General features: G+C 56.9%; 62 protein-coding genes and 3 tRNA genes (2 of these 65 only partly in view). 25 read left to right on the plus strand and 40 right to left on the minus strand.

What is annotated here, in order from left to right:
* Both DW133_RS02625 and DW133_RS02630 read left to right on the plus strand, forming a co-directional pair.
* On the plus strand, nucleotides 1-1428 hold the 3' portion of the coding sequence (locus DW133_RS02625) for a flavocytochrome c (RefSeq protein WP_118274970.1). It extends 90 nt beyond the left edge of the window; 1428 of the gene's 1518 nt are visible here — the last part of the coding sequence; its start codon lies beyond the left edge, outside the window; it ends in the stop codon at nucleotides 1426-1428.
* A 131-nt stretch (nucleotides 1429-1559) separates the two neighbouring features.
* Nucleotides 1560-1904 carry a cytochrome c3 family protein gene (locus tag DW133_RS02630; RefSeq protein WP_118274972.1) on the plus strand — a complete coding sequence of 115 codons (345 nt, stop codon included), beginning with the start codon at nucleotides 1560-1562 and terminating at the stop codon, nucleotides 1902-1904.
* A gap of 36 nt (nucleotides 1905-1940) precedes the next feature.
* Here DW133_RS02630 and hisI read toward each other — a convergent pair whose 3' ends face one another.
* The 15 genes from hisI to DW133_RS02705 all read right to left on the minus strand — a co-directional run bounded on the left by hisI (nucleotide 1941) and on the right by DW133_RS02705 (nucleotide 15900).
* Nucleotides 1941-2333: a phosphoribosyl-AMP cyclohydrolase gene (gene hisI, locus DW133_RS02635; RefSeq protein ID WP_118274974.1), complete on the minus strand. Its 393-nt coding sequence runs from the start codon at nucleotides 2331-2333 to the stop codon at nucleotides 1941-1943.
* Entirely contained in the window at nucleotides 2330-3100 is a 771-nt protein-coding gene (gene hisF, locus DW133_RS02640) for an imidazole glycerol phosphate synthase subunit HisF (RefSeq protein ID WP_118274975.1), read from the minus strand. Before hisF ends, hisI begins: the two co-directional genes overlap by 4 nt.
* Before the next feature lie 25 nt (nucleotides 3101-3125).
* Nucleotides 3126-3863, minus strand: coding sequence for a 1-(5-phosphoribosyl)-5-[(5-phosphoribosylamino)methylideneamino]imidazole-4-carboxamide isomerase (hisA, locus tag DW133_RS02645; protein ID WP_118274977.1), 738 nt, complete (start codon nucleotides 3861-3863; stop codon nucleotides 3126-3128).
* Between the two features lie 84 nt (nucleotides 3864-3947).
* Nucleotides 3948-4583, minus strand: coding sequence for an imidazole glycerol phosphate synthase subunit HisH (gene hisH, locus DW133_RS02650; RefSeq protein ID WP_118274979.1), 636 nt, complete (start codon nucleotides 4581-4583; stop codon nucleotides 3948-3950).
* Entirely contained in the window at nucleotides 4580-5167 is a 588-nt protein-coding gene (gene hisB / locus DW133_RS02655) for an imidazoleglycerol-phosphate dehydratase HisB (RefSeq protein WP_118274981.1), read from the minus strand. Before hisB ends, hisH begins: the two co-directional genes overlap by 4 nt.
* An 81-nt stretch (nucleotides 5168-5248) precedes the next feature.
* A complete protein-coding gene (hisD, locus tag DW133_RS02660) occupies nucleotides 5249-6553 on the minus strand; it encodes a histidinol dehydrogenase (RefSeq protein ID WP_118274983.1) in 1305 nt (434 codons plus the stop codon).
* 27 nt (nucleotides 6554-6580) lie between these two features.
* A complete protein-coding gene (gene hisG / locus DW133_RS02665) occupies nucleotides 6581-7234 on the minus strand; it encodes an ATP phosphoribosyltransferase (protein ID WP_118274984.1) in 654 nt (217 codons plus the stop codon).
* A gap of 36 nt (nucleotides 7235-7270) precedes the next feature.
* Entirely contained in the window at nucleotides 7271-8524 is a 1254-nt protein-coding gene (gene murA, locus DW133_RS02670) for a UDP-N-acetylglucosamine 1-carboxyvinyltransferase (protein WP_118275197.1), read from the minus strand.
* A gap of 203 nt (nucleotides 8525-8727) precedes the next feature.
* Nucleotides 8728-9552 (minus strand): bifunctional hydroxymethylpyrimidine kinase/phosphomethylpyrimidine kinase, encoded by an 825-nt coding sequence (gene thiD, locus DW133_RS02675; protein ID WP_118274986.1) that lies wholly within the window; start codon nucleotides 9550-9552, stop codon nucleotides 8728-8730.
* A complete protein-coding gene (locus DW133_RS02680; RefSeq protein ID WP_118274988.1) occupies nucleotides 9522-10808 on the minus strand; it encodes a 3-deoxy-D-manno-octulosonic acid transferase in 1287 nt (428 codons plus the stop codon). Before DW133_RS02680 ends, thiD begins: the two co-directional genes overlap by 31 nt.
* 24 nt (nucleotides 10809-10832) lie before the next feature.
* On the minus strand, nucleotides 10833-11810 hold the full coding sequence (gene waaC, locus DW133_RS02685) for a lipopolysaccharide heptosyltransferase I (protein ID WP_118274990.1): 978 nt from the start codon (nucleotides 11808-11810) through the stop codon (nucleotides 10833-10835).
* Between the two features lie 75 nt (nucleotides 11811-11885).
* Nucleotides 11886-13289, minus strand: a complete 1404-nt coding sequence (locus DW133_RS02690) for a glucose-6-phosphate isomerase (RefSeq protein WP_118274992.1) — start codon at nucleotides 13287-13289, stop codon at nucleotides 11886-11888.
* A 226-nt stretch (nucleotides 13290-13515) separates the two neighbouring features.
* Entirely contained in the window at nucleotides 13516-14610 is a 1095-nt protein-coding gene (locus DW133_RS02695; RefSeq protein ID WP_118274994.1) for a pyridoxal-phosphate dependent enzyme, read from the minus strand.
* Between the two features lie 31 nt (nucleotides 14611-14641).
* Nucleotides 14642-15334, minus strand: coding sequence for a transcriptional regulator (locus tag DW133_RS02700; protein ID WP_118274996.1), 693 nt, complete (start codon nucleotides 15332-15334; stop codon nucleotides 14642-14644).
* A 134-nt stretch (nucleotides 15335-15468) separates the two neighbouring features.
* Nucleotides 15469-15900, minus strand: a complete 432-nt coding sequence (locus DW133_RS02705) for a hypothetical protein (protein WP_147408844.1) — start codon at nucleotides 15898-15900, stop codon at nucleotides 15469-15471.
* A 307-nt stretch (nucleotides 15901-16207) separates the two neighbouring features.
* On the opposite strand from DW133_RS02705, the gene DW133_RS02715 reads away from it, so the two are divergent.
* From DW133_RS02715 to gmhB, 16 genes are all read left to right on the plus strand, one after another.
* The gene (locus DW133_RS02715) at nucleotides 16208-17392 is read left to right on the plus strand and encodes a beta-ketoacyl synthase N-terminal-like domain-containing protein (protein WP_118275002.1); all 1185 of its coding nucleotides are present in this window, start codon (nucleotides 16208-16210) and stop codon (nucleotides 17390-17392) included.
* Nucleotides 17389-17856: a hypothetical protein gene (locus DW133_RS02720; RefSeq protein ID WP_118275004.1), complete on the plus strand. Its 468-nt coding sequence runs from the start codon at nucleotides 17389-17391 to the stop codon at nucleotides 17854-17856. Before DW133_RS02715 ends, DW133_RS02720 begins: the two co-directional genes overlap by 4 nt.
* Before the next feature lie 2 nt (nucleotides 17857-17858).
* A complete protein-coding gene (fabG, locus tag DW133_RS02725; protein WP_118275006.1) occupies nucleotides 17859-18596 on the plus strand; it encodes a 3-oxoacyl-ACP reductase FabG in 738 nt (245 codons plus the stop codon).
* Entirely contained in the window at nucleotides 18593-19834 is a 1242-nt protein-coding gene (locus DW133_RS02730) for a beta-ketoacyl-ACP synthase (RefSeq protein WP_118275008.1), read from the plus strand. Before fabG ends, DW133_RS02730 begins: the two co-directional genes overlap by 4 nt.
* A 4-nt stretch (nucleotides 19835-19838) precedes the next feature.
* A complete protein-coding gene (locus DW133_RS02735; RefSeq protein WP_118275010.1) occupies nucleotides 19839-20918 on the plus strand; it encodes a methyltransferase in 1080 nt (359 codons plus the stop codon).
* Nucleotides 20915-21637, plus strand: a complete 723-nt coding sequence (locus DW133_RS02740; RefSeq protein WP_118275011.1) for a beta-ketoacyl synthase chain length factor — start codon at nucleotides 20915-20917, stop codon at nucleotides 21635-21637. Before DW133_RS02735 ends, DW133_RS02740 begins: the two co-directional genes overlap by 4 nt.
* Before the next feature lie 185 nt (nucleotides 21638-21822).
* A complete protein-coding gene (locus tag DW133_RS02745; RefSeq protein WP_147408845.1) occupies nucleotides 21823-22410 on the plus strand; it encodes a 1-acyl-sn-glycerol-3-phosphate acyltransferase in 588 nt (195 codons plus the stop codon).
* Between the two features lie 21 nt (nucleotides 22411-22431).
* Entirely contained in the window at nucleotides 22432-22704 is a 273-nt protein-coding gene (locus DW133_RS02750; RefSeq protein WP_118275015.1) for a phosphopantetheine-binding protein, read from the plus strand.
* 27 nt (nucleotides 22705-22731) lie between these two features.
* Nucleotides 22732-22980, plus strand: a complete 249-nt coding sequence (locus tag DW133_RS02755; protein WP_118275199.1) for an acyl carrier protein — start codon at nucleotides 22732-22734, stop codon at nucleotides 22978-22980.
* 84 nt (nucleotides 22981-23064) lie between these two features.
* Complete coding sequence (locus DW133_RS02760; protein ID WP_118275017.1) at nucleotides 23065-23619, plus strand: hypothetical protein; 555 nt, start codon at nucleotides 23065-23067, stop codon at nucleotides 23617-23619.
* Complete coding sequence (locus DW133_RS02765; RefSeq protein WP_158571097.1) at nucleotides 23616-25349, plus strand: AMP-binding protein; 1734 nt, start codon at nucleotides 23616-23618, stop codon at nucleotides 25347-25349. Before DW133_RS02760 ends, DW133_RS02765 begins: the two co-directional genes overlap by 4 nt.
* Nucleotides 25346-26077, plus strand: coding sequence for a glycosyltransferase family 2 protein (locus tag DW133_RS02770; protein WP_118275021.1), 732 nt, complete (start codon nucleotides 25346-25348; stop codon nucleotides 26075-26077). Before DW133_RS02765 ends, DW133_RS02770 begins: the two co-directional genes overlap by 4 nt.
* A 2-nt stretch (nucleotides 26078-26079) precedes the next feature.
* Entirely contained in the window at nucleotides 26080-27102 is a 1023-nt protein-coding gene (locus tag DW133_RS02775; protein ID WP_118275023.1) for an acyltransferase, read from the plus strand.
* A 121-nt stretch (nucleotides 27103-27223) separates the two neighbouring features.
* Nucleotides 27224-28156, plus strand: a complete 933-nt coding sequence (rfaE1, locus tag DW133_RS02780) for a D-glycero-beta-D-manno-heptose-7-phosphate kinase (protein ID WP_118275025.1) — start codon at nucleotides 27224-27226, stop codon at nucleotides 28154-28156.
* A complete protein-coding gene (rfaD, locus tag DW133_RS02785) occupies nucleotides 28156-29151 on the plus strand; it encodes an ADP-glyceromanno-heptose 6-epimerase (protein ID WP_118275027.1) in 996 nt (331 codons plus the stop codon). The genes rfaE1 and rfaD overlap by 1 nt, the downstream gene beginning before the upstream one ends.
* A gap of 2 nt (nucleotides 29152-29153) precedes the next feature.
* Complete coding sequence (gene gmhB, locus DW133_RS02790; RefSeq protein ID WP_118275029.1) at nucleotides 29154-29702, plus strand: D-glycero-beta-D-manno-heptose 1,7-bisphosphate 7-phosphatase; 549 nt, start codon at nucleotides 29154-29156, stop codon at nucleotides 29700-29702.
* Between the two features lie 82 nt (nucleotides 29703-29784).
* Here the strand turns inward: gmhB and DW133_RS02795 are convergent, their stop codons facing one another.
* The 6 genes from DW133_RS02795 to recA all read right to left on the minus strand — a co-directional run bounded on the left by DW133_RS02795 (nucleotide 29785) and on the right by recA (nucleotide 35973).
* Nucleotides 29785-30525 (minus strand): YjbE family putative metal transport protein, encoded by a 741-nt coding sequence (locus DW133_RS02795; RefSeq protein WP_369907913.1) that lies wholly within the window; start codon nucleotides 30523-30525, stop codon nucleotides 29785-29787.
* A 147-nt stretch (nucleotides 30526-30672) separates the two neighbouring features.
* A complete protein-coding gene (gene sucD, locus DW133_RS02800) occupies nucleotides 30673-31551 on the minus strand; it encodes a succinate--CoA ligase subunit alpha (RefSeq protein ID WP_118275033.1) in 879 nt (292 codons plus the stop codon).
* Nucleotides 31548-32720: an ADP-forming succinate--CoA ligase subunit beta gene (sucC, locus tag DW133_RS02805; protein WP_118275035.1), complete on the minus strand. Its 1173-nt coding sequence runs from the start codon at nucleotides 32718-32720 to the stop codon at nucleotides 31548-31550. Before sucC ends, sucD begins: the two co-directional genes overlap by 4 nt.
* Nucleotides 32721-32808: 88 nt before the next feature.
* Complete coding sequence (locus DW133_RS02810; protein WP_118275037.1) at nucleotides 32809-34152, minus strand: sodium-dependent transporter; 1344 nt, start codon at nucleotides 34150-34152, stop codon at nucleotides 32809-32811.
* A gap of 123 nt (nucleotides 34153-34275) precedes the next feature.
* Nucleotides 34276-34779: a recombination regulator RecX gene (gene recX / locus DW133_RS02815; RefSeq protein WP_118275039.1), complete on the minus strand. Its 504-nt coding sequence runs from the start codon at nucleotides 34777-34779 to the stop codon at nucleotides 34276-34278.
* A gap of 9 nt (nucleotides 34780-34788) precedes the next feature.
* Nucleotides 34789-35973: a recombinase RecA gene (gene recA / locus DW133_RS02820; RefSeq protein ID WP_118275041.1), complete on the minus strand. Its 1185-nt coding sequence runs from the start codon at nucleotides 35971-35973 to the stop codon at nucleotides 34789-34791.
* Nucleotides 35974-36394: 421 nt separating this feature from the next.
* Between recA and DW133_RS02825 the strand changes: the two genes are divergently transcribed.
* The 4 genes from DW133_RS02825 to DW133_RS02840 all read left to right on the plus strand — a co-directional run bounded on the left by DW133_RS02825 (nucleotide 36395) and on the right by DW133_RS02840 (nucleotide 39540).
* A tRNA-Lys gene (locus DW133_RS02825) sits at nucleotides 36395-36470 on the plus strand.
* A 16-nt stretch (nucleotides 36471-36486) separates the two neighbouring features.
* A tRNA-Lys gene (locus tag DW133_RS02830) sits at nucleotides 36487-36562 on the plus strand.
* Nucleotides 36563-36803: 241 nt separating this feature from the next.
* A complete protein-coding gene (locus DW133_RS02835; protein ID WP_147408847.1) occupies nucleotides 36804-37286 on the plus strand; it encodes a hypothetical protein in 483 nt (160 codons plus the stop codon).
* Between the two features lie 7 nt (nucleotides 37287-37293).
* Nucleotides 37294-39540 (plus strand): MMPL family transporter, encoded by a 2247-nt coding sequence (locus DW133_RS02840; RefSeq protein WP_118275045.1) that lies wholly within the window; start codon nucleotides 37294-37296, stop codon nucleotides 39538-39540.
* Nucleotides 39541-39626: 86 nt separating this feature from the next.
* Here the strand turns inward: DW133_RS02840 and tatC are convergent, their stop codons facing one another.
* The 15 genes from tatC to ruvX form a co-directional block, all read right to left on the minus strand.
* Complete coding sequence (gene tatC / locus DW133_RS02845; RefSeq protein ID WP_118275047.1) at nucleotides 39627-40424, minus strand: twin-arginine translocase subunit TatC; 798 nt, start codon at nucleotides 40422-40424, stop codon at nucleotides 39627-39629.
* A 16-nt stretch (nucleotides 40425-40440) separates the two neighbouring features.
* A complete protein-coding gene (tatB, locus tag DW133_RS02850) occupies nucleotides 40441-41106 on the minus strand; it encodes a Sec-independent protein translocase protein TatB (RefSeq protein WP_118275049.1) in 666 nt (221 codons plus the stop codon).
* A gap of 149 nt (nucleotides 41107-41255) precedes the next feature.
* The gene (gene tatA, locus DW133_RS02855) at nucleotides 41256-41495 is read right to left on the minus strand and encodes a Sec-independent protein translocase subunit TatA (protein WP_118275051.1); all 240 of its coding nucleotides are present in this window, start codon (nucleotides 41493-41495) and stop codon (nucleotides 41256-41258) included.
* 65 nt (nucleotides 41496-41560) lie between these two features.
* Nucleotides 41561-41890: a histidine triad nucleotide-binding protein gene (locus DW133_RS02860; protein ID WP_118275053.1), complete on the minus strand. Its 330-nt coding sequence runs from the start codon at nucleotides 41888-41890 to the stop codon at nucleotides 41561-41563.
* 11 nt (nucleotides 41891-41901) lie between these two features.
* The gene (locus DW133_RS02865; protein WP_118275055.1) at nucleotides 41902-42273 is read right to left on the minus strand and encodes a phosphoribosyl-ATP diphosphatase; all 372 of its coding nucleotides are present in this window, start codon (nucleotides 42271-42273) and stop codon (nucleotides 41902-41904) included.
* Between the two features lie 130 nt (nucleotides 42274-42403).
* Nucleotides 42404-42480 (minus strand) — tRNA-Met (locus DW133_RS02870).
* A gap of 69 nt (nucleotides 42481-42549) precedes the next feature.
* On the minus strand, nucleotides 42550-42816 hold the full coding sequence (locus tag DW133_RS02875) for a lipid asymmetry maintenance protein MlaB (RefSeq protein WP_118275057.1): 267 nt from the start codon (nucleotides 42814-42816) through the stop codon (nucleotides 42550-42552).
* Nucleotides 42803-43459 (minus strand): phospholipid-binding protein MlaC, encoded by a 657-nt coding sequence (locus DW133_RS02880; protein WP_233542087.1) that lies wholly within the window; start codon nucleotides 43457-43459, stop codon nucleotides 42803-42805. The genes DW133_RS02875 and DW133_RS02880 overlap by 14 nt, the downstream gene beginning before the upstream one ends.
* Before the next feature lie 6 nt (nucleotides 43460-43465).
* Entirely contained in the window at nucleotides 43466-44260 is a 795-nt protein-coding gene (locus tag DW133_RS02885; protein ID WP_118275059.1) for a VacJ family lipoprotein, read from the minus strand.
* A gap of 47 nt (nucleotides 44261-44307) precedes the next feature.
* Entirely contained in the window at nucleotides 44308-44781 is a 474-nt protein-coding gene (gene mlaD / locus DW133_RS02890) for an outer membrane lipid asymmetry maintenance protein MlaD (RefSeq protein ID WP_118275061.1), read from the minus strand.
* A 37-nt stretch (nucleotides 44782-44818) separates the two neighbouring features.
* Nucleotides 44819-45592: a lipid asymmetry maintenance ABC transporter permease subunit MlaE gene (mlaE, locus tag DW133_RS02895; RefSeq protein ID WP_118275203.1), complete on the minus strand. Its 774-nt coding sequence runs from the start codon at nucleotides 45590-45592 to the stop codon at nucleotides 44819-44821.
* An 8-nt stretch (nucleotides 45593-45600) separates the two neighbouring features.
* On the minus strand, nucleotides 45601-46410 hold the full coding sequence (locus DW133_RS02900; protein ID WP_118275063.1) for an ABC transporter ATP-binding protein: 810 nt from the start codon (nucleotides 46408-46410) through the stop codon (nucleotides 45601-45603).
* 127 nt (nucleotides 46411-46537) lie between these two features.
* Entirely contained in the window at nucleotides 46538-47032 is a 495-nt protein-coding gene (locus DW133_RS02905) for a thioesterase family protein (RefSeq protein WP_118275065.1), read from the minus strand.
* Nucleotides 47032-47871 carry a 1-acyl-sn-glycerol-3-phosphate acyltransferase gene (locus tag DW133_RS02910; RefSeq protein ID WP_118275067.1) on the minus strand — a complete coding sequence of 280 codons (840 nt, stop codon included), beginning with the start codon at nucleotides 47869-47871 and terminating at the stop codon, nucleotides 47032-47034. Before DW133_RS02910 ends, DW133_RS02905 begins: the two co-directional genes overlap by 1 nt.
* Before the next feature lie 12 nt (nucleotides 47872-47883).
* A complete protein-coding gene (gene ruvX / locus DW133_RS02915) occupies nucleotides 47884-48306 on the minus strand; it encodes a Holliday junction resolvase RuvX (RefSeq protein WP_118275069.1) in 423 nt (140 codons plus the stop codon).
* A gap of 406 nt (nucleotides 48307-48712) precedes the next feature.
* Between ruvX and DW133_RS02920 the strand changes: the two genes are divergently transcribed.
* The 3 genes from DW133_RS02920 to DW133_RS02930 are packed head-to-tail and all read left to right on the plus strand — an operon-like array spanning nucleotide 48713 to nucleotide 50186.
* Nucleotides 48713-49222, plus strand: a complete 510-nt coding sequence (locus DW133_RS02920) for a YbaK/EbsC family protein (protein WP_118275071.1) — start codon at nucleotides 48713-48715, stop codon at nucleotides 49220-49222.
* A 58-nt stretch (nucleotides 49223-49280) separates the two neighbouring features.
* The gene (locus DW133_RS02925; protein ID WP_118275073.1) at nucleotides 49281-49742 is read left to right on the plus strand and encodes a DUF2721 domain-containing protein; all 462 of its coding nucleotides are present in this window, start codon (nucleotides 49281-49283) and stop codon (nucleotides 49740-49742) included.
* Nucleotides 49743-49757: 15 nt separating this feature from the next.
* Nucleotides 49758-50186 carry a DUF2721 domain-containing protein gene (locus tag DW133_RS02930; RefSeq protein WP_118275075.1) on the plus strand — a complete coding sequence of 143 codons (429 nt, stop codon included), beginning with the start codon at nucleotides 49758-49760 and terminating at the stop codon, nucleotides 50184-50186.
* A gap of 47 nt (nucleotides 50187-50233) precedes the next feature.
* On the opposite strand, the gene DW133_RS02935 is transcribed toward DW133_RS02930, so the two are convergent.
* The 4 genes from DW133_RS02935 to sstT all read right to left on the minus strand — a co-directional run.
* A complete protein-coding gene (locus tag DW133_RS02935) occupies nucleotides 50234-51064 on the minus strand; it encodes a hypothetical protein (RefSeq protein ID WP_147408848.1) in 831 nt (276 codons plus the stop codon).
* A gap of 233 nt (nucleotides 51065-51297) precedes the next feature.
* Nucleotides 51298-52488, minus strand: a complete 1191-nt coding sequence (metC, locus tag DW133_RS02940; protein WP_118275079.1) for a cystathionine beta-lyase — start codon at nucleotides 52486-52488, stop codon at nucleotides 51298-51300.
* Nucleotides 52489-52536: 48 nt separating this feature from the next.
* Nucleotides 52537-54366, minus strand: a complete 1830-nt coding sequence (gene recQ, locus DW133_RS02945) for a DNA helicase RecQ (RefSeq protein ID WP_118275205.1) — start codon at nucleotides 54364-54366, stop codon at nucleotides 52537-52539.
* 101 nt (nucleotides 54367-54467) lie between these two features.
* Nucleotides 54468-54866, minus strand: partial view of a serine/threonine transporter SstT gene (gene sstT, locus DW133_RS02950; protein ID WP_233542088.1) — the 3' end only. 876 nt of this gene lie beyond the right edge of the window; the window shows 399 of its 1275 coding nt (coding positions 877-1275); its start codon lies off the right edge, out of view; the stop codon is at nucleotides 54468-54470.

Raw genomic sequence — 54866 nt, forward strand, 5'->3', positions numbered from 1 at the left:
AAAGTTCCTGCAAAGTGGGACGAAACCCATGACGTCGTCGTGATCGGTTCCGGTTTTGCCGGTCTGGCTGCCGCTATCGAAGCTAAGAAGGCAGGCGCCGACACGGTCGTTCTTGAAAAGATGCCTACCGCAGGCGGCAACTCCATCATCAACGGCGGCATTCTGACGGCTACCGGATGCCCGCAGCAGCTCAAGCACGGCATCAAGGACTCGCCCGAACTGCTCGCTTCCGACATGCTCGCCGCCGGTCTGTACATGAACCAGCCTGAAAAGGTGAAGCTCGTTGCCAAGAGCGCTCTGTCGAACTACGAATGGACGGTCAAGGAGCTCGGCGTTGAATACAACCTCGAAGCCATCGGCCAGGAAGGCGGTCACAGCGTTCCGCGCTACGTCTTCACGAAGAACGGTTCGGGCTCCGGCATCGTTACCAAGGAACTCGAGAAACTCAAGAAGATGGGCGTTCCGGTGCGTCTGCGCTGCTATGTCGAACGTATCTTCCGTGACGACAGCGGTCGTGTGGTCGGCATTCAGGTTCGCGACGGCTATCGCTTCCCGAAGGCCGGTTCCGGCAAGGTCAAGACCATTGGCGTTAAGAAGGGCTTGGTGCTCTGCTACGGCGGCTTCTCGCGTGACGTTGACTACCGCATGATGCAGGACCCGAAGCTTGTCGCCAAGCTCGACTCCACCAACCAGCCCGGTGCAACGGCCGAACTGTGGCGTGAAACGAGCCGCATCGGTTGCGCACAGGTTCAGAACGACTGGATCCAGTGCACGCCGTGGAACAGCCCGAAGGAAAAGGGCATGGGTCTGGGCTGGACGTTCTCCCAGTCTGGCGCTGCCGAATTCGGTCTGTGGGTCAACACGGCCGGCAAGCGCTTCGTCGACGAACTCGCCAACCGCAAGGTTCGTGCCGACGCCATCATGGTTGAACAAAACAAGGGTCTGCGCGCCGTGGCCATCTGCACGGAAGCCAACCTGAAGTCCTACAACGTGGCTCGTCCGGGCATGCTCAAAAAGTTGCTCGAATCCGGCGTTGTGAAGCAGTACAAGACCTTAGCCGACATTGCCGCCGACTACAAGATGCCGGCTGATGTGCTCGCCAAGACGGTCGAAACCTTCAACAAGGCCGTGAAGGATCGCAAGGATCCGGAATTCAACCGCATCATGAACCCCGAACAGGTTCCGCTGGTTGACGGTCCTTGGTACGCTGCCGAAATGAGCCCGAAGGTTCACCACTGCATGGGCGGTCTGGTGACCGATATGCAGTGCCGCGTGATGGACATCTCCACGAGCAAGCCGGTTCCGGGGTTGTTCGCCGCCGGCGAAGCAACCTCCGGCGTGCACGGTGCCGTCCGTCTGGGTTCCTGCGCCATCCTTGACTGCCTGGTCAACGGTCGTATCGCCGGCCAGGAAGCCGCTAAGGCCTAAATCTGAACGAACCGTTGCGCTGACGGCCTCGCGCCGAAGCGCAAGGTGACTTCCGATTGATTGCGGCGAAACGATTTACACAAACCGTTTCGCCGCGTTTTGTTTTGATTTCCTCCACAAAGGCATTGTTTATGCGTTTTGCCAAACTCGTCGCTCTGAGCACCATTCTGCTGTGCGCCGCCACTACGAGCGGCTACGCGGCCACCGGAGCCGAACGGCACGTTGCCAAAGGCGTGAAATGTGAGATCTGCCACGGTCCCGACAAGGCCAACCCGCAGCTGCCGACCATCGACAACTGCAAGACCTGCCACGACATCAAAGCCTTGGTTGAAAAGACCAAAAACATCAAGCCGACCAATCCGCACGTCTCGCCGCACTATCAGGATCAGCTCGACTGCGTCAACTGTCACTACATGCACGAAGAGCCGGTCAACTTCTGCGACCAGTGCCACACCTTCGGCTTTAAGGTACCCTGACAAAGAGCCGCCCGAAGGCGGCCCGATACATTGTCTTTAGTGCTTGGCATAGAGCCGATCCGGCGAAACAATGACCGGGTCGGTGGTATGCCATTCGTCGTTTTCAAGCCTGCGGTAAAAGCAGCTCTCTCGTCCGGTGTGGCAAGCCATACCTCCCACTTGAGTGACAACGTAGAGCACGCTGTCGCCGTCACAGTCAAGCCGAATTTCGTGCAGCTTCTGCACGTTTCCCGACTCTTCGCCCTTACGCCAAAGTCTGCCGCGCGAGCGTGAGAAGTACACGCCGCGACCGGTCGAGCACGCTTCCCGCAACGCCTCGGCGTTGGCCCAGGCGAGCATCAGCACGCGTCCGCTTTGAAAGTCTTGCGCCACCACGGGAACGAGCCCGTCGGCGTTGAACTTCACTTCGTCGATCCAATCCTTTGTCACAGCCGCACCGTGATGCCTTTTTCGGCCATGTATTCCTTGGCTTGACGCACGGAATATTCGCCGAAGTGAAAAATCGAAGCAGCCAAAACAGCATCAGCCTTACCGATCGTGACGCCCTCGACCAGATGATCGAGATTGCCGACGCCGCCCGAAGCGATTACGGGAACGGAAACCGCCTCCGAAACCGTACGGGTGAGTTCCAAATCAAACCCCTGCTTGGTGCCGTCGCAGTCCATGCTCGTGAGCAGAATTTCTCCCGCGCCGAGAGCCGTGACCTTCTTGGCCCATTCGACGGCATCAAGTCCCGTTGCCGTACGTCCGCCGTGGGTGTAGACCTCCCACCCCTTGCTAGGATCGGCCTTGTCGCGTCGTCTGGCATCAATGGCCACCACAATGCACTGAGAGCCGTGCAGCGCGGCCGACTCTCCGATCAGATCGGGATTGTTGACACCTGCCGTATTGATCGAAATTTTGTCGGCGCCGGCATTCAATAGCCGGCGAATGTCTGAGACCTTGCGCACGCCGCCGCCCACCGTAAGCGGAATGAACACCTGGCCGGCCACGGCCTCGATCACTGACAAAATGATGTCGCGCTGATCACTGGAGGCCGTGATGTCGAGAAAGGTCAACTCATCGGCCCCTTCTTCGTTGTAGCGGCGGGCGATTTCCACGGGGTCGCCGGCATCGCGCAGCGAAACAAAGTTAACGCCCTTGACGACGCGCCCTGCGGTCACGTCCAAGCACGGGATGATGCGTTTGGCAAGCATGGTTCGCGTCCTTTAATGAGTTCAGTCATTCGATGCCGACGAGCTTTTGAGCTTCGGCAAAATCAATGGTGCCCTCGTAGAGACTGCGGCCGAGCACCGCTCCCATGACGCCATCGCCTTCGACCTTCAAAAGCGCGCGCACGTCCTCGAGCGTATGCATGCCGCCCGAAGCAATCACAGGCACGGAAACAGCGCGGGCAAGCGCGGCGGTCGCTTCCACATTCACGCCCGAGAGCATGCCGTCGCGGGTGATGTCCGTATAAAGGAACGCTGAGACACCGTAGTCTTCAAAACGCTTAGCCAGATCAATGACATCGTGCCCGGTGCTCTTCACCCATCCGTCGGTGGCCACGATACCGTCCTTGGCATCCAGAGCCACGATGATGCTGTCGGTAAAGACGGCGCAGGCTTCCTTCAGAAAACCCGGAGTCTTCACGGCAGCCGTGCCGATCACGGCATAACGCACACCCGCATCAAGATATGCTTCGATCTGATCAAGCGTACGGATGCCGCCGCCCACTTCAATTTCGGCGTCCTCTCCGATTTCTTCGATCATCTCACGAATGAGCGGCGCATTCACGGGCTTACCCGTCTTGGCACCGTCCAAATCCACGATATGGATGCGCTCGGCACCCAAATCCGCCCACTGACAGGCCTGATCAACCGCGTCTTCGTTGTAAACCGTGATGTTGTTTTCCAAATCGCCCTGACGCAGACGCACGCAACGCCCCTTTTGCAGATCGATTGCAGGAATTAAAAGCATGATGAAACCCGATTGTTTTGAAAAAAGGCTTTCCTTTAAGCCGGAAGATCACCCCGAAGACCTCTCCGAGGCGCAAACGAATGTTCAAATGTTCCAGTGCACGAAATTGGAAAAGATCTTCAAACCGCTTGCGGCGCTCTTTTCCGGGTGAAACTGGGTTGCAAAAATATTGTCTCTGGCAACGGCGCAGACAAAGGGCAGACCGTAGCTCGAGGTACCGGCCGCAAGCGCATCGTCTTCAGGCGCCACGAAATAGCTGTGCACGAAATAAAACCAGCTCTTGTCAGCAATGCCGTTCCACAAGGGATGTGCCATGCGTTGCGTGACGGTGTTCCACCCCATCTGGGGCACTTTCAGTCGTTCGCCGTTGGCGCGTACCAGCGCAGCTTCCGGGAAGCGAATGACTTTGCCTGCCATGAGACCCAGACCCGCGCAGTCGTTTTCATCGCTGCGCTCAAAGAGCATCTGCATGCCGATGCAGACGGCCAAAACGGGTTTGGAAGCCAAAGCCCGCAAGACGGCGTCCTTCAATCCCGATTCTCCAAGACAGCGCATGCAGTCACCCATCGCTCCCTGTCCCGGAAAGATGACGCGGTCGGCCGCATCAATTTCGGCCGCGCTTTGCGTAACCAACACATCGGCACCGTCGGCCACGGCCTTGACCGCTTGACCGACACTACGCAGATTACCGGTGCCGTAATCCACAATGGCTATTTTCATAGCGCACCCTTCGTGCTCGGAATCACATCGGCTGCGCGCGCATCGGTTGCCACCGCGGCACGCAACGCACGCGCAAACGCCTTAAAGATCGACTCGGCCTGATGGTGAGCGTTCTCTCCCTTGAGATTATCGATGTGAAGCGTCATGCCGGCATGATTGGAAACCGCTTGGAAAAACTCGCGCACAAGCTGCGAGTCGAGTGCGCCGATCATCGGCGCGGCGAAGTCACACGAGAAATACAACCCCGGGCGCCCGGAAAGATCAAGCACAACGCGCGACAACGATTCGTCGAGCGGTATGCATGCCTGACCGTAGCGCACGATGCCCTTTTTGTCGCCGAGCGCTTCCTTGAGCGCCTGACCGAACACAATGCCAGCATCTTCGACCGTGTGATGGCCGTCAACGTAGAGGTCGCCCTCGACCTGCGCTTCCAGGTCCATCAATCCATGGCGGGCGATCTGCTCAAGCATGTGATCAAAAAAACCGATGCCCGTGTTCACGGCGCAACGACCGGTGCCGTCCAAATTCAGACGCACCTTGATTTGCGTTTCTTTCGTGTTGCGCGAAATGGCTGCGGTACGCATCAACGGATACTCCCTAACATCGTTGATTGAACCCGAGCGGGCGCCGGCCTCGGCCACGCCCGTGCTACAGGTTTATGCCGATTACTTTTCGTCCTGAATACGGTAGTGGGCACTAGCGGCGTGAGCATAAAGCGACTCGCCCTTACCCAGGCATTCGGCTATGCGTGCCAGAGGCGTAACGCCCTGCTGTTGCACGTAAATCATGCTCGTACGTTTCTGGAAGTCATAAACGCCTAACGGCGAAGAGAAGCGGGCCGTGCGGCTCGTCGGCAGCACGTGGTTGGGACCAGCGCAGTAGTCGCCAAGTGCTTCGGACGAGTAGCGGCCCAGGAAAATGGCGCCCGCGTGGTGAATCAGATCTGCCCACTTTTCCGGATCGTCCGTGCTCATTTCCAAATGTTCAGGAGCGATCGTATCGGCAATGCGACAGGCTTCCTCCAAATCGCGAGTGACGATAATGGCGCCGCGGTTGGCAAGCGACTGACGGATGATGTCCTTGCGCGGCATCGATTCGATCTGACGATCCATCGAGGCTTCGACCGCATCGGCAAAAGCCGCGTCGGGCGTGAGCAACACCGCCTGCGCGAGCACGTCGTGCTCAGCCTGACTGAAAAGATCCATCGCAATCCAGTCCGGATCGGTCTTGCCGTCGCAAATGACGAGAATCTCGGAGGGGCCGGCGATCATGTCGATACCCACGCGACCGAACACCTTACGTTTAGCTGCCGCCACATAAGCGTTGCCCGGGCCCACGATCTTGTCGACCGGCTCGATCGTTTCGGTACCGTAAGCAAGAGCTGCCACAGCTTGCGCGCCGCCGATCGTAAAGGCGCGGGACACGCCGGCCAGACTTGCAGCAGCCAGAACCAATTGATTCTTCTGTCCGCCAGGAGTGGGCACTACCATTTCGATACGCTTGACGCCTGCGACCAGAGCCGGCATCGCGTTCATCAGAACGGAACTCGGATAGGCCGCCAGACCGCCCGGGACATACAGACCGACCGAGTCGACGGGCGTGACACGCTGCCCCAACTTGTTGCCGTATTCGTCGCAAACCGTGAAGCTCTTTTCGAGTTCGTTTTCGTGGAACACGCGGATGCGGCGAGCCGCTTCTTCCAGAGCCGTACGCTGATCTTCAGGCAGCGTTTCGAGCGCTTGACGCATCTCTTCGGCCGAGATCACCAGATCGGAAAGCTTTTCTGCGGGCAGTCGGTCAAAGCGCGCCGTGTATTCGAGCACGGCCGCATCGCCACGCTCACGCACATCATCGACAATCGCTTCGGCCCGACGCGTGATCTCCGGATCAACACTCGCGTCAACGGCCACCAATTCACTGAATTTCTTTTGGAAGTCTGCCTCGGCAGACGACAAACGACGAATCTGCATTATTTCCTCCCTACAAATCTTGCGTTCTTATTCCTTTCGACGGCGCTCTTCGGCAACCGAGCGCATGGCGTCCATGATCGGCATCAGTTCTTCACGCTTGAGCTTCATGGCAGCCTGATTGACGATGAGGCGCGATGAAATCGGCGCAATCGTCTTAATCTCCACCATATTGTTGGCTTTGAGTGTCGCCCCAGTACTCACCAGATCAACGATGGCGTCGGCCAGTCCGGCAATCGGGGCAAGCTCCATGGAACCGTATAGCTTGATGAGGTCAACGTGAACGCCTTCGCGGGCGAAGTAGTCTCGCGACCACTTGATGTACTTGGTCGCCACGCGAATGCGGCTGCCGCGGCGAACATTGGTCTCCCAGTCAAAGCCGCGGGGAGCGGCCACGCTCATGCGGCAGCGGGCGATGCCCAAGTCCACGGGCACGTACAGGCCGTTGCCGCCGTGCTCATAGAGCGAATCCCAGCCGGCAACGCCAAGGTCTGCCGCGCCGTACTGCACGTACGTCGGCACATCGGTTGCACGAAGCACCACGATGCGGAGATCCTCCCGATTCGTTCCGATCATGAGCTTGCGCGAGTCTTCCGGATTTTCCAGCGGACGAATGCCGGCGGCGGCCAGAAACGGCAACACCTCCTCAAAGATTCGTCCTTTCGATAGAGCAAGCGTAATCATTTCTGCGCCTTATTGTTTTCTTTTTTGGTTTTGGATCTAGTTTAACCGTTCGATCTGCGCTCCCAACGCAGAAAGCTTGGCTTCAATGTGTTCGTAACCACGATCCAGATGGTAGATGCGTTCAATGACAGACTCGCCCTGTGCTGCCAATGCCGCAATGACAAGACACGCCGAAGCGCGCAGATCGGTGGCCATCACATTGGCCGCGTCGAGCTTTTCAACGCCCTGCACTACGGCCGTGTGACCGTCGACGTGAATGTCCGCTCCCATGCGCTGCAACTCGGGCACGTGCATGAAGCGATTTTCGAAAATGGTTTCCACGATGCGGCCCGTGCCCTGGGCAACGGCATCGAGCGCCATAAACTGCGCCTGCATGTCCGTCGGAAAGCCAGGATGCGGAATAGTGCGCACGTCCACGGCCTTGGGACGTCCCGAAATCTTGGCGCGGATCCAATCCTCGCCGACCTCCACGTCGCCGCCCGCTTCGCGCAGCTTGCCGATAACCGCTTCCATCGCCCAAGGCACCGTATCGGTCACCATCACATCGCCGCCGGTGGCCAGCGCCGCACACAGGAACGTGCCAGTTTCGATGCGATCGGCGATGACGGAGTGTTCGCAGCCGTGAAGTTTTTCCACACCTTCGATCACAATCTGAGACGTACCCGCACCCGTGATCTTTGCGCCCATCTTATTGAGACATTCGGCCAAATCCATGACTTCGGGTTCGCGCGCCGCGTTTTCAATCACGGTCGTACCTTCGGCAAGTGCCGCGGCCATCATGATGTTCTCGGTGCCGGTCACCGTGACCATGTCGGGCACGATGCGGCAACCCTTCAGGCGGCCGGCGCGAGCCTGCATGTAACCATGATCGATTTCGATTTCCGCGCCCATCATCTTGAGCGCCTTAATGTGTTGATCGACCGGTCGCGCGCCGATCGAGCAGCCACCCGGTAGAGAAACTCGTGCGTTGCCGAAACGCGTCGTCAGAGGTCCGAGCACCACAACGGAAGCACGCATTGTCTTGACGAGCTCGTACGGAGCCTGCGTGGAGGTGAGATTGCCCGCATTGATGCGAACCGAGCCGTTGCCCAGCTCTTCGAACGTCACGCCCATGCCCTCGAGAAGTTTGGCCATTGTGCGCACGTCAGCGAGATCCGGAACGTTGTGCAGCACCACATCGTCGGCCGTTAAAAGCGCCGCGGCAATGATCGGCAACGCGGCGTTTTTGGCACCAGATGCCTTTACTTGTCCGACAAGGCGACGACCGCCGACAATTCTGAGTTTCTGCATATCTCCGTATCCATTCTTGATCATTACGCCGGCAAACGCGCCAGGCTCTCGGAAACTTACGTCCGAGCTTTTGATTTTACCGCAGTGGTCTTGCCTCATACCGCGGTGCCAACGCCTTTTCTTAGCACAGATTCAGCATTTCAACGCCTTGTGTGCAAAGAGGCATTCAAGCTCGAGCTAGGTCATGAAAGAAACCGTGTTTCTCAGGAAAAAAGCGACTCGAAGCGCACGAAATGATGAATCGGACCGTGGCCGCTTCCCACTGTCAGATCGTCCGAGGCCGTGATGGCCTCTTCGATATAGCGGCGAGCCAAACGCACGGCCTGCGGCAGATCTTCGGTACGCGCCCAGAGTGCCGCAATGGCCGAAGACAGAGAACAGCCTGTGCCATGCGTGTTTTTCGTGTGCACGCGAGGGCCGTCAAGGTCAATGAAAGCCTTCCCGTCGTAGAAGACGTCGCGCAGCGTTTCTTCCACACTGTGTCCGCCTTTGAGGTACACGGCAGTCTTGCCGCCGCACATGTCCCAGAGCTCCTGCGCGGCTGCGTACATATCCTTCATGTCTCGCACGTTATGACCGAGCAGAACGGACGCTTCCGGCAAATTGGGCGTAATCACGTCGGCCAACGGCAGCAACTCTTCCTTAAAGAAAGCCACGGCGTCGTCCGGCATCAGACGATCGCCACTTTTGGCCACCATCACCGTATCGAGCACGATCTTAGGCGCCTCGTGCGCACGCAAAGCCTGAGCCACGGCAGCCATTACGTCCTGAGCGCCCAACATGCCAATCTTGACGGCATCAATACGCACGTCGGCAAAAAGGGTATCAATCTGTTCCTTTACGAATGCAGCGGGGACAGGCATCACACCCGTCACGGCCTTCGTGTTTTGAGCCGTCAAAGCGGCGATGACACCGGTTGCAAACGTTCCCAGCGCCGACATCACCTTGACGTCGGCCAAAACACCGGCGCCGCCGGAAGGGTCGACGCCTGCAATCGTCAAGACATTTTTGATGTTTCTTGCGCCCATATTCCTCTCACAAACTGCATCTGACGCTGCGTGGCGCCTGTATAAAGCGACGCAAATACCAACGCGCGGCGACTTCGTTCGGCCAACGTTCCATCGACAAACCAGGAAAGCGCCGTTTCCACAGCATCACGGGGATGCGCCGCGTGCACGGCTCCGCCCTCAGCCAGCGCATCGGCCACCGCCTTTGCAAAATTAAACGTGCTCGAGCCCACCAGCACGGGCGAACCGGAAGCGGCCGGCTCAATCAGATTCTGGCAACCGAACTGTCCGAAACTTCCGCCCATGATACAAACGTCGGACAGAGCGCAATAAAGGCTCATCTCCCCCATCGTGTCGCCGAGAAGCACCGCAGGCCCTTCGGCAAGCCCCGCAAACTCGGGATCTTCGCTTCTGCGAATCACGCGGCAACCCGAGCGCTTGAAAATGTCGGCCACTTCATCAAAACGCTGCGGGTGACGAGGCACGACCAGAAAAATAGCCTCTTCGAGGTGCTCGGCGATATGCGGCGAAAACATCGCCTCTTCGCCCTCGCGCGTACTAGCCAGCAAAATGACCTTCTTCTTGAAGGCACTCTTGATCTTTGCGGCAAGCTCAACCTGTTTGGGATCCGGGCGGATGTCAAACTTCACTGACCCGCAAACGTGGATGTTGTTCGCGCCCAAGGCCTTAAGTCGCTCGGCATCCTCTTGGCTCTGCGCAAGCACGGCGGTGAAGGAAGCAAATGCCGGCCCCATCAGCGAAGCGACCAATCTTGCCTGCCCCGCGCTTTTTTCCGATTCACGCGCGTTGGCAAGCACCACGGGAATGCGGCGCTTGACGGCCTCTTGCATCATGTTGGGCCAGACTTCCGTTTCCATCACGACACCCATCACGGGCTTCGTTTCGTCGAAAAATTTAGCCATGAGGCGCGGATTGTCGTAAGGCAGGTAGCACTGCACAATCCGTCCCGGATAGTGCTCGGCGATCTTGGCACCCGTATCGCGCCCCGTCGGAGTCATGCAGGTCAGCAAAATTTCAGCTTCCGAATTTTCCGTCAAAAAGGCATCGATCAGCGTACGTGCCGCGGCGGTTTCGCCGACGCTCACAGCGTGTAGCCACAGGCGTGGCTTTTCGGGAGCCGGGTAACGGCACCAACCGAAACGTTCATCCCAGTGCTTGAGATAGTCGGGCTGCTTGCGGGCCCTCTTTCGGAGATAGCACTTTGCCAGCGGCAATGCGCAGTAGGTCAACCCTCGGTAAAGCGTCGAAATCAGCATCGCATGCGCCTTTAAAAAATTCAGTTAGGAGTCGGCCGCCTGGGCCAGGACAGAATGCATGGCCGCTAGCACTTCTTCGGGCTGGGGAATCACGCCCTTGTCGCCCACAGTTGCGCAGGCACTCTCGGAAACCAACGAAAAGAGCTCGGCACTCGTCCCAACAATGATGCCCACGGAAGGGATGCCAAGCGCCGCGCCCAGATGCGTAAGCCCCGTATCAACACCAAGCAGACAACGCGCTCCGGCAATCACTTCCGCAATGGCTCTGAGGCTCAGGCGCGGCAGAACAACCACCTGTCCCGGCACGCTCGAGGCAATCTCTTCGCAATAAGCTCTTTCCTTGTCGTTGCCCCAGAAAAGCACGCTCATGACCCCGTCTTCGGCCAATTCGCGAGCCACCTCCGTCCAACGGCTCTTGGGCCACAGCTTTTCAGCTCGGCTCGTATTCACGGTCAGCGCGGCGTAGGGCGTTCTGACGCCAGTCGGCGTCATCGGCTTGACGTCAAGCCCGTAGTGAAGATCCTCGTCTTGCAGCGTGTACCCCAATGCCTGCGCGGCCATAGTGCGGTAGCGAACCACCGGCACCAGTTTGTTAGATACCGGCAACGTACGGCTGTAAAAGCGTGCCGCCAGAGGTTCCTTGATGTTTTCCTTCGAATAGCCAACGCTCTCGACACCGGCCCAACGCGCCACAACGGCCGTACGGATCAGCCCCTGCAAGTCGATGACAATGTCGTACTTGGCTTCTGCGAGCGCCCGACGAACGGCAATGATCTCGCCTCGCACAGACGCAGAAAAAATGTGCTTGCGCCAACGCCGGAAAGCCGTCACTACAAGCTTGTCCACATAAGGCGAAAGCTTCGGAATGTCAGTTAAGCTCTCCTCGACCACCCAACTCAATTCGCAATCGGGAAAGTGCTTCTTGATGTCGTAGGCCACCGGCAGCGCGTGCACGATGTCACCCATTGACGAAGACTTGATGATGAGAATCTTTTTAGGCATATCCGCTGTTTATTCGTAAATCAAAGAGCGCAAGGCGGCGAACTGCCGCCCCAAGCCGGATTGTTTCGGGCAGTCTCAGATGACCGTCGCTTCGGCGTGGCGCGAAAGCTTCTTGCCAAATTCGACGCCGGGCTGGTCAAACGGATTGATGCCGTAGAGAGTACCGAGCATCGTGGTCTTGTGTTCGTAGAGTGCCATCAGCGCCCCCAGACGAGCCGCATCAAGCTGATCAATGCTGATCGTGGATACAGCATTGAAGCAGTCAGTTTCTTCACGCGTGATCAGCGCTTCGGCCTGAGCCTTGGCGTTGGCAATCAGTACGCGGTGCAGGTCGGCGTGACGGTGACCGGGCTTTTCGCACCACAGGAGATCAATTGAGGTCGATCCAGTGCCTTCGCGCAACCACTGATAGAACGAATGCTGCGATTCGTTGCCGTGACCGCCCCAGATGGCCTGCCCCGTCGCCCCTTCAATGAGCGCGCCGTCAGAGCCCACGTGCTTGCCGAGGCTTTCCATTTCAAGCTGCTGCAGCCACATCACCATGGTGCGCAGACGTTCGTCGTAAGGCAGGAAGCAATGCTGCCCGATACCCAGGCGAGTCGAATTCCAGTAGGAGATCAGGGCAAGCAACAGCGGCAAATTTTCACCGGCAGGAGCCTGCGCCACATGCACGTCCATGGCATGCGCGCCGTCGAGCAGCGCTCGGAACGTATCCGAACCGAGCGCCACGGCATCGGCCAGACCTATGGCGGACCACACCGAGAATCTGCCGCCCACCCACTCCCAAATCGGGAAGAAGTTTTCTTCTGGCAGATTCATTTCGCGGGCGGCATTCTTGTTGGCCGAGACCACCACCATATGACGTGCGCGGTCCTCACCCGAAATGCCGGCTTCCAAAAGCCACTGATCGATGGCGGCGGCGTTGACTGCAGTTTCGCGGGTCGTAAAGCTCTTGGATGAGACAATCACGAGCGTCTTGAAGGGATTGAGGTCGCCCACGATACGGTCAAACGACACGCCGTCGGCTGCAGCCAGAAAGTGCAGCCGCACCTGTTCGCGGGTCGTGCGAAGCGCCTGGTAAACCGTCTTGGGACCCACTTCGGAGCCGCCGATACCCACATTGATCACATCGGTGATCGTATCGCCACGGCAACCGCGGCGGCGTCCCGATCGAACATCGTCGGCAAAGGCGCACATGTGTTCGAGCGCCTCTTGCACTTCCTTGTGAAAAGGCGCACCTACGGCCGGATCGCGCAACGCGGTGTGCAACGCGGCACGGCCCTCGCTGGCATTGACAATCTGGCCTTCTCGCATCGCCGCATTTGCTCCCAGAACGCCCTTTTCGCGGGCGATTTCCAAAAGCGAATTGAAGTCGGCTTCCGTCATACGCTGCCGCCCGATGTCAAGCCTCAGTCCGCAGGCGGGAAAAGTGGTTCGAGAAAGTGTGTCGCGCAAAAACGGAACGGTGTTGGAAGCCATGTTTTTATCTTCTGTTGTTCATCGGTTGCCCGCATCTGGATTGCAGGCGCCACATCTGGAGAGTGTAGCCAAGCGTTGAGCAAAAAGCGTCCTCTGCAAGGTTTGGAAAACTTTGCTTGCACGCATCCAAACAAAATTTCGGCAAACGTCTCCCGAAATCCGGACGCAAAAAGAGCCCGAAAACGCATGTCTCCGAGCTCTCCCAGTCGTCAGGACTTGTCGAAAATCAGTGGTCGGACTTAATACCGGCGCCGCACATCGTGATCAAGGTGTCGGGCGTGGGACCATGCTCCTCGCAGTAGGCCAGATAAGCCGCGTAATTGGCCGCCGTCGTGTGCTCACAGTAAATGCCGCGGGCGGCGATCTTGGCGCGGGCTTCCAAAATTTTTTCTTCCGGCGCACGAACAAACGCGATGTTATGGCGATAGCTCATGTCGAGCAACTCATCGCCACGCATCGGCACGCCGATCGCAATGCCTTCGGCCATCGTGGGCTTCGGAACAATCGAAGCCGGATGCGCGTCATGCGTTTTGACTGCACGATAAAGCGGATCGCAGTTTTCGCTTTGCAGCGCGATGATCTGCGGAAACTTATCGATTGCACCGGATTTCTCGAGATGTTCGAGCGCCTTGACCACACCGATAAAGAGCGTGCCGTTGCCTACCGGCACGACGATGTGCGCCGGAATGCGCCCGAGCTGCTCAAGCGTTTCGTAGATGTACGCCTTCATGCCCTCGTAGAAGAATGGGTTATAGACATGGTTGGCGTAGTAAGCACCTTCATCGCGTACCTTGGCGCGGCAAACGTCAGCACAATGATCACGCGTGCCCGGTACCACATTGACTTTGGCGCCGTGCGATTCAATCATGCGAATTTTTGAGGGACTCGTGCCTTCGGGAACGAAGATTTCGCACTTGATGCCGGCTCTCGCCGCATAAGCTGCGACAGCATTACCCGCATTACCGCTCGAGTCCTGCACACAGGACTTCACACCGATAGCCTTCATGTGCGCCACAAGCGTTGCTGCTCCGCGATCCTTAAATGAAAGGGTCGGCATCATGTAGTCCATCTTGAAAAGCACGTCATCGTCAAACCGAACGATCGGCGTGTGGCCTTCGCCAAGCGTCACATCGCGCCAGGCGTCACCTTCAAGCGCCATGAAGCGGCGGTACCGGAACTGACTCCATTCTTTATCGTCGATGAGTTCCGGATCCCATGCCTCGGGCGTGAAGTCAAGCTCGAACAAACCGCCGCATTCGCACGTCGGCTGCATCGTCGTCACGGGCGTGCGCTTGCCACACTTTGTGCAAATGAATTCCATCAGAAACCTCCGTCAATAAAACTGTTTCAGTTCAGTTTTTGTCCGTTTTGCGCCGTTCTCGAACGGCATCCAAGTCGCCGTAAAGCGTCGCTTTGGCCAAATTTAATTTCTGCGCTACAAGCTCAATCGAGCCTTTAACAAGGAACACGCCGCGGCGATCCATGAACTCGAGCATTCGCAGACGAGCTTCGCGTGAGAGTCGTTCGCCGCACGCATCTTCCTGCACAATTCGATCCACAAAATCGGCTACGAAATCCTGGACACCTTGTTCGGGAAGCTCTCGAGCGATTTTGTGCGGCATCGTTGCAATTGATGCAGATGTCGACAGGTGTTTGCCGCTCGGGGGTAGTCCCGGCAACAATGACGCCAAATAGTCCATCGCTTGCGTGGCGGCTCGGGTATCCAAGTTGATGCACAAAGCTCCGACCAGTCGCTCCGAATCGTCTCGAATCAAAAGCGTCGAGGAACGGATCAAACGACCGTTCTTCTCAAAATAGTAGTTGGCGAGAATGCCGTCCTCAGGATTGCCGGCTTTAATAGCCTCCTCTATCAAATGCTCGAAACTTTCGCCGACTTTGCGACCGGTCACCACCGGATTGGCAACGTACACAACCGAGCGCTGAGGAACAGTGAGGTCATGGAGCACCACCTCGCAATGGGCGAATGTGCGTACAAGAAGGTCGGCAACGCCAACATACGGTCGAAGAACAGGATGTATGGTCATGCCGATTATTTTATAGAAATTTTTATATAAATCTCATAATTTTTTATGGATTTTTCGACCATAGAGAATAAAAAAAGGCGTCCGCCGCAATCCGGAGGACACCTTTCAGCTCGCGGTTTTTTCACGCAAACCTGTCAATAGCTCTGACTCAGGATGCGATTGAGATCCTTGCCAAGATTGGCAATCCAGCGATTGACGTTGCGGTGCACACACACCACGCCTTCCTTGCCGTAGCAACCATTGCGCTTTTCATCCAGACCGCGGCTCTTGACGTATTCAACTTTGTAGGAACCTTTTCCGTAGGTGACGCTCACTGTTGCCTGATAGTGCAACGAACGGTTGTTGGTCGGATACACCAAAAGCACCTTGCCGGGCTTATCCGAAACGATGCCCCACTTGCGCATCTGCGCGGCCTGCTTGATTGCTTCATGAATGCGCGCATCCGAAGCTTTAAGTCCACTCTGGTCGTACGAAATGACTTCGGCAACGGGAGCAGCCTGCAGCATGCCGCACACTCCCATCAAAAACGCCGCCGTTGCAGCGGCCATCAATGCTCTTCTCTTCATGTTTTTCTCTCCAATGCCACCGAACCGACTGCAACCCACCGTCACAAACCGTTGTTTGCAACTTCCGGATCTGTTCGGCAATGTCAGCGAAAGTTTACCGTCCGTATGCGGCTGCGTGTTTTGGTTCCTTGCTCTCTTTCTCTCCAGATCTCAGAAACTAGAAATCTCATTTTTTGCCAAATCCCGCCCTTTATAATGACTCCTCCTATGGCACGAACGCTCTGCCGCTAAAGGATTTGACCGATCGGCTCCGCCTTCTTGCCTCAGGCATTTCGTCAAACTTCCGTCATCGCTACAAGTCGATCCCATGTCCCGGTCAGCGCTCTACATCCACAGTCTTGGAACCGTTTCGGCCGCCGGCATCGGCTTGCAACAGCTTCGCCAGACCTTGCTCGGTCAACGTTCCTCGGCTATGCGCTTTCACAACGGACTGGCCCCCGATCCGAACAAAGCCTTTTTCTGCGGATTTCTCTCCGATCTGAAGCCGACAAACGACAGCAATCGAACAGCATTGCTTCTCGAGCTCTGCTTGAAGCAGATGCCCGAACTTCACGAGTTACTCCGAACCGTTGCCCCCGATCGCGTCGCCGTTGTGCTCGGTGCCTGCACTTCAGGCATGCATTGCATCGAAGAAGACATGTCCGAGTACGTTCGCACACAACAACTGCCGAAAAATTTTTCCATCCGGAATCTCAATCTTTTTGAACCCGCCCGCTTTGTCGCCGACAAAATCGGGGCGCTCGGCCCCGTCTACACGGTCAGCAACGCCTGCGCCTCCGGCCTGTTGGCTCTTGAAAGCGCCGCTCAACTTCTTTGTGCCGATCTGGCTGATCTGGTAATTGCCGGCGGCTGCGACGGCTTCTGTCAGTTCACAAACGCAGGCTTTTCTGCGCTTTCGGCCGTCAGTTCCGAACCCTGCACTCCCTTTGCCGAAAGTCGCAAAGGCATCAACCTGGGCGAAGGCGGAGCGCTGGTGGCCATGTCCCGTCAAACCTCCGAGGCGCTTCTGGCCTACGGCGGCGCCGGGCTGACAACCGACGCCCACCATCTGTCGGCCCCAGAGCCCGAAGGCATTCAAGCCGCCGAAGCCATGCGTCTGGCGCTGGTTGCGGCCGGCATTGCTCCGACCGACGTTGATCTTGTGCTTGCGCACGGTACCGGTACGCCATTAAACGACAGCATGGAAGCCAAAGCCATTGAAGCCGTTTTCGGCTCAACCACACCTTGCGCTTCGTACAAGGCTCTTTCCGGGCACACCCTGGCCGGTGCGGGAGCGCTTCAGGCCGCCATTGCCGCCGCTCTTTTAACCGACAATCCCGACGGTGTGTTGCCGCCAAGTGCAGGAATCGAAACAACCGATCCCGCACTTGCGCCGGCTCATGTGCTCACGCAGACTCGCGTCCTTGGTCGGGAGATTCGTCACATCGTTGCCAACGCCTTTGCTTTCGGAGGCTCCAACGCTAGCGCTGTTTTCAGTCGAGTTTCGCCATGAGTTCCTTTTGCTGCGATCCTTCCCGTTACCTGCCGCATCGCACTCCGATGCTGCTCATTGACCGCGTGTTGGCGGCAGATGCCGAAACGACTCGCTGCCGCGTGACCGTCAGCGAGCAATGCTCCCTATTTCGTCAAGCCGACGGCTCGTATCCCAACAGTCTCTTCATCGAATTCATGGCGCAGACGGTGGGCGTTTTTGCAGGCATCCGAGACAGCGAGTCGGGCATCGGCCCTCGCGTAGGATTTTTGTTGGGCTCGCGCAAAGTGCAACTGCACAAAAAAAAGCTTGCCGAAGGCGACGTCTTTGACATTGATACGCGCTGCCTCTTTTTCGGACAAGAAGAACTTCCAAGCCAATTCGAGTGCCGCGTGCTCGAAAACAACACCGAAGTGGCCAGCGCCGTCCTCACGGTTTACCGCCCTCGCGACCTTCAAGAATTCGTTCGAACAAACTTTGCATAACAATGACTTCTTCAACCAACCTTACCGTTCTTGTTACCGGCGCCTCCCGCGGCATCGGCCGCGCCATTGCTCTGCAATTGGCCCGCGACGGTTTTTGTGTTGTCGTGCACGGGTCCAAACCGTCGGCCGCACTTGACGAAACGCTCGGGCTGATCACTCAAGCCGGCGGCAAAGCACGCTCGCTTACCTTCGACGTCCGCGACCGAGAGGCCGCTCAACAGGCGCTGCTGGCCGATGTGGAAGCAAACGGCGCCTACTACGGCATTGTCGCCAACGCCGGCATCGCCCGCGACGGCACGTTCGCGGCCATGCCCTCCGAGGACTGGGACAGCGTGATTCATACTGACCTCACAGGCTTCTACAACGTCGTGCAGCCGATGGTGATGCCTATGGTGCGCCGCCGCAAACCGGGGCGCATCGTCGTCATCAGCTCCGTTTCGGGCGTGGTGGGAAACCGAGGCCAAGTGAACTACTCAGCCGCCAAAGCCGGCCTTATCGGCGCGGCCAAGGCGCTTGCCACGGAACTCGCGAGCCGTTCGATTACCGTTAACGCTGTAGCACCGGGGCTGATCGAAACCGAAATGGTTACCGAAGAAGTGCTCGAACACGCCATGCAACTCATCCCGATGCGTCGCATAGGCAAACCCGAGGAAGTCGCAGGCGTCGTCTCTTTCCTGATGAGCGAAGCGGCATCTTATGTGACCCGTCAGGTCATCGGTGTTAACGGAGGTCTGGCATGAGAAAACGCGTTGTCGTCACCGGTTTCGGCGCCATCAGCCCGCTTGGCAACGATTGGGAGTCTGTTTCTGCAAAACTCAAAAGCTGCACCAACGCCGTGCAGGTGATGCAGGAATGGTCCGACATCAAAGGGTTACATACGCGCTTGGGGTGCCCCGCCGCCCCCTTTGAACTCGATCCTGGCAAGTACAACCGCAAAAGCACCCGCAGCATGGGCCGCGTAGGACTTTTGGGCGTTCGCGCCACGGAAGTAGCACTGGCAGATGCGGGACTTCTGGACAATCAGGCGTTTCTGAGTTCGGGAGATCTCGGCATCGCCTACGGTTCGAGTGCGGGTACGCCCTCGGCCGTCGCCGACATCGCAAGCCTCATTTTGAAGCGCTCCACGTCCGACATGAACGCCAACACTTACGTGCGCATGATGTCGCACACGGCGGCGGTCAACATCGGCGTGTTCTTCAAGATCAAGGGCCGCATCATCACGACGAGTTCGGCCTGCACCTCGTCCTCGCAGGCCATCGGATACGCCTACGAATCGATTCTCGCAGGCCGCGCCAAAGCCATGATCGCAGGCGGCAGCGAAGAGCTTGACGCTTCCGACGCCGCCATTTTCGATACGCTTTTTGCTACAAGCACTAACTACAACGACCATCCGGAGCTGTCTCCGCGTCCCTTCGATGCCAAGCGCGACGGTTTGGTGATCGGCGAGGGTGGCTGCACCTTGATTCTCGAAGAACTTGAATTCGCCAAAGCGCGCGGCGCCAAGATTTATGCCGAAGTTCTGGGTTTCGGCACCAACTCCGACGGCACGCACATTACCAGTCCCCAATCCGACCAAATGGCGCAGGCGATGCGTCTGGCGCTTGCTGATGCGGAGCTCAGCGCCGAAGACATCGGCTACATCAATGCTCACGGCACGGCCACCGATCGCGGTGACAGTGCCGAATCACAAGCCATGGCCGCCGTTTTCGGCAATAAAACCCCCGTATCAACCCTCAAGAGCTACATGGGACACACGCTCGGCGCCTGCGGGTCACTTGAAGCCTGGATGTCGATCATGATGATGAATGAGGGATGGTTCGCGCCGACCATCAATCTGGAAGATGTGGCTGAAGACTGCAGTGATCTCGCTTATATCCGTAATCAACCGCTGGAATTGAACACCAACTACATCATGAGCAACAATTTTGCCTTCGGCGGCATCAACACGTCGCTCATCTTCGGCCGATACAAGGAGTAGTCCGATGCCTGTCAAACGCAAACCGGATCAATCCATCATCGAAGCGCTTAACAAGGCGCAGCGCATCGCATTTGGGCCGGTGCTCTTTCAGGCCGTTCGTTCGGCGCTTGCCACTGGGCTTCTATCACATATTTCAGAAGCGCAAGACACCGAAGACGAAGCCGCCCGTGCCTGTGGACTGACGGCATACGCCGTCGGCGTACTCGTTGACGTACTGATCGCAGGCGATGTTCTCACCAAAGCCGCCGACGGCAAACTGGCGCTCACCAAGACCGGTCAGTGCCTGCTTCTTGACGAAATGACCCGCGTGAACTTCAATTTCACGGCCGACGTCTGCTACCGCGGCATGGATCACCTCACCGAAGCGCTCACCGAGGGTAAACCCGCCGGGCTCAAGGAACTTGGCGACTGGGAAACGATCTATCCGGCAATTTCTCAGTTGCCGCACCCGGCGCGCGAAAGCTGGTTTGCGTTTGACCACTACTATTCAGACCGTTACTTTGTGATGCTCGCCGAGGAGTTGAGAGATCGACTCAACCCGCAGACACTTTTCGACGTAGGCGGCAACACCGGCAAGTTTGCGGCCGCCTGCCTCAAAGCCATGCCGCAGACTCGAGTCACGCTGATTGATCTGCCGCAGCAGTGCGCCACGGCGTGCTCCAATTCGATTCTGGCTCCCTTTGCCGACCGATTCTCCGCGGCTGAAGTCGACTGGCTCAAGCCCGATTGCTTTCCCTCCGTTGGGCACAAGGCCGACGTGATCTGGATGAGCCAATTCCTCGACTGCTTCTCGCCCGAAGAAGCCGTTAGCATCCTGCAACGGTGCAAGCCCCTTTTGTCTGAACGCGGTCGCTTTGCCGTTCTTGAATGTCTAGTTGACGGTCAGAAGTTCCCGGCAGCCGGTTTTTCGCTTGCTGCCGTGTCGCTTTACTTTACGACGATGGCCAACGGCAACTCGCGCTTCTACCGCCGCAATGACTTGCTCTCGGTATTCAAGAACGCGGGACTTGATGTCGAATATTGTCGCGATAACGTGGGCGTCAGCCACACGCTCTACATTCTCAAACCGACGGCCGCTAAATGACTGCGATTCGACTCCATGTGTCCGACGTCTCCGTCGTAAGCTCCCGGTGCGACAATCCGGCACTTTGGCGGGCCTGGGCGCAAACTTCCGCACCGGCTCCCCTTGCCGAAACGACGACGAGCTACGCCGCGATTCCCGCCGGCGTGCGCCGTCGTCTGTCGCCTCTAGGCCGCTGCGCGCTCTCGGCTCTGGCTTCTTTGAAGCCCCAAGCCGACGAACCGACCGTCTGGGCCTCAAGCTGGGGAGACATTTCCCGCACATTCAAGCTCACACAAACGCTTTCGCAGCACGAAGACATGAGTCCGGCCGACTTTGCCCTGAGCGTACACAACGCCGTGGGCGCCCAAGCGGCGATTTGGCTCAAAAATCACGCCTCGACTTCGGCTGTGGCCGCCGGTCCTGTCACGGCCTCGTGTGCACTGCTCGAAGCATTTTTGAAACTGCAATCAAGCCCTTCTGTTCTCGTCGTGCGTTATGAAGAATCGATGCCCGAACTCTGGCGTAATAACGACAGCGACAGCGCTCCGCTGCCCTGCGCCTGGGCGCTTCGCCTGACTTCGGCACCGAACGCTCAAACGATCAAGCTGAAAACCGTTGATGCGGCAAACGTGGAAAAAAGCGCCTGCCATATCCTCGACGAAATCCGCTTTCTCATAAACGGCACGGATGCTTACGCCGAGTCTGACGGGGTAAGAGCCTGGCACTGGGGGCGCCTGTGACCGCATTTTTGAGCAAACTGTGGCGAATACCCGCAACCGGCTTTTGCTTTCTGGCCTTTTTTACGGGCGGCATTCTCTTTCGGTTATTAGTCTTCCCGTCCCTGAACACTTTCATTTCGGATCAACGCCGACGAGAATTGCGCGCGCGAAAAGTCGTGCAAGCCAGTTTCTCAGGTTTCGTTCGCATGATGCGCTTTTTGCAGGTTCTCAAGCTTGAAGTCGACCCGCAACTCAAAAAGAGGCTTGCCACGGAGAGCCTTTTTATCTGTGCCTCCCACCCGACGCTCATCGACGTCGTCATCCTGCACAGCCTCATTGAAAACGCCAATTGCATCGTCAAGGCAGCATTGCGCGAATCGTTTGCCCTGAGTTCTCCCGTCAGGGCAGCCAGCTACATTGCCAACGACTCGGGCCCCGAACTGATCGAAGCCTGTGCAGCAAGCCTTGCGCGCGGCGACACGCTCGTCGTTTTTCCTGAGGGCACCCGTTCGGTGCCGGGAAAAGAACCCAAGCTACATCACGGCGCGGCGGCCATTGCCTTAGCTTCCCATCACAACATCACGCCCGTGTGCATCACCTGCACGCCCCCGGCCCTCATGAAGGGAATTTCGTGGTATCAGGTTCCTGAGCGTAAAATGTGCATTTCTGTGCGCGCAGCCCCCGACATCGGGATCGAGCCTTTCTTGGAAGCTGAAAAAGATCTCGGCCGACCGATTGCGGTGCGCCGTCTGACGCAAGAACTCAAAAACCGACTCTTTGCACAGGCCCGATAAAACGACTCGCCCCCAATACAAATGACGAAAGAAGAACTGCAGATCGAACTCAAGGCCTTGATCGTCTCCGCGCTTGGCCTTGAAGACATCAAGCCCGAAGACATCGAAACCGACGCCCCCTTGTTTGTCGACGGTCTCGGTCTGGACTCGATTGATGCGCTCGAACTCGGTCTGGCCATCAAAAAGAAATACGGCATCACCATGTCTGCCGAAAATGAAGAAAACAAGAAGCACTTTGCCAGCGTTGCCGCTCTTGCCGACTTCATCGCCGCCCACAAAGCCGACGCCTCCTAACCTTTTTGATCCTTGACAACTGCCATGGTGACCGAACAACAAATTTTCGACGAACTCAAGCGTGTGCTTGTAGAAACCTTTGAAATCAATCCCGAAGACGTTGTGCCCGAAGCCAAACTCTACGACGATTTGGATCTCGACTCGATCGACGCAGTGGATCTTCTCGTAAAGTTGCGCCCCTTCGTCGGCGACCGAAACATCTCCCCCAACGACTTCAAACAGGTGCGTACTGTGGGAGACCTCGTCAAAGTCCTGGATCAGATCCTCAACGACTAACGCCACTATCCGGCGACCGGAAGGAAAGCGCGACGCTTCCCGCCGACAACACTTTCCCGGAGGGCGGCCGACTTTTAGCGACTCATGATTGTCCGAATCTTTGCCGTCCTCGTTCTTCTGATTTATCCCTTTGCCGTCTGGCAGCTCCTTGAGCGCGGCATGATTGCGAGCGCGGCGCTTTTTCTGGCCGTCGCCGCCCTCTTGAGCGCCTGTATCAAACGTTCCCCCATCGGCTTTATATGCGTGGCCTGCGCTCTGGTTCTTGCGTTTTGCGCGGGCGTGCTCGACATGCAAAACGCGCTCAAGCTCTATCCCGTTTTCGTCAACGCCGCACTGTTTACTGTCTTTGCCGCTTCTCTCAGAGGCACTCCCATGGTGGAAACCTTTGCGCGACTTCGGCATAAAAATCTGCCCGCTCACGCCGTTGTCTACTGTCGCCGCGTCACCGTCGTGTGGTGCGTCTTTTTCATTGTCAACGGACTTGTCGCACTCGATTCGGCGATCTTTCGCAGCGACGCCTGGTGGGCCTTATACAATGGCGCTGTCAGCTACGTGCTGATCGCAATGCTTTTTGCCGCAGAATTCGCCGTGCGAATGTACGTACAGCGAAAACACGAAGCTTCCGGAGAAACGCCTTGACTGACTGCTCCCGCGTGCTGCCAGAGGCAGCCGACGACAATCGTGCCTTTACCGTTTCAGACGCCGGCGTACGCACGCGCCGCGACTTTGCGTTAGCGGCCGCCGGCTGGAAGGCTGCCGTGCAAGCCAGCGGCGCCAAAGCCGTGGCTCTCTATTTTTCCGACATCTTCGACTCCGCCGCTGCGCTTTTCGGCTGCTGGGCGGCAGGTGTTCGAGCCGTGCTGCCCGCAGATACGTCCGAAGCGCTTGTTGAACGATTGAAGGCCGAAGTGCAGGCTGTGGCAGGCGAATTTCCAGTCGGCTGCCCCATTGCTTCGCTCACCTGTCAGCAAGCAAGCGAACCGTGCCGCGACGTCATCGATGCATCCAAGCCGCTCGTGGCTCTTTTCACGTCCGGCTCGACGGGCACGCCCACCATGGTGGTCAAACGCTTAAGCCAGCTTTTCTGTGAAATCGAGAGCATCAATGCGCGCGGTCACGGCCAGGAAAAAGAACTCACCGAAAACACGGTGGTCTTCTCTACCGTGTCGCAGCAGCACATCTACGGACTGCTCTTTGCATTGCTGTGGCCGCTGCGTTCGGGCCGAGCCGTCTGGCACACCCGCATTCTCTATCCCGAAGAACTGCTCGGACACATCTGCAAGGTCAACGAAGCCGCTTGGATTGCCAGTCCCGCGCATTTAAACCGCCTGCCCGAGCATCCGCTCTGGGCAAAAGTGCGCCCGCTTTTGCGCGCCATCTACTCAAGCGGCGGCCCCTTAAGCGACGAAGGGCTTAAAACGACGCTTCTTCGCACCGGCATCGCTCCCGTCGAACTTCTCGGCAGTTCCGAATCCGGCGGTATCGCCTGGCGTAAGCGATCCGTTGAAGCCGACGGCCGCATCATCGGCACCGGATATCGTCCGCTTCCCGCCACGCAAATTCGGATTGAAAACTCGCTTTTGGTTATTAAAAGTCCGCAGCTCTCAACGAACGACTGGGAGACCACGGCCGACATGGTCTCGCTCAACGCCGACGGCGAAACGTTCACGCTGCTAGGCCGCGCCGATCGCATCGTCAAGATCGAGGGTAAGCGCGTGTCGCTCAAAACGGTAGAAAACGCACTTCTAGCCACCGGGCTCGTTTCCGAAGTCAAGGCGTTCAGCCGCAAAACCAACGCTCAGAGCACGGTCGAGCGCATCGCTGTTGCCGCCGTCACAACTCCCGAAGCAAGTCGCCTGATTCTGCGCGCAGGAAAGCGCGCCTTGGTCGACACGCTGCGTGCGGAACTTCTCAAGCACATCGAACGCGTTTGTCTGCCGCGCCAGTGGCGTTTTACCTGGGCACTGCCGCAAAACGCACTCGGAAAGGCAACAACGCAGGCCGCCGATATGCTCTTTTCGCATCAGGCACCGCAGGCTGTTCTGCTGGTAGCGTCCAATGCCGATGCCGCCGACATGGTGCTTTCGGTACCCGCCGATTCTCCTTACTTTGAAGGTCACTTCCCGGAATTTGCTCTGCTCCCCGGTGTAGTGCAGGTACAGTGGGCTAAAGACATTGCGTGCCGGTATTGGAATCTTGAAGCCAACCTTCTCGGCGTGAAGGCGCTCAAATTCATGTCTCCGATTCGTCCCGACGACACCGTCATACTCAAGCTCTCCCGCAGCGCTGCCGGCGTCGCCTTCGTCTACCAAAAGCCCGACGGCAGTACGCTTTCGCGCGGTACGCTCGTGATGGAGACGGAGAAATGAGCCTGAACACATTTCGCCCCGTAGCCCTGATTCCGGCCTACAACCATTATCAAGTCATTGACGAACTGCTCGATGCGCTGGAGGCTCTCGACTTACCCGTTATTCTCGTCGATGACGGCAGCAACGATCTATGCGCCCGCTCGCTGGACGTTTCTGCTGCATCGCATCGGAAGGCAAGTCTCGTGCGCCTTGCGAAAAACGGCGGCAAGGGAGCGGCGGTGATTGCCGGACTATACGTTGCCGACAACATGAACTTCACGCACGCGATCCAAATTGACGCCGACGGGCAGCACGATCTCGCTGCCGTCACCGACTTTTTGGATCAAGCTCGCCACAACCCGCAGGCACTTGTCTGCGGCTATCCCGTTTACGATCAGACGGTCCCCTTAGCTCGTCTTTGGGGTCGAGAACTCACCAACTTTTGGGTGCATGTCAACACGCGCTCGAAGGCGCTCAAAGATGCCATGTGCGGTTTTCGCGTCTATCCGATTGCGCAAACGCTACCCGTTTTGCCTTCCGTTAGGACTCGGCGCATGGATTTTGATCCCGACATCGCCGTTCGCCTGCTTTGGGCCGGTGTCCCGGTCATCAACCGACCGGTGCGCGTCACCTATCCCAAGGACGGCATTTCTCACTTCCGAGGCTTCTCGGACAACATGCGCATCAGTCGCTTGCACGCTGGGCACTTCTGCACCATGCTGTTGCGCCGCATGGGACTGGCAAAGTAACCATGGCTGCCAAGCATTGGTCCGAAACACAGGAAAAGACGAACACGGCAGGCATTTCGCTGCTTCTTACCGTTTTTCGCCTCGGCGGACGCACGCTTTTTCACCTCAGTCTGTGGCCCGTCATCGTTTTTTACTGGCTCGTGAGTCCCACGGCGCGACGCGCAAGCCGACTCTATCTTGATCACGTCGCGCGCACAAAAAAAGAACCGCGTCCGAGCTGTTTGGCGACACTCAAGCACATCTGGCGCTTTGCCGACACGATTCTCGACAAACTGCTGGCTGTCTCGGGCTTTTTTACTGCAAAAGACCTAGCTGTTGAAGGCGTCCCCGAACTCCTCGCCGACCCCAGAGGAGCAATCATCATCACAGCACACACTGGCTGTCAGGAGCTCTGTCAATTCATCGGCGAAACTGAACTGGAAAAAAGCGAAGCCACCAAAAATCGTTTAGTCTACGTGCTCACGCATACAGCACACGCTGCGCGTTTTACCGAAGTTGTCTCCAAACTCAATCCTAAATTTGCCGTACGTCATCTTCAGGTGACCGATGTGGGCCCTCAGACGGCCGTACAAATGTCTGAAATCATCGAAGCCGGTCATTGGATCGTGATCGTCGCTGACCGCACTCCGATCGGTTCTTCAGCCTGCGTACGCGTTCCCTTTTTGGGAGAAGAAGCCCCCTTGGCGCTCGGCCCGTTTCTGCTCGCCACACTTCTGAAATGTTCGGCCTGGAGCATGATCTGCACACGGGAAACGGAACCTCAAAGCGCGGCGCGCTACCGCGTCTCGTTTACGCGCATCTACGACGGCGTCCCTGTTGCTCGTGCCAAACGCTCGCAAACGCTTTCGGCCATGGCCAATGCCTGGGTACGGACGCTGGAATCCCGACTTTTAAAAAGTCCCTACGACTGGTTCAACTTCTTTGACTTCTGGCATCCTGCGCAAAGTCGACTGGCGCAGAAAAGTCGACGTCCTCAGGCACAGCAAAACCAATCAACTGCAAACAACGCCGACCTTTCCGAGTAAATTCACCTCTCACTGACACATGCGGAATTCCGCGGCCTTTCGTTAAAATGGGCGGCGAGCTTAAAGCGCGAATTTTCACCGGCTCCAAGCCGTCGCGCTTTTGATATTTGAAAGGAAATTCATGGATTCATCCGTTCTTGCCGACAAACGCGTTCTCGTGGTCGGCGACTGCATGCTCGATCAGTATTGGTTTGGCGACGCCGAGCGCATTTCTCCCGAAGCGCCGGTTCCCGTTGTGCGAGTACTGCGCACCGACGCCCGTTTGGGCGGCGCCGCCAATGTCGCGCTCAACATCACCACACTCGGCGCCAAAGCTTCTCTTATGAGCGTTGCCGGAGAGGATGAAGCCGGCCACACGCTACGTTCGCTTCTGGAAGCTTCCGGCATTGAATCGCTGCTTCAGACCGATCCTTCGATCAAAACGACCGTCAAGCTGCGCATCATTGCGCGCCAGCAACAGATGTTGCGCGCCGACTTTGAAGACGCGCCAACGCGAGAAGTTCTGGCAGCCATTCTCGGTTCGTTCAACGAGCAGGTCGAACGCGCCGATGCCGTGGTTCTCTCCGACTACGGCAAGGGCGGCCTCAATCACATTCGCCAGATGATCGAACACGCCCGTCAAGTCGGCGTCCCCGTTTTGATTGATCCCAAGGGAAGCGACTATAGCCGCTACAAGGGCGCCACGCTCATCACGCCCAACCGAGCGGAACTCGCTATGGTCACCGGCAGTTGGTCGTCTGAAGAAGAATTGCGCAACAAGGCACAGCGCCTGCGCGAAGAGCTCGACCTAAAGGCTCTGCTTCTGACCCGCAGCGAAGAAGGCATGACGCTTTACTCGGCCGACGGTGAACTCACCGTTCCCGCCCAGGCGCGCGAAGTGTTCGACGTCTCGGGCGCCGGCGACACCGTGATTGCCGTCACGGCCGCCATGCTTGCCGCAGGTGCCGACCTACAGGAAGCCGTTCGCATCGCCAACCGCGCCGGCGGCATTGTCGTGGGCAAGCTCGGCACCGCTTCCGTGAGCTACAAAGAACTTTTCGAAGGGGAACACTAATGTCCATTCTGGTTACCGGCGCGGCCGGCTTCATCGGCTGCAACAACGTGCTCGAACTCAACCGCCGCGGCTATAAGGACGTCATTGCCGTAGACAATCTCACCAAGAGCGAAAAGTTTCTGAATCTGGCCAAATGCTCGATCAGCGACTATTTCGACAAGAACGACTTCATCGAACGCGTTCGCCGCGATGAGCTGCCCGTTCCCGAAGTGATCTTTCATCAGGGTGCCTGCTCGGACACGATGGAAACCGACGGCCGCTACATGATGGAGAACAACTACCGCTACACGCTCGACCTCTTTAACTGGGCTCAGAAGCACCGCGTTCCTTTCATCTACGCGAGTTCCGCGGCCACGTACGGCGCCTCGCAGGTTTTCGTCGAGGACGTCGCCTACGAAGGTCCGCTTAACGTCTACGGCTACTCGAAGTACTTGTTCGATCAGGTGCTGCGCGCCAACATGAAGTCGCTTACGGCTCCCGTCGCCGGCATGCGTTATTTCAATGTCTACGGTCCGCACGAACAGCACAAGGGCCGCATGGCCTCCGTTGCCTTTCACCAGTATTTCCAGTTCAAGAAAGAAGGGCGCGTCAAGCTCTTTGAAGGCTGCCTCGGCTACGGCAACGGCTGCCAGATGCGCGACTTCGTCTTTGTCGAAGACGTCATCGACATCGCCATGTACTTCATGACGGCGGGCAAATCGGGCATCTTCAACTGCGGCTCAGGCCGCGCTCAGCCCTTCAACGACGTGGCCCTTACGGTGGTCAATTCGCTTTCGGGCACTGACTATACGCTTGAGGAAGCCGTTTCCAAGGGACTGATCGAATATATTCCCTTCCCCGAAGCTCTTAAGGGCAAGTATCAGGCTTACACCCAAGCGGATCTCACCAACCTGCGCGCAGCGGGTTATGAAGGCGAACTGCACACCGTGCAGCAGGGTACGGCCAAGTACATGCAGTATCTGAGCGAAACCTATCCCACGGGAGAGCGTGCCTGACGATGCGCAAAGCCGCTTTTCTCGATCGCGACGGCGTGATCAACATCGATCACGCCTACGTGTGCCGTCGCGAGGATTTCGAGTGGGTTGAAGGTGTTTTGGACGCCGCTCGCAAGCTTTACGAAGCGGGCTACGCGCTCGTGGTCGTGACCAACCAGTCGGGCATCGGCCGCGGCTACTACACGGAGACCGATTTCGAGGCGCTCAACGTCTACATGTGTCGGATGTTTGAGGAAGCAGGAGCCCCTTTGGCCGGCATCTACTTCTGCCCGCACCATCCGGAAAAAGCGCTCGGCCAATACAAGGTCGCTTGTACCTGCCGCAAGCCTCAGCCCGGCATGATTCTGCGAGCCGCCGAAGAGATGGCCATCGATCTGTCGCAAAGCATTCTATTCGGCGACAAGGAAAGCGACATGAAGGCCGCGCAGGCCGCAGGCATTCCCCGCCGCATTCTGCTCGGCAAGGACGGTCTTGAAGCACCGCAAACAACCGATGCCGGCACCGGCGTCTCCCGTTCGCTTGCCACGGCGGTGGCCGAACTCGGCCTCTGAGTCTTTCCGCAGTCCGCTTGAACAAACGGCAGAGCCGCCCGAAAAGCTGCTCTGCCGTTTTGCTTAGAGTGCTTATTGCCTCTTAGGACGTCGTACCACCGCCCACCTGATGCGCCGGACGTCCCTTGGCTCTTTCCTTGGCGCGTCGGGCAAAGATCCAGCCCAACAGCACCACCAGAATGGCACCGACCACCGCGGCAGGATAGTGATAGGCCGCCGCATCCGGGAAGTGCTTGACAACAAAGCCGTCGGAAGTCACCAGACCGCCGCCGATCCAGCCCAACAGACCGCCGCCGATCCACACGATCACGGGGAAGCGATCAAGCAGTCGAAGAACGATCTGGCTGCCGAACACAATAAAGGGCACGGAAACCAGAAGACCGAAGATCACCAACATCGTCTGATGGTCATCGTGAGCCTGCTGAGCGGCGCCCGCAATGGCAATCACGTTGTCGAGACTCATCACGAAGTCGGCCACAATAATCGTCTTAATAGCCCCCAAGAGCTTGGCCGAGCCCTCAATCTTTTCGCTTTCGTGTTCGTCTTCAGGCACCAAAAGCTTGACACCGATCCACACGAGAAGCGCCGCACCCACCATCTTTAGGAAGGGCAGATCGAGCAGCATGACGGCAAACGTGATGAGGATCACGCGCAGCGCAATCGCGCCGAACGTACCCCAAAACACGCCCTTCAGGCGCTGTTCGTGCGGCAGATTGCGGCAAGCGAGCGCAATAACGACCGCATTGTCGCCGCCGAGGAGAATGTCGATCATGATGATCTGACCGACGGCACCCCAATGAAGATTAACCAATAGATCCCACAGCCATTCCATGGTGGAAATTGCTCCTGATTTTTTGATTTACGGATGTTGTGCGCAGACCGGCTCACATCGGATCGGCGCGCCAAGTTTGCTTATCCTATCTCAACAAAATTAGCCTTGTCTTTGTTTGTGCGGGCTTTTGCGGGTTTTTCAGAGGACGGAGGCAAGCAGTTTGCCAATTTCCGACGGATCTCTCGTTGTACGGATACCGCAATCGTTGAGGACTCGGATCTTTTCTTCGGCCGTTCCTCGGCCCGCGTCAATGATGGCACCTGCATGCCCCATGCGCTTACCGACCGGGGCCGTCACACCGGCAATGAAGCCAACAACGGGCTTGGTCATGTTGTCGCGTGCCCACTGCGCCGCAATTTCCTCGTCGCTACCACCGATCTCACCGATCATGACCACTGCGTCTGTTTCCGGATCCTCATTAAAGAGTTTGAGCACATCGACGTGCTTTAAACCGTTGACCGGATCACCTCCGATACCCACGGCCGTCGACTGGCCCAGTCCAAGGTCGGTAAGCTGCGCCACTGCTTCGTACGTAAGCGTGCCGGAGCGGCTTACCACACCAATGCGGCCCTTGCGGCAAATATGCCCTGGCATGATGCCGATCTTCATTTCTTCGGGCGTGATCAGACCCGGGCAGTTCGGCCCCAGCAGAAGCGTCTTACTGCCGAGTTCGCGCATACGGCTTTTCACGCGAAGCATATCAAGCACCGGAATGCCTTCCGTGATGCAAACGACCAGATCAAGCTCAGCTTCCACAGCTTCAAGAATCGCTGCAGCTGCGCCCGCCGGCGGCACGTAAATCACGGACGCATTGGCGCCGGTGGCGGCTTTAGCCTCGGCAACCGTGCCGTAGATCGGAATGCCGTCCATATCGGTGCCCGCCTTGCGGGGATTGACGCCGGCCACAAAGTTGTCGGGGTTGGCGTAGGCGCGACAGGCTCGAGTGTGAAATGCCCCCGTCTTGCCGGTCATGCCCTGCGTGATCACGCGCGTGGAGCTGTTGACAAGAATGCTCATTTCGCACCTCCTTGCGCGGCTTCCACGGCTTTATGCGCCGCCTGCGCCATGTTGTCGGCCATGATGATCGACAGGCCGCTTTCGGCAAGAATCTTGCGGCCGATCTCCTCGTTGGTTCCGTTCATGCGGATCACCATCGGAACGGAGAGCTTGGCGCGGCGGCACGCCTCCACGATGCCCTCGGCAATCGTGTCGCAGCGCATGATGCCGCCGAAAATATTAACGAGCACCGTGCTCACCTTCGGATTGGACAGCATGATTTCGAAAGCCGACGTCACCTTCTCGACCGTTGCGCTGCCGCCGACGTCAAGGAAGTTGGCAGGTTCGCCTCCGTAAAGCTTGATGGCATCCATTGTGGCCATAGCAAGACCTGCGCCGTTGACCATGCAGGCAATGTTGCCGTCGAGTGCGATATAGCTCAGCTGACTTGCCTTAGCTCGCATCTCCAGCGGATCCTCTTCACTCGGATCACGCAAAGCCTCAAACTCCGGATGGCGCCACAGAGCATTGTCGTCGAACGTCATCTTGGCGTCGAGCGCCTGAAGCGAGCCGTCAGCAAGCAGCGCAAAAGGATTGACCTCAACGAGAGAGGCATCGTTGTCAACAAACACGCGATAGAGCCGTCGGAAGAAATCGGCAGCCTTCTCCACAGTCTCGCCGGCAAAGCCCAACACCTTAGCAAGTGCCAGCGAGGCTTCGTCGGTCAGGCCGATGCCAGGATCAACGGCAAGCTTCAAAAGAGTTTCGGGCTTGGTCTTGGCGACCTCTTCGATGTCCATCCCGCCACTGCAGCTTGCCATCAGGCAAATCGTCTGCGTGACGCGATCAACGAGCACAGCGGCATAGAACTCAGCTGCGATGTCGGCCGCCGCTTCGATATACAGACGCTCGACACGCTTACCCTGCGGTCCGGTCTGCGGCGTAACCAACACCTTTCCCAGAATGTCGGAAGCTGCCGCTCTAACTTCTTCCAAGGAACGGGCAATTTTGACGCCGCCCGCCTTGCCGCGGCCGCCCGCGTGAATCTGAGCCTTGACTGCCCAACAGCTGCCGCCGATTTGCTCGGCCGCCTCCACCGCCTCTTCGACGGAAAACGCCGGACGCCCGGCGGCGACAGGAATCCCTGCCGCCGCAAAAAGCGCCTTGGCTTGATACTCATGAATTTTCATTTTTATTCAGGAACCGGCACATGATCCGTTTTACAACGCATCGAGCTCCCACTCTGCCGGTTCCACTCCCTGTCAAAAAATCTATTGCTTAGCCGAACAGGCCGCCGAGGGCGACGATCAGCACGAACAAGGGCGAAATAACGCCAATCAGAATGCGTGCGGCCTTAAGCCACGAGTCCGAAACGCCTCCTTCGTAATTGAGCTGATTGCGCATCACGGGCCAAGCCACCCAAGCTGCAGCAATTGCGATGCCGAAGGTCGACAAAGGCATGCCGACGTTACTCGTGACGAAGTCAAGCAGATCGAAAATGTTCTTGCCGAAGAACTTCACGTCAGACCACGCACCGAAGGAAAGGTTGGCAATCAAGCCGACAACGGCGGCTCCGGCAACAGTCGTGAAGATAGCGGTGCGGCGCGGCAGATTGAATTCCTTACTGAGTAAAGCGGTGCAGGCTTCAAGCATCGACACCGAGCTCGTCAGGGCCGCCACGACAAGGCACACATAGAAGAACACTGCAAAAAGCTGCCCCATCGGCATCTTGCTGAAGATGGCGGGCATCGTCACGAACGTGAGCCCGGGACCAGCGGCCGGATCGAGCCCGAAGGCAAACACGGCGGGCATCACCATCAGGCCTCCCAGCAGAGAGGAGAGGATGGCAAGCACCGCCACCCAACCGACACTGCCGGGAAGATTGGCCTTGTCGGACAGATACGTACCGTAGGTGATCATGGTACCGGCGCCAAGCGACAGCGAGAAAAAGCAAAAGCCCATGGCGTTAAAGAGCGCCGAACCGCTGAAGTCTTCCCAGCGGGGCATAAAGAGAAATTTCACGCCTTCCCAACCGCCGGGCAACGTGACGCCGCGAATAATGAGCACGATCATCAAAACGAAAAGCGCCGGCATCAGCACCTTGGCAAAGCGCTCCACCCCCTTGTCGATGCCGCGCAACACGACAATGGCCGTGATGAACAGGAAAAGCAGCAGCATCAGATAGGAGCTCACGCCATCGGAGACGAAAGCCCCGAAATAAGCCCCCAGCTGCTCGGGCGCGATCTTGAGACCGGCGCCGGTTGCCGCATCGGCGGTGTACTTCAGACACCAGCCGCCTACGATCGAATAGAAAGAAAGAATCAAGAAGACAGTAAAAACGCCGATGCCGCCGAAAATGCCCCAGGGCTTGCCGCAAACGTTGTTAAGGCTACCCACCGGGCCGCTGCGACCGGCGCGCCCCATCGCGAATTCAGCAAGCAAGAGCGCCATGCCGACCGTGACGGTAAAGAAGATATAAGGAAGCATGAACACGGCGCCGCCGTTGGTGCCGGCCATGTAGGGGAACTTCCAAATGGCCCCAAGCCCGACGGCCGAACCCGCCGAAGCCAAAATAAATCCCAGGCGTGATCCGAAATTTGTCTGTTTGGTGCTACCTGACATATGAAACTGACCGTTTTTTATTGTGATTGTGGTTTCGAGGATGAAACACTACGGTCTAAGTTTCGGGAGGCACTTACTGCCCAACAGGATTTCGACCGCAGGTTCCTTTGATTTGATGGCGCATTAGTCATCCTCGTCTTTGCAAGCTTCTTCGCGAGCTTTATCAAAGACTCGTTCAATCATATCAAAGCCAAACCCACGGGCGGCTAAAAATCTCGCCTGTCTTGTCTTCTCTTTGTAGTCTTCGGGAGGATTCCCGTAACGTCGACTCCAAACGACCCAGGCCCGTTCAAACTCGTCGCCTGCTTCCTGTAAGGCCTCTTGGACCTCCTCGGCTCCAATTCCCTGCATGGACAATTCGTAAGCCAGGCGTCTGTTCCCATAGCGGGCGCTTCGCATCCGCACGCGGCTTCTGGCATATCGCTCGTCGCTCAGGTAGTTCTTACTTTCGAGCGCATCGAGCACATCATCTACTTCAGCAGCTGATTGTCCTTCTTCCAGAGCATGAACCAGCTTTTCCCGCAGTTCCTTGCGCGAATATTCCCGGCGCGATAAAGCGTCAATGCCCCGCGCCATAAGGCTGCGGGGCTGATTCTCGTTGGCCGGACGTTTCGTGTCCGTTGTCATGTGTTTGGGTTATTCGTAGAAGTCTTCGGGTTCGAGCAAATCCTCATCCGGAGAGGGTTCACGCACGGGCGTTGCCTTGCTGCTCTTGGCTGCCTTCGGAGCTTCGGGCTTGGGAGCCGGTTCTCCAGGAGTAAGCGACGTCGGACGCCCCTTCATGCCGCGCAGTTCACGAATTTTGTTTTCGATTTCAAGCGCTTTTTCCGGATTAGCTATCAGCCATTCGCGGGCCTTGTCCTTGCCCTGGCCGATGCGCGTTCCTTCGTAGCTGTACCAAGCACCCGATTTGCCGACTACTTCAAGTTCCACACCCAAATCGAGAAGTTCGCCTTCACGCGAGATACCTTCACCGTAGAGAATATCGAAGCTTGCCTTCTTGAAAGGAGGTGCCACCTTATTCTTGACGACCTTGACGACCGTTTCGGCACCGTAGATTTCTTCTCCCTTCTTAAGGTTGGTCTTGCGGCGAATATCCACACGAACGGTACTGTAGAACTTGAGTGCGTTACCGCCTGTCGTCGTTTCGGGGTTGCCGTAGGAAACGCCGATCTTCATACGGATCTGGTTAATGAAGATCACCAGCGTCTTGGTCTTCTTGATGGAACCCGTGAGCTTACGAAGAGCCTGGCTCATCAGACGGGCCTGAAGGCCGGGAAGCGCCTCACCCATATCGCCTTCGATTTCACTGCGCGGCGTGAGTGCAGCCACCGAGTCGATCACCACCAGATCAACCGAACCGGAACGCACCAGCGCGTCCGTGATTTCCAAAGCCTGTTCGCCGGTGTCGGGCTGCGACAGCAGCAGATCGTCAAGCTTGACACCTAAGTGCTGAGCATACGAAACGTCCAAAGCATGTTCGGCGTCAATGAAGGCGCACGTGCCACCAATTTTCTGCATTTCGGCAATGATGTGCAGCGTAAGCGTCGTCTTACCGGAACTTTCCGGACCGTAGATCTCGACGATACGTCCGCGCGGCAAACCGCCCACGCCCAAAGCCAGGTCAAGGCCCAGAGAACCGGTGCTCACCACCTCAACATCCTCGGTCTGGGTACCCTCGCCCATACGCATGATCGAGCCCTTACCAAATTCCTTTTCAATGTAGGACAAGGCCGCGGCCAGCGCCTTTTTGCGTTCATCCGCATCATTGACGCGCTCAACTCGCGTTTCCGCGCTCGTATTCTTTTTCTTCTCAGCCATCTCTCTATTTCCTTTTGTTTAGGAATTGGTTTTTCAAAAAATATCGATAGATATTTTCTATCACCAATTCCCTGCACTCTATTCCCTTTGTTCTGAGGATCAACATTTGATCATTTCAGATCGACAAAGATCCACAAACCCAATAACGAAGCCGATAACATCAAAAAACATTTCGCATCGTTACTGCGCATAATGCACGAAATTTTTCAGAAATGCGAGACAATTTTAGGTCAATTTTGTTAGGGTTTACCCAGACTAATGAGACAGGCTCAAAGTTTTGAAAAATAAAAATATCTATGATCCACTCAAGTCAGAAAAAAATTTTGCTTCTGCCCCTTGACAAGCATTTTTGGGTTCTTCATAATGCGGTTCTCGGTTGATCGTCGTTCCTCTCAGAACTAAGGCAGACCGCCTGATACGGGGGTCGTTAGCTCAGTCGGTAGAGCAGCGGACTTTTAATCCGTTGGTCGTGAGTTCGAATCTCGCACGACCCACCACTTCGATTAATCGCCTGGGAGCGTAGCTCAGTTGGTAGAGCAGCGGACTCTTAATCCGTCGGTCCAGAGTTCGAGTCTCTGCGCTCCCACCATATTCCAACCCGTAGCATCGAAAGATGCTGCGGGTTATTTGTTTCCGGCAGGCTACAATGTGCCCGACTTTCGTCGAGGCTACTCTCTTTATCCAGTTCCATGCGTCTTCGTTTCGTCCTGCCCTGTCTCCTGATTGCAAGCATCCCAGCGTTCGGTCAGTCCTCCTCTGAATCCGAAGCCTGCTTGCGCAACATCGCGGAAGTTTTGCAACCACAGGCTCGGTTGACGGCCGACTTCCGGATGCAGAAGTTCGTGCCGGGCGTTACCCGCCCATTACCGGGCAAAGGACGCGTGGTGTCCGACCCCGTTGACGGTCTGATCTGGGAAACCACCTTTCCGTTGCAGCATGTCCGCGTATTCGGCAAAAAATACTATGCCGTAACCGACGAAAAGGGCGAGCTGAGAGTGCATGAGCATCAAGCCGCCGATTTCATGAGTGATCTGACTTCTCGGTCATCCGAAGAACTCATCATGCTCCTGAACCGCTCTTTTTTCGTTTCCTGTTCGAAAAAAGACAACGCGTATTCGCTCATCCTGTCGCCCAAAAACGGAACGCTTGCCAACTATCTGACGGAATTTGCACTTGCCGCTCAGGACGGCAAGGTCACGCACGCTACCATCACTCAAACCGACGGCACGATCACGCGTCTTCAGTTTGACAACGTGAAGCTTCCGGCCGAAGCTGCGGCACGGGACGACGCTTTTTTTGCCCGCGTGAGGTAACCGCACCATGAAGCTCATCGGCAAGCTGTGGCTCCTGTTCTTTGTAGCCGTGGTGCTTATGGGCGTGGTGCAGTTTTCGCCCTCGAACATCCACACCGACATTCGAGCCCTGCTTCCGACGTCAACCGATTCGGCATCGGCCGACAAAATTCTCGCGCACAGCACGCAAGCCTCCCGCGACATCTGGGTCTTGGTCGGCTCCAAAACAATAGAAAGGGCCGCCATCGCCGCAAACATAATCACGCAGACGCTAGCTCAAGAGGGACTGCAAGCCTCTCAGCCTTCAGAAGCTTTTGACGTTAAGGCCTTTGCCAAAGCGTTGTTGCCGTACCGCGGTGGGTTCCTTTCACCAGATGATCAGGCGTTTCTAGCCGCAGCCAAGGACGAGGATCTCCTGAGGCGCAGCCTTGCGCTTCTCTACCGTCCCTTTGCAGCTTCTTTTGCGCCGTTTCAGGACGATCCCCTGGGTACCTTCGAAAATGCTCTTCTGAAAAGCGCCGCTCAGTCGCCTTTTCAATTTTCGGGTCCTTGCGTCAGCCTTCGCACTTCCCCAGACGGTCTGAACTACTGCGCACTCAGCATTCGCAGCAGTGAATCGATGGGAGCGGTTGACGACATGCCGGTCACCAAGGCATTGGACACAGCCCGACAAGCCGTTCTTGCAGCTGATTCCGATGCGCGCATCCATAGCGCCGGTGTAACCCTCATCAGCGAAGAAGCCGCTTCAACCGCCTCTTCGGAAGCCACACTCATCGGCGCCATATCCGCTGCGGCAATCATTTTGCTGGTGATCATCTTCTTTGCGCGCGTGGCGCCGCTATTGCTCACGCTGGTTGTCCTTGCCGCCAGTCTTATTTTTGCCGCCTCAAGCGTGGTGGTTCTTTTCGGCGAAGTTCACATCTTAACGTTGGTGTTCGGCGCCACTCTTTTGGGTATATGCGTTGACTACGTCTTTCATATGCTGTGCGCAACGGCTACGGGTCTGTCCGGCCCCGAGGCCGGAGCAAAGCTTCTCAAGCCCCTGTCACTTTCGCTTCTCACCACCGGCATCGGCTACGCCGTGATGATCTTTTCTCCCATGCCGGGCTTGCGTCAAATGGCCGTCTTTTGCATCGCGGGCCTTATGGCCGCCTACTGCAACATGCTGTTTGTGGCAGGCAGTTTTTTGCGCGCCGATATACCCACGCGTGCCGCTGCCGCATTCTCTCGAGGCTTTGCGCAACTGCCGCGAGCCAAGGGCATAGCAAAGGCGGCGTTCGTTGTTTGTTTGCTGATAGTCTCGGTGTTCGGTGCCCTGCAACTCAAAACACAAAACGAACTCGCGCTCCTCAATCGAATCCCGGCACACCTGATGGCTGATATGCAATTTGTCGGCAAAGCTCTGTCGCCTGTCAGTCCCGGACAGCTGTTCGTAATCCAGGGCAATGACACCGAAGCTGTGCTGCAAGCCCACGAGCTACTGCAAAAACATCTCGCGCAGTTGGCTGCCAACGGCGTGATCGGCACTGCCCCCAACCCGACTGCCTTGCTACCTTCCCGAAAATCACAGCAACAGGCGCGCACGCTGACGAAACCGGCAACCCACCGCGCTCTGACACTAACTAAGGAAACGCTTAAAAGTGATTTTCCCGCTCCATCGGCAGACGATTTGCTTTTGACACTTTCTGCCTTCAAAACCATCGCGCCGCAATCTCTGACGCACTTCTGGTTATCGGATACAAGCCTTTTGGTGCCTCTTTCCGGCGTCACGGCAGAGTCGTTGCCGCATCTGCAAAAGGTTGCCGATGAAATCAACGGTGTTCGCTTCGTGAACACCACGGCTGAAGTGGCAGACAGCCTTGCGACCTATCGCAACGGCGTTTTATACGCTCTGCTCATTGCTCTGGGCGTCATCGGCGCAATTCTCGCGTTCAGCATGCGGCGGAGATTCATTGACTTCTGGGCACCGACGGCTCTCTCGATTGCGCTGACGTTTGGTTTGTGCGGCTTTGCCGGCATTCCCCTCTCGCTTTTTTCCGTTCTGCCGCTGGTGCTGGTTGTGGGGCTCGGCGTTGATTACGCCATCGTGCTTTACAGCGAGGACAACGCCGTTGCCGCCCGCAATTCGGTTTTCCTGGCCGCCTCAAGCACGTTGTTGGCTTTTGGACTTCTTGCCTTATCCTCAACGCCGGCGCTACACATCTTCGGTCTGACGCTGCTTCTTGCCATGGCCTCAGTGCTTGTCACCACCGTTGTGCTGCGTCCTCGGGACTAGCGCCGGAGCCGACGCAGAACGGCAGACAAAAAGCCCGCGGGAAATCACTCTTCGCGGGCTTTCGACTACTAAAGATCAGCAGCGCATCAGGCGCTTTGCTTTTCCTCTTCCGTTTTTTCCTCTTCGTCCTCAATCTTCTTGCCGAAGATCCGCACGCAGATGATGCCGGCTTCATAAAGCACCACAAGCGGCACGGCCAACAGAAGCTGCGAGAGCACATCGGGCGGAGTGAAGATAGCGGCAATCACGAAGGCACCGACAATCACATAGGGGCGCACGTGCACGAGCTTTTTGACGTCAGCCAACCCCAGACGGTTGAGTACTATCACGAGAATCGGCACCTCAAACGTGATGCCGAAGGCAAAGAACATGCGCAGCACGAAGCTGAAATAGCTGTCGATGTCGGGGGCAAAGTTCACAGACTCGGGCGAGAACCCTGCAATGAACTTGAAAACCATGCCGAAGACGATGAAGTAGCAATAGGCCATACCCACAGCAAACATCGTCACGCCCGAAACGATAACGGGCAGCACCAGTCGCTTTTCATTGCGGTACAGCGCGGGCGCAATGTAGGCCCACATCTGATAGAGCACGAAGGGAAGCGCGATCACAAACGCCACAAAAAGCGTGACCTTCAGCGGCACCATAAAGGGTGCCACCACGCCGGTGGCCAAAAGCTTGACGCCTTGCGGCAGCGCCACCATGAGCGGCTGCGACAAGAAGTCAAAAATCTGCTTCATGAAGGGCGACAAGCAAGCGAAGATAATGAGCACCGCCAGAGCCGCACGCACAGTACGGTTGCGCAGCTCAATCAAGTGCGAGACCAACGGCTGCTCGTTGGCGGGGTCTTCGGGCCCTTCGAGGCGTTGAGGTTCCTGAGCCATCTTTTATGAATTTCCGTCAGCGGTAAATGCGCACGCGGTTGGAGCGAGCTCGCATGGCATAGCGTCTGTTGTTGCCGCCAAGCTGAGGCGAACGGTCACCCAACTCGGCTTTCAAGCGTTCGATCTGTTCGGCCAGATCGTCAATGGAAGGACCGGATTTATAGCGCTTTTCGAAGACTTTGCTGTTGTCGTCCTCGTCAACGTAGTTGTTTTGATTGCCGTACCAACCGTAGAAGTCGTCGACGGGACTCGCGGCATCCGAGGAGGTCGTGTCAACCGTACCCGTGTCTCCTACGATATCGCTTGCGCTGTCGGCGGCGTCAAGCGCAGGCTTTTCGCCGAAGCCCTCTTTGGCAGCCTTGTCAAAACTTGCCGAGAGCTCGTCGCCAACGTTATTGACCGAACTTTCCAGATCCTTGATTTCGGAATTGATCTGATCGACCTGTCCTTTGACGGTCTTGTTGAGATCGTCGGCGACGCTCTTGGCTTCCTGCTGAATCTTTTTCAGCTCGGAAAGTTCGGCTTCGCGTTCAATATCACTCTTTACCTGCTGCACGAGGCGCTGCGCCTTGCCGAGCCATTCGCCGGCGGTGCGGGCAACCGTCGGCAGACGCTCGGGGCCCAGCACCACAAGCGCAACCGCACCGATGACCATCAACTCGGAAAAGCCGAAATCAAACATTGTGTTGTTTCCGAAAAGAAACCGCCCGACGCATTGCTCAACGCCGAACGCAGGCTAAAAAGACAGCTCAACAACGCCGGAGTCGACGCATACGGCTCCAGGCGCTGATCTATTCCAGGAATCGAGCGGGCTCAAGACCCGCAAGCCAATTAGGCTTCTTTCTTTTCCGTGGCCTTGACGTCAATCGTTTCGGCCGTCTTCTCGGAAGCCACCTGCTTGGGCGCTTCAGCGGAAGCCTTCGGGTCGGCATCGCCTTCCTTCATACCTTCCTTAAAGCCCTTGATGGCGCCGCCCAGATCCTTGCCCATATTCTTGAGCTTGCCGGTACCGAAAACCAGCACAACAATGACGAGAACGATGAGCCAGTGCCAAATCGAAAGGGAACCCATTTGTTAACTCCTAGTGGTTAAGGTTCAATTTGTTCAAGTTCGCAAATTTTGCCCGAAAGAAGCGATTACTTCCACGGCTGCGGACCGCCGAGCACGTGAATGTGCAGGTGCGGCACCTCCTGACCGCCGTCGCGGCCGGTATTGATCACCGTCCTGAAGCCGCCTTCGCAGCCCATCTTCTTTGCCAGAACGGGAACAAGGTTGATCATTTTACCCAGAAGTGCGGCATCTTCGGTACCGGCTTCGGCAAGAGAAACGATGTGTTTTTTCGGAATGATCAAAAAGTGAATCGGAGCCTTCGGATTGATGTCGTTGAAGGCGACCACGTCGTCGTCTTCGTAGATGAGCGGCGTGGCGATTTCACGGTGAGCGATCTTGCAGAAGATGCAGTCCATTTTCTTACCTCTTACTTCAACGGATCGAAACGACGACGCTTCTCTTCCAGTCCGCTCAAGCCTTCGCGGCGCTCAAGCTCCGCGAGCACGTGCTCCGGACGCAGGCCGTACTGCGAAAGCATGACGAGGGAGTGAAACCACAGGTCTGCCGTTTCGTAAATGATGTCCTTTTTGTTCTCGTCCTTAGCTGCCATCACGCACTCGACCGCCTCTTCGCCGATTTTTTTCAGGACGCCGTCGGGAGCCTTGGAAAAGAGCTTGGCCACATAGCTTTTCTGAGGATCGCTGCCCTTGCGGGACTCTATCACATCGGCCAATGCCGACAAAACCCCCGAAACATCATGATCGGGAAGTTGCGTGCTGACAAGCTCATGATCGGCCATTCGGCCCTCCCCTTGCGCGCGTGCGCATGTGAAAATCGTGCGACAAAAACAAAAAAGCCGCAAACCCGTATTATTGCAGGGAATGCGACTTTTTGTTCTGCCTCGTTCGTTTGAACGCTGCATAAAAATTTGGTGGCGCATCACGGACTCGAACCGCGGACACAAGGATTATGATTCCTCTGCTCTAACCGACTGAGCTAATGCGCCGAGAGATCGGCATTATTCCAAAGCCTCTTGCACTTGTCAAGGGGGTTTCCGAAATTTTTTTCTTTTGCCTCACTTGAAGTACGGCGCAAGCAGATCGTTCACACCGTAGAGCCGCATCAGAGAGAGCATTTTTTCCGGCACGCAACGGATTTCCGGCGTGCGCTGCAAGGACTGAAGCGTACGCACCCACGACATCAGAATCGACACGGACGTCGAATCCACACTCTTGACATTGGAAAAATCAAGAACAGTGTCTCCCGCCTGCGCCGAAGCCAACACCGCCGCCTTCACGGCAACGGCGTTGCCTCGCGTGATCTTTTCCTCACTTAGACGCATTTTGAGCCGCCTGTTCGTTCTTCTCGCGCAGCGTCTTAATCAGGCCATCGATACCGGACTGATTGGCCACGCTCGCAAACTGCGTGCGGTAGTTGTCCACAATCCAAATGCCTTCCACGTCCACGTCAATGATGCGCCATTCGCCCTTTACTTTCTTCAGTCGGTAGTTGATGCGCATATCGGGCTTACCCGGAGACACAAGCAGCGTACGAACAATCGCGTCGGTCGCCGTGGGCTTTACTCGATTGGGCGCAAGCTTAAACGTCTGATCCTTGACGGTGGCCAACGCACCGGAATACACGCGGATGAGCTGTTCGCGGAACAAGTCCATGAGCTCCTTGCGTTGCTCCTTGGTAGCCTGACGCCACTTCGGGCCAACAGCCGTGCGTGTCATGCGCTCAAAGTCAACCACCGGCATGATCTGTTCATCGACGAAGCGACGCACGCGTGCAGGATCGGCCTGACTCAACTGAGCGTCCGTACGAATGTCTTCAAGGATCTTGTTGCTGATCTCCACAATCCACTGTTCCGGATCGCCCTTGGCGTCGGCAGCCCATGCTGCAGGGCCCGTAATGGCAGCCAAAACAACCGCCGCCCCCATTGCCGTCAGCAAACGGCGCTTACCGATCATCATATCCAGCATGGCTTTTTACTCCTTTGCTTCAGCGGCCGGCTGCTGCGGCGCTTCTGCAGTATCGGTTGCTTCGTCTTCAAGCTCGTCTTCGAATTCATCTTCCGGGAATTCCAGCGGAGGATTGCCGTCGTAGACCGCGTTGCGGCGAGTCGACAGATAGGCTTCGCGAGCCATCAGATAAGGATCGACCGCGCCCTCGAGAAGATCGGTGGCGGGCATCATGCGCAGGCGATAGTCCATCGCAAACACACCCCAGGCCGCCCATTCGGCCCAACCACCGTCCATCCACGTCTGTGGAGCTGTCAGATAGTCAACGCCCAAACTCGGCGCATCGCGCAAGGTCGACGGTCCTAAGAACGGAATCACGAAATAGGGACCGTTGCCGACGCCCCAAACGGCTAGCGTTTGCCCAAAGTCCTCTCGGCGCGTGGGCTGGTTGGCTGCAGTACCGGCAACGTCGTACATACCGCCCAGACCCAGCGTCGTATTGATCATCAGGCGGAACAAGCTTACTAGAGCTCCCTCGCCCTTGCCCTGCAGTGCGTTGTTGATCGCATTGGCCGGCTCATTGAGGTTCACGTAGATGTTGCCGATGCGTTCGCGCGCGTATTCCGGAACGACAAATTCATAGCCCTTGGCCACCGGACGGTACACATACGTATCGAGCTTCTGGTTGAACGCAAACGTATTTCGGTTCATTGTCTCCCAAGGATCGGACGGATCTTGTCCGGCATTGTCAGGCACGGAAACACACCCGGCCAAGGAAGCAACGGCCGCAAGCACGAGAGCGAACTTTGGCAAAGTTTTCATTTTTATCCTGCTTCTACTTTGCGAATGTCTGTTGTCATAAGGATGAATTATTTGTCGGAGCCGCCTTTTTCAGCAAACTGCAACATGAACTGACTGATCAGGTTTTCGAGTACGACAGCCGACTGAGTCTGCTCGAAACGTGCACCCGGAGCCATGTCTTCATCGGCTCCGCCCGCAGAGATACCGATGTACTGTTCGCCGAGCAGGCCCGATGTCAGAATCTGCGCCGAACTGTCGGCAGGGAACTTGTACTGCGACTCGATGTTGAGCACGACGGTGGCCTGGAAGGAGGCCTGATCAAACTTGATCTCTTTGACGCGTCCCACCACAACACCGGCACTTTTGACGGGAGCACGCGGCTTCAGTCCGCCGATGTTGTCGAAGTTGGCATTGAGCTCATACGTTTTCGCGTTCCAGCTGAAGTTTCCCAGATTCGCCGCCTGCAGCGACACGAAAATCAAGGCCAAAAACCCCAGCAGTACGAAAAGTCCCACACAAAATTCAACTGTCTTGCGTTCCATAGTTTTCACCGAAGTCCGTGGCAAAACCGTTTATCGATTAAGAGAACATAAAGGCCGTCATGATGAAGTCGAGCCCCAAGACCAGGAGCGAACTCACCACCACGGTACGCGTCGTCGCCTGCGAAACCCCTTCGGGCGTCGGGCGCGCAATATAACCCTGAAACAGTGCGATCAACCCGACAGCAATGCCGAAGACCACGCTTTTGATCACGCCGTTGACCACATCCGAGAAAAAGTCCACGCCGTCCTGCATCTGAGACCAGAAGGCGCCGTTATCGGTTCCAATCAGCCCGACACCCACGATCCAGGCACCGATGATGCCAACGGCCGAGAAGATAATGGCAAGCAGTGGCATCGAGATCACCGTGCCCAAGAAACGCGGCACAACAATGCGACGAATCGGATCGACCCCCATCATCTCCATGGCCGCCAACTGTTCGCCTGAGCGCATCAGACCGATTTCGGCCGTAAGCGACGTCCCTGCGCGGCCGGCAAACAACAGCGCCGCCACCACAGGCCCCAATTCACGCATCAATGAGAGCGCCACCATCACGCCGAGCGCCTGATCACTGCCGTAGCGCACCAGTACGTAGTAGCCCTGCAGCCCTAGCACGAAGCCCACGAACAGGCCCGAAACCGAAATGATCGACAGCGAATAGTTACCGATGAAGTGCGTCTGCTGCGCAATCAGATAAAAGCGCGAGAGCGCACCCGGAATATTGCGAAAGACGTGAAACGAAAAAAGCGCCAAACGACCGATCGCTCGAATCTGGCGAATCGAGTAGCGGCCGAGCCAGCAGAAAAATCTCATCAAGATGTTCATGAACGCACCCCGAATTCTTCTTCAACCGACTTGGCCGGATAGTGAAACGCCACCGGACCGTCGGGCAATCCCTTGAGGAACTGGCAAACGTATGGATCGGTCGAAGCCGTGAGTTCCTCGGGCGTTCCCTGCGCAGCAATGCGACCGGCGTTGACCATATAGACGTAGTCGGCAATCTCAAACGTTTCGGCCACGTCGTGCGTCACGATAATGGCCGTGGCCTGCAGCGCGTCCGTGAGCTTACGGATGAGCTGCGCAGTGATGCCCATCGAAATCGGATCCAAACCGGCAAATGGCTCGTCGTACATGATGAGTGCGGGATCCAGAGCAATGGCGCGCGCCAGAGCAACGCGGCGGGCCATACCACCCGAAATGGCGCTCGGCATCAGATCGGCGGCACCGCGAAGCCCCACGGCATCGAGCTTCATGAGTACCAGATCGCGAATCATTTCCTCATCGAAGTCAGTTTGCTCGCGCAGCGGAAAAGCCACGTTTTCGAATACCGACATATCAGTAAAGAGAGCGCCGAACTGAAACAGCATGCCCATCTTGCGTCGCGCGCGGTACAAGGCTTGCGTATCGGCCGTCGCCACATCGGTGCCGTCAAAGAGGATGCGCCCCTTCTGGGGCCGGATCAAACCGCCGATGAGCTTTAACAGCGTCGTTTTGCCCATGCCCGAACCGCCCATGATGGCCACAACCTGACCTCTCCCGAATCGGAGCGTCACATCGTTGAGAATCACGCGACCGTTGCCGTAGCTAAACGTCACGTCCTCAATGCTTAAAAACGGATCGGATAAAGACATAGTAACCGGCTGAAAAAAGAGCGCACAAAGCCCTGAACCTGCGTTCATTAACAAAAGCACAGGTGATTATTGCACGAATGAAACCCCTTGCTCGGGCTTCAATCTTCAAAGATCAGGAACGATTTCCTCATGCGCCGTGCGTTGTTCGCATCGCCGTGGGCAAATAGCGAACGGGCCGCGCAATGCCGAGTTCCTTAAGGCGCGGATCATCGGCGGGCACGATCCTGAAGCACGATTCGACCTGTTCGGGCAGCTCGCTTGCGCGGCGCGTCTTCAAGTCGATATAAACCCATTCCGTTGCTGCCACGCAACACAATTTGCCGTTCACCTTCATGGCATAACGGCGCAGACTGGTGCTTACAGAAAACTCCTGCACCCAGGTATAGACCTCAATGATGTCACCCAGTTTGCAGTCACGAAGATATTCGATCCAGTGCTTGCGCACGACCCAGGCGCCCAGGCCTTCCCTGAAATAGCGCTCGGTGGGCCAGCCCGCGTCCGCGCTGCCCTCGCGCGCGGCCATTTCAAGCCAGCGCATGTAGACGACATTGTTGACGTGGTTGAGTTCGTCAAGGTCCTCAGGCTTGACTTGAACCTCAAACTTAGTAATTCCATCAAACATCACGCACCTGCTTTTTCTTTTTCGACAACCGCGGCGGGAGTCTGAATTGATGCTGTCTCCAAATCCGCTAGCGGATCCGCACAACCGATCAAAGCGCACATATCAGCACTCACCTGGCGGCATAACGCGTGGCGATTTTCACCGCGAAGCGGCTCGAGAATGTGAATTTCCAGATGAAGATCCTCCATCGTCACCACCTTCCACAAGCACTCGAAGAGTCCGACGTCGCCGACGTAGGCGGGCGTCGTCGTCACCTGTCCCTTCGTTTTGTATCGCAGCACCACGGGGATCACCTCGGCATGCCGGCGCACGGCGCCTTCCATCAGATTGCCGTGCATTTTTTTGAGCCCGGTACCATCGGAGGTCGTTCCTTCCGGAAACATCAAAAGATTTCGTCCTTCGTCCAGTGCCTTAGCCATGGCTTCGGCCGTGTTGATGAGAGAACGGCGATTGCCGCGCTCGATAAACACCGTATCAACGGATTTGGCAATAAACCCGAACACGGGCCAACGCGCAATTTCGGCTTTGGCCACAAAAGCGGAAGGGAACACGCAATTGAGAGCAAAGATATCCAAAAACGAAACGTGGTTGGCCACGATCAGGCGCCCGATCTGGCCGGGTGTGCGTCCGCTGTCCCGAACGCGCGCGTCCCCGTTGTACTGTCCGAAAACGTCGACCTTGACACCGAGCCATCGCAGAATGCGGGCCGACCAACGCCGAATGATGCGGCCTTTACCCTCGGGAGTCGAAAACGGAAACACCCCGAAAATGAGGACAAAGCAGCACACGATGTATACAAAGACGGCGGCAAAGCGGGCCGCACCGATCAGCACTTGCATCTTTTTGTACCTTTACGGAATTTCAATGTCCTGCGGCTGACGCTCGGGCGAACCTTCGTCAAACCACTGCTGAAGAATGACGGCGGCCGACTTGTCGTCAAACGCCCCCGTTCCGTCATCAACCACAACCGACGAAAAGCGTTCATCGGTCATATAAACCGGAAGTTTCGTTCGACCGTAGAGGCGCTTGGCAAAATTCAAAGCCATGCGCGTAGCAGGCTCTGAGGATCCGTCTCGCTGTGTGGGCAGTCCCACAACGAAAGCCGACGGCTCCCACTGAGCCACCAGATCCGCAACAGCCTGCCATTTGGCATCCTTTCCGGCTGCGGCCTGAATGATGCACAGCGGCCGCGCCGAGCCCGTGAGCGTTGAACCGACGGCCACCCCGATCCGCTTTTCACCGAAATCAAACCCTAAAACGGTGCCTTCAACCATATTTTCAATTCATCATTGACAATGACCGCCGTAGCGGCCCAAGGCCCTTCATTTTATCTGACCGCCAGAAGACCGCCTGCGTGAGCTGGCGGATGTTGGTTGGCTGGAAGAAGGACGATTCCAGTCTTTGGTTGTCTGAATCACCGGCCCAGACTTTGCAGCAGACACTCAAGGATCTTGACCGCGAACTGATGCGCTCAGGGAATATTTTGAGGAAGAGCCGGGCGGGCTCGGATCGTCTGTGAAGTGAATCCCGTTAGAGATCAGCAACAGAAACCTATCTGCAGCAGGCAATGCCTGCCAGCAGGCCCCCCGACGTGAGTCGGTGGGAGGATGTCAATTTGGTTTGGCCCGTTGCGTTTATCATGAGACTGTTTTTCCGTTTATGTTTGTGAGAAGACACATCATGGTTGAAAACGTTCTTCAGAAACTCTGCGAAAAATTCGATGCGGGGCAAGCCCGCTACCGCGTCGTTCACCACCCCGCGGGCGATCGATCCAGCGAATCGGTTGCCAAAGTGCGTGGTACCGAGGTAGGACAAGGCGCTAAGGCGTTGGTATGCATGGCCAAAGGTAACGGCGTCAAGCAGTACGTCCTGGCGGTGCTGCCGGCCGATCAGCAAGCCGACCTTAAAAAGCTCGCGCAAGCTCTGGGCGCTACCCGAGCAGGCCTTTGCAGTCCTGAAGAAGTGCTGGACCTCACCGGCTGCATCCTGGGAGCCGTACCTCCGGTCGCATTGCACGAAAAACTTCTCAACGTAGCCGACCCTACTCTCTTTACTCGTTACGGAGAGCTCGCCTTCAACGCCGGCGCGCGTGACGTCTCCATCATCATCAATACGGAAGACTTCCACCGCATCGTGGCTCCAAAAGAAATTTCTTTCATCAAAGCTTCCGAAGCCACTGAAATTGCTTAGAATTTCCGCCCCTTTCGAAATTCCTCGAAGGGGCGTCAAATTCTCTTTTCAGTGTCAAATGCCGCACATTGATTTTGCTTCCATCCTGAGCTCGGCGCTCACTCCCATTACCTTAATTTCTGGCGTGGGGCTATTGCTTATGGCCATGTCGGCCCGCTACGCGCAAGCTTGCGACCGCGTCCGAGAAAATCTTCGCCAGCAAGGTCGTTCACCTGACTTTGATCCGGGAATCGAAGAACGTCTGATCCTCAACTATCACCGTGCCGAACTGCTCCGCAAGGCGATTCTCTTCGTGGTTCTTTCGGCAGCCAGTTCCGGCCTGCTCATTCTGGCTTCGACGCTCGAAGGCATGTTCGGAGTCGACCTTCTGGTCGCCAAACACATTCTGCTGCTGTGCTGCGTCGGCCTGATCGTCATCTCCACCATCTTCTTTGCGCTTGAAGTGACCACGTCTCTCAAAGCGTTGGCTCTGCGCAAAGAACAGGAAAGCGCCATCCGCCGCCGTCGTTTCACCAACTAATTTGCCCGATTTGCCATGAATCACATCGACTTTACGCTGATCCTCAGCTCGGCCCTTACGCCGATCACGCTCATCTCGGGTGTCGGTCTTTTGCTTTTGACGATGTCGGCCCGCTACGACCACACGACCGCACGCGTTCGTCAGCTTCTGCACGCCGATGAAATGACGGGCGGCACCGACCCGCACCTGGCCGAAGCCATCGAGCTCATCTTTCACCGCGCGGAATTGCTCCGCAAGGCGATTCTTTTTGTGGTGCTGTCGGCCGCCTGTGCGGGGCTACTCGTGCTGACAAGCACGCTTGGCGCCATTTTCGATCTCGATCTCGACACTGCCAAGCACGTTTTCCTGCTCGCATCGGTAGCCATGATCGTCATCTCCACGGCGTATTTCTCGCTGGAAGTTGGCACCTCGCTTAAAGCCTTGGGCATCAGCGTGCACCACTAAAAGGAAAAGGCGTCCGAAGGCGCCTTTTCCTTGATTCCAAATTACGCTTACGCGGAAGTCTTTTCCGCATCAGGAGCCGGTTCTGCAGGCTTGCTCTCTTCGGTCGTCTTGGGAGCAGCCCTGCGCACAGCCGGCTTTTTAACGGCCGTCTTGCGTGCCGCAGGTTTCTTTGCGGAAGCCGCTTGCTGCGTTTCGGCAGCACTAACCGTCTTTTTCGCCGCAGTGCGTTTTACCGTGGTTTTGCGAGGTGCGGGCTTGACGGCAGGTGCCGGTTCTTCGGTCTTCTGATTTGCGTCAACGGGTTTTTCGACCGCGCTCTGCACTACCTCTTTCGATTCGACAGGCTTGGTCGCCGATTTCTTAGGTGCGGCCTTTTTCGCAGCAGGCTTTTTCGCAACAGGTTTCTCCGTTTTTCCTTCTGCGGAGGATTCCGCTGCAGCCTGCTTGATAGCCGTGCGGCGAGCCGTCTTCTTTGCCGTCGTGGTCTTCTTTGCGGGTTTCTTTGCCGCCTTCTTCTGCTTTGCCTGTTCCTGCAGGAACGCAACCGCTTCCGGGTTATCCTTCAGGAAAGTAAAGAGCGCCATACGACTGCGGCGCACGTCCGCGGCTTTCTCAAACTTGCCCTGCAACAACTGAATGGCGGCGCTGACGGTGAATTCCTTAAGAATGGCAGCCATTTGTTTTTCAACATCGGGTTCTGCAGGCGTCGGTGCGGAAACTGCAGCATCGGACTTGGTTGCGGGCACATCCACGGCCTTGACGGGAGCGGGGCGTTCGGGGGCCGGCGGCTCGTCAATATTCACTGTCTTGACCGGCGCTTCACCTTCGGGCCGCATCGTTGTCCATTCGTAATTGAGCGCCTTGCGGCTTTTTGCCATGCTTCGTTTGCCAAGCCATTCAAAAAAACCTCTGATCTTCTGCAAAATCATCTTTATCTCCTCGGTTTGCAGGATCTGCCCTCAATCCACGTCAAAAGCACCCGCACTTTCCTTTAAGCGCAGGTCATCTGTTTGAGTCTACACCACGACCGCCGAGCATACGGGCATCGCATGAAATTTCACGCCAAAAATCCAACGCGACCCCCTCTGTGAGGCTTTTTTGACACAGACTCTCAGTTCGCGAGCTTTTCAAAAGCCTGCTGCAAGTCGGCAATCAAGTCTTTAGGATCTTCTAGACCTACGGCCACGCGAACCATGCGATTGAAAGGAGAGTTTCGTTCGGTCCGCTTGCCGTAACCGGGAATCAGCAAACTCTCGAAGCCGCCCCAGGAATAGCCGCGGCCGAAAATTTTGAGCGCATCGATCATAGGCGCAAGCTTGCCGTCGTATTCGGGTTTGAAGACCACCGAAAAGAGCGTCGTGCCGCCCGTAAAGTCACGCTTGAAAATCGCATGATCCGGATGGCTTTCCAACACCGGCCAGAGCACCCTTTCGACTTCAGGACGATTCTGAAGCCAGTCGACCACCAGCTTGGCGTTTTCAAACGCTGCTTCAATGCGCGCCTTCATCGTATGCAGTCCGCGGTAGGCTACATACACATCGTCGGGCGTTGCGGTTTGTCCCATCGTCGTCACGGCATCAAACACCTTGGGCCAAGCCTTCTCGTTGCAGCACACCACGCCCATCAGGATGTCGGAATGGCCTGCGATGTATTTGGTGGCGGCATGCACGACAACATCGACGCCAACAGCCAAAGGCTTGAAGTAAAGCGGCGTTGCCCACGTGTTGTCGATCACGCTCCAGACGCCATGCTCCTTGCACTTGGCGGCGATTGCCGGCACGTCGGGCAATTCAAAGCTGTGCGAACCCGGTGTTTCCATCACCAGCAAGGTCGTGTTGGATTTGAATTTCTCCTCAATGGCCGCACCGATATAGGGGTCGAAAAATTCCACTTCCACGCCCATCTTCGTGAGAATCTTTTCGGCAAAGTCACGCGTGGGGCCGTAAATGGTGTCCATGAAAAGCGCATGGCAGCCCGAATGCACAAACGCAAAAAGCGGCGTGGTCGTGCTCGCCAACCCCGAAGCGAACGCCCAGACGCCTGCCGCGCCCTCGAGCGTTTTCATCGCATCGTAAAAAGCCTTGTGCGTTTCCGTGCCCCAGATGCCGTACGTAGGCACATCCTCGATCAACTGATTACGGTGCTCTTCACGCTCGATCATGTCCTTGACAGATTCATGCAGCACGGTCGAGCCTTTCACAATCGGAGGATTGACGAAGCGGTGTTCCTTGTTGCGATGCCGCCCGGCATGCACCAGAACCGTTGCAGGCCCGGCCTGCTTGTAATCGATCGAGTCGCTCATAAGTTTTCCTTGTATTCGATACGCCGACTATGCTACCGAAACAAACGCCTACGCGCTCTTTCCGGGGGCAACATATTCGCGAATGATTTGAAGCACTTCGCGGCCGTAACGCGCGAGCTTCACTTCCCCCACGCCCGAGGCTTGTGCGAGCTGCCCGCTGTTGATCGGACGCAGACGAACGATGTCTTCGAGCGTCGCATCATTAAAAACCTGATAAGGCAGTTTGCCGGTTTCGTTGGCTTTTTCCCGTCGCCACTGCTTTAGGCGCTCGAAAATCACCAGGTCTTCGCCCGTGAGTTCCTCAAAGATGCGGCGGCGCCGCTTAGTCGCTTTCTGCGTGCTGCGAATGAAAATCTGTTCTTCGCCTTTCAAAAGTCCTCTTGCCTGTCCGAGCGTCAGTCCGCCCATGTTCAGCGCTTCCACGCGCACGATGTCGCGGGCGATGAGCTGGCGCAGAATGCGCCGCCACTCCTCGGCCGAAAGATGCTTGCCGATGCCGAAGGTTGAAAGCTTGTCGTGGCCGTTTAACAGAATGCGGTCGGTGGCTTCGCCTTGGAGCACCTGCACGATGTAGTTGGCGCCGAAAGCCGTGCCGCCCGCCTGATTGACGCGCCAAATGCAGCTCACCAAACGCTTGGCGTCTTCGGTGACTTCGTGCATCTTGGGCGGCTCCAGACAGTTGTCGCAGTTGCCGCAGGGGCCGGATTCCTCGCCAAAATATCTCAGAATCATCTGACGCCGGCAGCCTGCGGTTTCTGCCAGTGCCAGCATTGCCTCAAGCTTGGTGCGGGTAAGCCGCGCGTACATTTCGTCGCCTCCGCCCATCTCCATGAGTCGGCGCTGATTGACCGCGTCGATCAAACCGTAGGCCATCCACGCGTCGGCCGGTTTTCCATCCCGCCCGGCGCGTCCCGTTTCCTGGAAGTAGTTTTCAATGCTTTTGGGCATATCCAGGTGCGCCACGAAACGCACGTCGGGCTTGTCGATGCCCATGCCAAAGGCAATCGTTGCCACCATCACCACGCCGTCTTCACGCAGAAACGTTTCGAGATTGGCAGTGCGATCCTCATGACTCATGCCGCCGTGATATGCGAGCGCACGAATGCCGTGATTGCACAGCGTATTGGCCACATCCTCGGTCGTTGCGCGGTACATGCAGTAGACAATGCCCGTGTCGCCGGCGTGCTCTTCCTTGATGAAGTCGACAAGCTCGCGAAGCGTCTCGGCGGGCTTGCCCTTTTCGGCCACGCGGTAACGGATGTTGGGGCGATCGAAACTCGCGACGAATTCCTTGGGGTCGATCAAAAGCTTTTCGACGATTTCGCGGCGCGTATTAAGGTCGGCCGTGGCCGTGAGCGCCACGCGCGGCACTTCGGGCCATAGTTCGCGCAGAATCGAGAGCGCGCCGTATTCTGGGCGAAAGTCGTGCCCCCACATCGAGACGCAATGCGCTTCGTCAATCGCAAAAAGCCCGATCTTGATGCGCTTTAAGAGTTCGATCGTTGCGGGCATCACCAAGCGTTCGGGAGCAACATAAAGAAGCTTGATGCTTCCTGCGGCAAGCTGGCGCTGCACATCGCGCTGCTGAGGCCAGCTCAGTGCGGAATTGAGATAGGCTGCCGAAATGCCCAACTCTTCGAGTCCGGCAACCTGATCGGCCATAAGCGCGATCAGAGGAGACACGACGATCGTCACGCCCTCACGCATGAGTGCCGGAATCTGATAGCACAAGCTCTTTCCGCCGCCCGTGGGCATCAGAACAAGCGCATCGCGCCCCTGCGCCAGCGTTTCGATCACGTCGGCCTGAAAGCCGCGAAAGTCATGTAGCCCGAACACCCTATGAAGAATGTCCTGAGCGCACGTTAAGGTTGAGCTCACCGAATCAGCCAAAACCGTCTCACCACAAAAAGCGGCACGTCCCGTATCGAGTCGTGCCGCACGAATCGCTAACAGCTGCGGATTTTAGCGTTTTGCGCTCGTCAGATGTCCTTCAGTGCTTCCTGCACTTCGGCCTGGCGCTGCTCCTTGAATCGCTCATAGCGCATGCAGGCCGCGGCCGTAAAGAGCACGTCCGAAGAGGAATTGAGCGCCGTTTCGCAGGAGTCCTGCACCACGCCAATCACAAAGCCCACAGCCACCACCTGCATGGCGATGGTACTGTCCAGACCAAAGAGCGAGCAGGCAAGCGGAATGAGCATGAGAGAACCCCCGGGCACACCCGCTGCGCCGCAGGCACAAAGGCTCGCAACCACGCACAAAAGGATGGCGGTGGGAATGTCCACCGACACGCCCATCGTGTAGGCCGCCGACAGACTCAAAATCGTAATCGTGATGGCCGCACCGGCCATATTGATCGTGGCGCCGAGCGGAATCGAAAG

The sequence above is a fragment of the Sutterella sp. AM11-39 genome, assembly GCF_003472385.1.
GTDB lineage: Bacteria > Pseudomonadota > Gammaproteobacteria > Burkholderiales > Burkholderiaceae_F > Duodenibacillus > Duodenibacillus intestinigallinarum.

What these genes read in the sequence shown, in the direction of transcription:
- DW133_RS02775 (WP_118275023.1), top strand. Translation starts at nt 26,080, where the DNA reads ATGGCTGCCAAGCATTGGTCCGAAACACAGGAAAAGACGAACACGGCA.
- DW133_RS02700 (WP_118274996.1), bottom strand. Translation starts at nt 15,334, where the DNA reads ATGACCATACATCCTGTTCTTCGACCGTATGTTGGCGTTGCCGACCTT.
- mlaE (WP_118275203.1), bottom strand. Translation starts at nt 45,592, where the DNA reads ATGAGATTTTTCTGCTGGCTCGGCCGCTACTCGATTCGCCAGATTCGA.
- hisH (WP_118274979.1), bottom strand. Translation starts at nt 4,583, where the DNA reads ATGAAAATAGCCATTGTGGATTACGGCACCGGTAATCTGCGTAGTGTC.
- DW133_RS02760 (WP_118275017.1), top strand. Translation starts at nt 23,065, where the DNA reads ATGATTGTCCGAATCTTTGCCGTCCTCGTTCTTCTGATTTATCCCTTT.
- DW133_RS02905 (WP_118275065.1), bottom strand. Translation starts at nt 47,032, where the DNA reads ATGTTTGATGGAATTACTAAGTTTGAGGTTCAAGTCAAGCCTGAGGAC.
- DW133_RS02770 (WP_118275021.1), top strand. Translation starts at nt 25,346, where the DNA reads ATGAGCCTGAACACATTTCGCCCCGTAGCCCTGATTCCGGCCTACAAC.
- recA (WP_118275041.1), bottom strand. Translation starts at nt 35,973, where the DNA reads ATGGCTGAGAAGAAAAAGAATACGAGCGCGGAAACGCGAGTTGAGCGC.
- DW133_RS02880 (WP_233542087.1), bottom strand. Translation starts at nt 43,459, where the DNA reads ATGCTGGATATGATGATCGGTAAGCGCCGTTTGCTGACGGCAATGGGG.
- DW133_RS02745 (WP_147408845.1), top strand. Translation starts at nt 21,823, where the DNA reads ATGATGCGCTTTTTGCAGGTTCTCAAGCTTGAAGTCGACCCGCAACTC.
- hisA (WP_118274977.1), bottom strand. Translation starts at nt 3,863, where the DNA reads ATGCTTTTAATTCCTGCAATCGATCTGCAAAAGGGGCGTTGCGTGCGT.
- sucD (WP_118275033.1), bottom strand. Translation starts at nt 31,551, where the DNA reads ATGAGCATTCTTGTCAACAGCTCCACGCGCGTGATCACGCAGGGCATG.
- DW133_RS02690 (WP_118274992.1), bottom strand. Translation starts at nt 13,289, where the DNA reads ATGGCTTCCAACACCGTTCCGTTTTTGCGCGACACACTTTCTCGAACC.
- hisB (WP_118274981.1), bottom strand. Translation starts at nt 5,167, where the DNA reads ATGCGTACCGCAGCCATTTCGCGCAACACGAAAGAAACGCAAATCAAG.
- DW133_RS02750 (WP_118275015.1), top strand. Translation starts at nt 22,432, where the DNA reads ATGACGAAAGAAGAACTGCAGATCGAACTCAAGGCCTTGATCGTCTCC.
- ruvX (WP_118275069.1), bottom strand. Translation starts at nt 48,306, where the DNA reads ATGGTTGAAGGCACCGTTTTAGGGTTTGATTTCGGTGAAAAGCGGATC.
- hisD (WP_118274983.1), bottom strand. Translation starts at nt 6,553, where the DNA reads ATGCAGATTCGTCGTTTGTCGTCTGCCGAGGCAGACTTCCAAAAGAAA.
- DW133_RS02930 (WP_118275075.1), top strand. Translation starts at nt 49,758, where the DNA reads ATGAATCACATCGACTTTACGCTGATCCTCAGCTCGGCCCTTACGCCG.
- tatA (WP_118275051.1), bottom strand. Translation starts at nt 41,495, where the DNA reads ATGGGTTCCCTTTCGATTTGGCACTGGCTCATCGTTCTCGTCATTGTT.
- DW133_RS02920 (WP_118275071.1), top strand. Translation starts at nt 48,713, where the DNA reads ATGGTTGAAAACGTTCTTCAGAAACTCTGCGAAAAATTCGATGCGGGG.
- DW133_RS02865 (WP_118275055.1), bottom strand. Translation starts at nt 42,273, where the DNA reads ATGGCCGATCATGAGCTTGTCAGCACGCAACTTCCCGATCATGATGTT.
- metC (WP_118275079.1), bottom strand. Translation starts at nt 52,488, where the DNA reads ATGAGCGACTCGATCGATTACAAGCAGGCCGGGCCTGCAACGGTTCTG.
- DW133_RS02885 (WP_118275059.1), bottom strand. Translation starts at nt 44,260, where the DNA reads ATGAAAACTTTGCCAAAGTTCGCTCTCGTGCTTGCGGCCGTTGCTTCC.
- DW133_RS02730 (WP_118275008.1), top strand. Translation starts at nt 18,593, where the DNA reads ATGAGAAAACGCGTTGTCGTCACCGGTTTCGGCGCCATCAGCCCGCTT.
- DW133_RS02630 (WP_118274972.1), top strand. Translation starts at nt 1,560, where the DNA reads ATGCGTTTTGCCAAACTCGTCGCTCTGAGCACCATTCTGCTGTGCGCC.
- rfaD (WP_118275027.1), top strand. Translation starts at nt 28,156, where the DNA reads ATGTCCATTCTGGTTACCGGCGCGGCCGGCTTCATCGGCTGCAACAAC.
- DW133_RS02900 (WP_118275063.1), bottom strand. Translation starts at nt 46,410, where the DNA reads ATGTCTTTATCCGATCCGTTTTTAAGCATTGAGGACGTGACGTTTAGC.
- DW133_RS02715 (WP_118275002.1), top strand. Translation starts at nt 16,208, where the DNA reads ATGTCCCGGTCAGCGCTCTACATCCACAGTCTTGGAACCGTTTCGGCC.
- DW133_RS02925 (WP_118275073.1), top strand. Translation starts at nt 49,281, where the DNA reads ATGCCGCACATTGATTTTGCTTCCATCCTGAGCTCGGCGCTCACTCCC.
- DW133_RS02740 (WP_118275011.1), top strand. Translation starts at nt 20,915, where the DNA reads ATGACTGCGATTCGACTCCATGTGTCCGACGTCTCCGTCGTAAGCTCC.
- DW133_RS02875 (WP_118275057.1), bottom strand. Translation starts at nt 42,816, where the DNA reads ATGCGTCTAAGTGAGGAAAAGATCACGCGAGGCAACGCCGTTGCCGTG.
- DW133_RS02680 (WP_118274988.1), bottom strand. Translation starts at nt 10,808, where the DNA reads ATGCTGATTTCGACGCTTTACCGAGGGTTGACCTACTGCGCATTGCCG.
- gmhB (WP_118275029.1), top strand. Translation starts at nt 29,154, where the DNA reads ATGCGCAAAGCCGCTTTTCTCGATCGCGACGGCGTGATCAACATCGAT.
- waaC (WP_118274990.1), bottom strand. Translation starts at nt 11,810, where the DNA reads ATGCCTAAAAAGATTCTCATCATCAAGTCTTCGTCAATGGGTGACATC.
- sucC (WP_118275035.1), bottom strand. Translation starts at nt 32,720, where the DNA reads ATGAAAATTCATGAGTATCAAGCCAAGGCGCTTTTTGCGGCGGCAGGG.
- DW133_RS02860 (WP_118275053.1), bottom strand. Translation starts at nt 41,890, where the DNA reads ATGGACTGCATCTTCTGCAAGATCGCTCACCGTGAAATCGCCACGCCG.
- recX (WP_118275039.1), bottom strand. Translation starts at nt 34,779, where the DNA reads ATGACAACGGACACGAAACGTCCGGCCAACGAGAATCAGCCCCGCAGC.
- DW133_RS02935 (WP_147408848.1), bottom strand. Translation starts at nt 51,064, where the DNA reads ATGGCAAAAAGCCGCAAGGCGCTCAATTACGAATGGACAACGATGCGG.
- mlaD (WP_118275061.1), bottom strand. Translation starts at nt 44,781, where the DNA reads ATGGAACGCAAGACAGTTGAATTTTGTGTGGGACTTTTCGTACTGCTG.
- DW133_RS02910 (WP_118275067.1), bottom strand. Translation starts at nt 47,871, where the DNA reads ATGCAAGTGCTGATCGGTGCGGCCCGCTTTGCCGCCGTCTTTGTATAC.
- DW133_RS02835 (WP_147408847.1), top strand. Translation starts at nt 36,804, where the DNA reads ATGCAGAAGTTCGTGCCGGGCGTTACCCGCCCATTACCGGGCAAAGGA.
- hisF (WP_118274975.1), bottom strand. Translation starts at nt 3,100, where the DNA reads ATGCTTGCCAAACGCATCATCCCGTGCTTGGACGTGACCGCAGGGCGC.
- DW133_RS02705 (WP_147408844.1), bottom strand. Translation starts at nt 15,900, where the DNA reads ATGAAGAGAAGAGCATTGATGGCCGCTGCAACGGCGGCGTTTTTGATG.
- DW133_RS02720 (WP_118275004.1), top strand. Translation starts at nt 17,389, where the DNA reads ATGAGTTCCTTTTGCTGCGATCCTTCCCGTTACCTGCCGCATCGCACT.
- DW133_RS02735 (WP_118275010.1), top strand. Translation starts at nt 19,839, where the DNA reads ATGCCTGTCAAACGCAAACCGGATCAATCCATCATCGAAGCGCTTAAC.
- rfaE1 (WP_118275025.1), top strand. Translation starts at nt 27,224, where the DNA reads ATGGATTCATCCGTTCTTGCCGACAAACGCGTTCTCGTGGTCGGCGAC.
- thiD (WP_118274986.1), bottom strand. Translation starts at nt 9,552, where the DNA reads ATGGGCGCAAGAAACATCAAAAATGTCTTGACGATTGCAGGCGTCGAC.
- DW133_RS02810 (WP_118275037.1), bottom strand. Translation starts at nt 34,152, where the DNA reads ATGTCAGGTAGCACCAAACAGACAAATTTCGGATCACGCCTGGGATTT.
- hisG (WP_118274984.1), bottom strand. Translation starts at nt 7,234, where the DNA reads ATGATTACGCTTGCTCTATCGAAAGGACGAATCTTTGAGGAGGTGTTG.
- DW133_RS02695 (WP_118274994.1), bottom strand. Translation starts at nt 14,610, where the DNA reads ATGGAATTCATTTGCACAAAGTGTGGCAAGCGCACGCCCGTGACGACG.
- murA (WP_118275197.1), bottom strand. Translation starts at nt 8,524, where the DNA reads ATGCAGAAACTCAGAATTGTCGGCGGTCGTCGCCTTGTCGGACAAGTA.
- tatB (WP_118275049.1), bottom strand. Translation starts at nt 41,106, where the DNA reads ATGTTTGATTTCGGCTTTTCCGAGTTGATGGTCATCGGTGCGGTTGCG.
- DW133_RS02840 (WP_118275045.1), top strand. Translation starts at nt 37,294, where the DNA reads ATGAAGCTCATCGGCAAGCTGTGGCTCCTGTTCTTTGTAGCCGTGGTG.
- fabG (WP_118275006.1), top strand. Translation starts at nt 17,859, where the DNA reads ATGACTTCTTCAACCAACCTTACCGTTCTTGTTACCGGCGCCTCCCGC.
- tatC (WP_118275047.1), bottom strand. Translation starts at nt 40,424, where the DNA reads ATGGCTCAGGAACCTCAACGCCTCGAAGGGCCCGAAGACCCCGCCAAC.